The organism is Mycobacterium sp. 852002-51057_SCH5723018 (genome assembly GCF_001667035.1).
In the GTDB taxonomy this organism is placed as follows: domain Bacteria; phylum Actinomycetota; class Actinomycetes; order Mycobacteriales; family Mycobacteriaceae; genus Mycobacterium.
The window spans coordinates 1-45,764 of the sequence record NZ_LZIR01000128.1; the positions used below are offsets into that span (position 1 = coordinate 1).

38 protein-coding genes, 1 tRNA gene and 1 pseudogene are annotated in these 45,764 nt (G+C 67.6%); 17 read left to right on the top strand and 23 right to left on the bottom strand.

Annotation, left to right across the window (positions count from 1 at the left end; translation table 11 throughout):
* Positions 1-64 precede the first annotated feature (64 nt).
* Together A5764_RS28660 and A5764_RS26685 are read right to left on the bottom strand one after the other, a co-directional pair.
* A complete protein-coding gene (locus A5764_RS28660; RefSeq protein ID WP_156664904.1) occupies positions 65-1,801 on the bottom strand; it encodes a hypothetical protein in 1,737 nt (578 codons plus the stop codon).
* 232 nt (positions 1,802-2,033) lie between these two features.
* Positions 2,034-2,573: an IniB N-terminal domain-containing protein gene (locus tag A5764_RS26685; RefSeq protein ID WP_067119833.1), complete on the bottom strand. Its 540-nt coding sequence runs from the start codon at positions 2,571-2,573 to the stop codon at positions 2,034-2,036.
* 175 nt (positions 2,574-2,748) lie between these two features.
* On the opposite strand from A5764_RS26685, the gene iniR reads away from it, so the two are divergent.
* Positions 2,749-5,148: an isoniazid response ATPase/transcriptional regulator IniR gene (gene iniR / locus A5764_RS26690; RefSeq protein ID WP_067119836.1), complete on the top strand. Its 2,400-nt coding sequence runs from the start codon at positions 2,749-2,751 to the stop codon at positions 5,146-5,148.
* 106 nt (positions 5,149-5,254) lie between these two features.
* Entirely contained in the window at positions 5,255-8,146 is a 2,892-nt protein-coding gene (locus A5764_RS26695) for a (Fe-S)-binding protein (protein WP_067119839.1), read from the top strand.
* Positions 8,147-8,907: 761 nt separating this feature from the next.
* On the opposite strand, the gene A5764_RS26700 is transcribed toward A5764_RS26695, so the two are convergent.
* Positions 8,908-9,996 (bottom strand): PPE family protein, encoded by a 1,089-nt coding sequence (locus tag A5764_RS26700; RefSeq protein WP_067119842.1) that lies wholly within the window; start codon positions 9,994-9,996, stop codon positions 8,908-8,910.
* A 261-nt stretch (positions 9,997-10,257) separates the two neighbouring features.
* Here A5764_RS26700 and A5764_RS26705 point away from each other — a divergent pair, with 261 nt between their 5' ends.
* The 3 genes from A5764_RS26705 to A5764_RS26715 are packed head-to-tail and all read left to right on the top strand — an operon-like array spanning position 10,258 to position 13,099.
* Complete coding sequence (locus A5764_RS26705; protein WP_156664905.1) at positions 10,258-10,476, top strand: hypothetical protein; 219 nt, start codon at positions 10,258-10,260, stop codon at positions 10,474-10,476.
* A gap of 19 nt (positions 10,477-10,495) precedes the next feature.
* The gene (locus tag A5764_RS26710; RefSeq protein WP_067119848.1) at positions 10,496-11,797 is read left to right on the top strand and encodes a pyridoxal phosphate-dependent aminotransferase; all 1,302 of its coding nucleotides are present in this window, start codon (positions 10,496-10,498) and stop codon (positions 11,795-11,797) included.
* 36 nt (positions 11,798-11,833) lie between these two features.
* Positions 11,834-13,099, top strand: coding sequence for a YibE/F family protein (locus A5764_RS26715; protein ID WP_067119852.1), 1,266 nt, complete (start codon positions 11,834-11,836; stop codon positions 13,097-13,099).
* Here the strand turns inward: A5764_RS26715 and rfbA are convergent.
* Genes rfbA through A5764_RS26730 form a run of 3 tightly spaced genes read right to left on the bottom strand, consistent with a single transcriptional unit; the run spans position 13,050 to position 15,082 of the window.
* On the bottom strand, positions 13,050-13,916 hold the full coding sequence (gene rfbA, locus A5764_RS26720; protein WP_067119855.1) for a glucose-1-phosphate thymidylyltransferase RfbA: 867 nt from the start codon (positions 13,914-13,916) through the stop codon (positions 13,050-13,052). The genes A5764_RS26715 and rfbA overlap by 50 nt on opposite strands.
* A 12-nt stretch (positions 13,917-13,928) precedes the next feature.
* Positions 13,929-14,297: a nuclear transport factor 2 family protein gene (locus A5764_RS26725; RefSeq protein WP_067119858.1), complete on the bottom strand. Its 369-nt coding sequence runs from the start codon at positions 14,295-14,297 to the stop codon at positions 13,929-13,931.
* A 29-nt stretch (positions 14,298-14,326) separates the two neighbouring features.
* Positions 14,327-15,082 (bottom strand): maleylpyruvate isomerase family mycothiol-dependent enzyme, encoded by a 756-nt coding sequence (locus A5764_RS26730; RefSeq protein ID WP_067119860.1) that lies wholly within the window; start codon positions 15,080-15,082, stop codon positions 14,327-14,329.
* A gap of 101 nt (positions 15,083-15,183) precedes the next feature.
* Between A5764_RS26730 and A5764_RS26735 the strand changes: the two genes are divergently transcribed.
* A complete protein-coding gene (locus tag A5764_RS26735) occupies positions 15,184-16,716 on the top strand; it encodes an HNH endonuclease signature motif containing protein (protein WP_067119863.1) in 1,533 nt (510 codons plus the stop codon).
* On the opposite strand, the gene A5764_RS26740 is transcribed toward A5764_RS26735, so the two are convergent.
* The 6 genes from A5764_RS26740 to A5764_RS26765 form a co-directional block, all read right to left on the bottom strand.
* Positions 16,713-18,038, bottom strand: a complete 1,326-nt coding sequence (locus A5764_RS26740; protein WP_067119866.1) for a UDP-glucose/GDP-mannose dehydrogenase family protein — start codon at positions 18,036-18,038, stop codon at positions 16,713-16,715. The two genes, A5764_RS26735 and A5764_RS26740, sit on opposite strands and share 4 nt — an antisense overlap.
* Positions 18,039-18,126: 88 nt before the next feature.
* Complete coding sequence (locus tag A5764_RS26745) at positions 18,127-19,584, bottom strand: hypothetical protein (protein ID WP_197501746.1); 1,458 nt, start codon at positions 19,582-19,584, stop codon at positions 18,127-18,129.
* Positions 19,585-19,935: 351 nt separating this feature from the next.
* Positions 19,936-21,411: a hypothetical protein gene (locus A5764_RS26750; RefSeq protein WP_082951936.1), complete on the bottom strand. Its 1,476-nt coding sequence runs from the start codon at positions 21,409-21,411 to the stop codon at positions 19,936-19,938.
* A gap of 185 nt (positions 21,412-21,596) precedes the next feature.
* Positions 21,597-23,684: a hypothetical protein gene (locus tag A5764_RS29045; protein ID WP_255361151.1), complete on the bottom strand. Its 2,088-nt coding sequence runs from the start codon at positions 23,682-23,684 to the stop codon at positions 21,597-21,599.
* Between the two features lie 131 nt (positions 23,685-23,815).
* On the bottom strand, positions 23,816-24,388 hold the full coding sequence (gene dcd, locus A5764_RS26760) for a dCTP deaminase (RefSeq protein ID WP_067119872.1): 573 nt from the start codon (positions 24,386-24,388) through the stop codon (positions 23,816-23,818).
* A gap of 34 nt (positions 24,389-24,422) precedes the next feature.
* A complete protein-coding gene (locus A5764_RS26765) occupies positions 24,423-25,064 on the bottom strand; it encodes a hypothetical protein (protein WP_197501744.1) in 642 nt (213 codons plus the stop codon).
* Positions 25,065-25,236: 172 nt separating this feature from the next.
* Between A5764_RS26765 and A5764_RS26770 the strand changes: the two genes are divergently transcribed.
* Both A5764_RS26770 and A5764_RS28665 read left to right on the top strand, forming a co-directional pair.
* Positions 25,237-25,310, top strand: a tRNA-Gly gene (locus A5764_RS26770).
* 546 nt (positions 25,311-25,856) lie between these two features.
* Positions 25,857-25,997: a hypothetical protein gene (locus tag A5764_RS28665; protein ID WP_156664906.1), complete on the top strand. Its 141-nt coding sequence runs from the start codon at positions 25,857-25,859 to the stop codon at positions 25,995-25,997.
* 406 nt (positions 25,998-26,403) lie between these two features.
* Here the strand turns inward: A5764_RS28665 and A5764_RS26775 are convergent, their stop codons facing one another.
* A complete protein-coding gene (locus A5764_RS26775; protein ID WP_067119878.1) occupies positions 26,404-27,252 on the bottom strand; it encodes a class I SAM-dependent methyltransferase in 849 nt (282 codons plus the stop codon).
* Between the two features lie 227 nt (positions 27,253-27,479).
* Complete coding sequence (locus A5764_RS26780) at positions 27,480-28,418, bottom strand: NAD(P)/FAD-dependent oxidoreductase (protein WP_067119879.1); 939 nt, start codon at positions 28,416-28,418, stop codon at positions 27,480-27,482.
* A gap of 468 nt (positions 28,419-28,886) precedes the next feature.
* On the opposite strand from A5764_RS26780, the gene A5764_RS26785 reads away from it, so the two are divergent.
* Positions 28,887-29,459, top strand: coding sequence for a TetR/AcrR family transcriptional regulator (locus A5764_RS26785; RefSeq protein WP_231989835.1), 573 nt, complete (start codon positions 28,887-28,889; stop codon positions 29,457-29,459).
* 593 nt (positions 29,460-30,052) lie between these two features.
* Here the strand turns inward: A5764_RS26785 and A5764_RS26790 are convergent.
* Both A5764_RS26790 and A5764_RS26795 read right to left on the bottom strand, forming a co-directional pair.
* Positions 30,053-30,643, bottom strand: coding sequence for a hypothetical protein (locus A5764_RS26790; RefSeq protein WP_082951940.1), 591 nt, complete (start codon positions 30,641-30,643; stop codon positions 30,053-30,055).
* Between the two features lies 1 nt (position 30,644).
* The gene (locus A5764_RS26795) at positions 30,645-32,042 is read right to left on the bottom strand and encodes a molybdopterin-dependent oxidoreductase (RefSeq protein WP_082951941.1); all 1,398 of its coding nucleotides are present in this window, start codon (positions 32,040-32,042) and stop codon (positions 30,645-30,647) included.
* A 753-nt stretch (positions 32,043-32,795) separates the two neighbouring features.
* Between A5764_RS26795 and A5764_RS26800 the strand changes: the two genes are divergently transcribed.
* Positions 32,796-34,694 (top strand): hypothetical protein, encoded by a 1,899-nt coding sequence (locus A5764_RS26800; protein WP_067119882.1) that lies wholly within the window; start codon positions 32,796-32,798, stop codon positions 34,692-34,694.
* Positions 34,695-35,180: 486 nt separating this feature from the next.
* Positions 35,181-36,587, top strand: a complete 1,407-nt coding sequence (locus tag A5764_RS26805; RefSeq protein WP_231989837.1) for a glycosyltransferase 87 family protein — start codon at positions 35,181-35,183, stop codon at positions 36,585-36,587.
* On the opposite strand, the gene A5764_RS27970 is transcribed toward A5764_RS26805, so the two are convergent.
* Complete coding sequence (locus A5764_RS27970; RefSeq protein ID WP_082951942.1) at positions 36,520-36,795, bottom strand: hypothetical protein; 276 nt, start codon at positions 36,793-36,795, stop codon at positions 36,520-36,522. The genes A5764_RS26805 and A5764_RS27970 overlap by 68 nt on opposite strands.
* A 114-nt stretch (positions 36,796-36,909) precedes the next feature.
* Between A5764_RS27970 and A5764_RS26810 the strand changes: the two genes are divergently transcribed.
* Together A5764_RS26810 and A5764_RS26815 are read left to right on the top strand one after the other, a co-directional pair.
* Positions 36,910-37,650 carry an MBL fold metallo-hydrolase gene (locus tag A5764_RS26810; RefSeq protein ID WP_067119885.1) on the top strand — a complete coding sequence of 247 codons (741 nt, stop codon included), beginning with the start codon at positions 36,910-36,912 and terminating at the stop codon, positions 37,648-37,650.
* A gap of 151 nt (positions 37,651-37,801) precedes the next feature.
* Entirely contained in the window at positions 37,802-38,116 is a 315-nt protein-coding gene (locus tag A5764_RS26815) for a DUF732 domain-containing protein (RefSeq protein WP_231989838.1), read from the top strand.
* A gap of 20 nt (positions 38,117-38,136) precedes the next feature.
* Here A5764_RS26815 and A5764_RS26820 read toward each other — a convergent pair whose 3' ends face one another.
* Positions 38,137-39,630, bottom strand: coding sequence for a bifunctional phosphatase PAP2/diacylglycerol kinase family protein (locus A5764_RS26820; RefSeq protein WP_067119891.1), 1,494 nt, complete (start codon positions 39,628-39,630; stop codon positions 38,137-38,139).
* A gap of 24 nt (positions 39,631-39,654) precedes the next feature.
* Here A5764_RS26820 and A5764_RS26825 point away from each other — a divergent pair, with 24 nt between their 5' ends.
* On the top strand, positions 39,655-40,395 hold the full coding sequence (locus A5764_RS26825; protein WP_067119894.1) for a hypothetical protein: 741 nt from the start codon (positions 39,655-39,657) through the stop codon (positions 40,393-40,395).
* Here A5764_RS26825 and A5764_RS26830 read toward each other — a convergent pair.
* The 3 genes from A5764_RS26830 to A5764_RS26840 are packed head-to-tail and all read right to left on the bottom strand — an operon-like array spanning position 40,386 to position 42,111.
* Positions 40,386-41,069 carry a GAP family protein gene (locus A5764_RS26830; protein ID WP_067119928.1) on the bottom strand — a complete coding sequence of 228 codons (684 nt, stop codon included), beginning with the start codon at positions 41,067-41,069 and terminating at the stop codon, positions 40,386-40,388. The genes A5764_RS26825 and A5764_RS26830 overlap by 10 nt on opposite strands.
* A gap of 29 nt (positions 41,070-41,098) precedes the next feature.
* Positions 41,099-41,770 carry a GAP family protein gene (locus A5764_RS26835; protein WP_197501745.1) on the bottom strand — a complete coding sequence of 224 codons (672 nt, stop codon included), beginning with the start codon at positions 41,768-41,770 and terminating at the stop codon, positions 41,099-41,101.
* 23 nt (positions 41,771-41,793) lie between these two features.
* Positions 41,794-42,111, bottom strand: a complete 318-nt coding sequence (locus A5764_RS26840) for a hypothetical protein (protein WP_067119905.1) — start codon at positions 42,109-42,111, stop codon at positions 41,794-41,796.
* 108 nt (positions 42,112-42,219) lie between these two features.
* On the opposite strand from A5764_RS26840, the gene A5764_RS26845 reads away from it, so the two are divergent.
* Complete coding sequence (locus tag A5764_RS26845; protein WP_067119907.1) at positions 42,220-42,447, top strand: hypothetical protein; 228 nt, start codon at positions 42,220-42,222, stop codon at positions 42,445-42,447.
* Between the two features lie 38 nt (positions 42,448-42,485).
* Positions 42,486-44,015, top strand: coding sequence for a glycosyltransferase family 39 protein (locus tag A5764_RS26850; protein ID WP_067119908.1), 1,530 nt, complete (start codon positions 42,486-42,488; stop codon positions 44,013-44,015).
* Positions 44,016-44,018: 3 nt separating this feature from the next.
* Here A5764_RS26850 and A5764_RS26855 read toward each other — a convergent pair whose 3' ends face one another.
* Complete coding sequence (locus A5764_RS26855; protein WP_067119915.1) at positions 44,019-44,852, bottom strand: family 16 glycosylhydrolase; 834 nt, start codon at positions 44,850-44,852, stop codon at positions 44,019-44,021.
* Between the two features lie 142 nt (positions 44,853-44,994).
* A complete protein-coding gene (locus A5764_RS26860) occupies positions 44,995-45,438 on the bottom strand; it encodes a MarR family winged helix-turn-helix transcriptional regulator (protein ID WP_067119931.1) in 444 nt (147 codons plus the stop codon).
* Positions 45,439-45,566: 128 nt separating this feature from the next.
* Here A5764_RS26860 and A5764_RS26865 point away from each other — a divergent pair.
* Positions 45,567-45,764, top strand: a pseudogene (locus tag A5764_RS26865) (hypothetical protein); the annotation flags it as partial.

Here is a 45,764-nt window from a genome sequence, read left to right on the forward strand (position 1 = left end):
CAACCCCCGCCCCGCCCCCCCCCCCCCCTCTCCGAAGTATCCGGTGCTCTGCTCACAGTCAAGGTCACACACCCAGGCCGGCCTGACCACCAACACCAGCGCCCGCACCCAGGCCGGCCTGACCAGCCAGACCAACCTGACCACCCAGACCAGCGCCGCCACCTAGGCCGGCCTGGCCACCAACACCAGCGCCTGCACCCAGGCCGGCCTGACCGCCAAGACCAGCGCCGCCACCCAACCCGGCCTGACCACCAACACCAGCGCTGCCGCCCAACCCGGCCTGACCAGCCAGACCAACCTGACCGCCCAGTCCAGCACCACCGCCAACACCAGCGCCGACGCCCAACCCCGCCTGACCAGCCAGACCAACCTGACCACCCAGACCGGCCTCACCGCCTAAGCCCGCGCCGCCACCAAAACCGGCTCCACCGGCCAGACCCGCGCGACCGCCGAGAGCAGCGCCCGCACCCAGGCCGACGCCACCGCCGAGGCCGGCTTCACCACCAACACCGGCCTCACCGGCAAGCCCGACACCGCCGCCGAAACCGGCGCGCGCACCTAGGCCGGCGCCGAAACCTGCTTCGCTTGCGAGGCCGACACCACCACCGAAACCGCCGCCTGCACCCAGACCGGCCACTCCACCGAGACCAAAACCCGTCCCAGCGCCCAAACCAGCACCGAAGCCTGCTTGACCGCCCAAACCAAAACCGGCGCCAGCGCCCAGACCCCCGCCTAGCCCAAGACCCAAGCCGGCACCGACCTGAGCACCTAGACCCGCCTGGCCACCCAAACCGAAACCGGTTCCAGCGCCCAGTCCAGCCCCAAGCCCAAGGTTCAAGCCAGCATTGATCTCAGCCCCGAGACCGGCGCCGCCGCCAACACCCAAACCAAGACCCAGGCCGGCGTTGATCTCAGCACCCAAACCGACGCCGCCACCAAGCAGGGGACCCGGGCCGAAGCCGCCCAAGCCCGGCCCGAACCCGGGACCGAAGCCGCCGAAACCAGGGCCACCACCGGGACCGAATCCGCCCCAGTCTGGGCCACAACCCGGCCGGAAGTCGCCCCAACCAGGGCGCGCGTCACCCCAACCCGGGCGGAAATCACCCCAACCAGGGCGCGCGTCACCCCAACCCGGGCGGAAATCACCCCAACCAGGGCGCGCGTCGCCCCAGCCCGGTCGGACGTCCCCCCAACCAGGGCGCGCGTCACCCCAACCCGGGCGGAAATCACCCCAACCCGGCCCGGAGTCCCAACCAGGGCCGAACCCGCCCCAACCAGATCCGAAGCCGGTGCCGAACTCCCCAGTGCCCGGCCCGAAGCCGCCCCACCCGGGCTGCCAGCCCAAACCGCCCTCCGGTCCCACGAATCCTCCGTCGGCGGCGTTCCACAGCCCCGCATCGACGGCATTGACAAGTCCGCCGCCCAAGCCGCCCACGATGGCGCCGCCGTCGCTCAGGACGGCGTCGGTGCCGTACACGACGGGGGCAACGGCGTCGCCCACCAACGCGGCGCCGTCGTCGGCGACCGTGGACACCAGGCTGGGCCCGTACCCGCCATAGGGCTCGTAACCCCCATACGCGGGCGCGTAGCCGTACTGGTCGGTCAGGACCTGCTGCAGGCCGCCGACCGGGTCGCCGCCCAGATCCACTCCGGGCAGCGCGTTGGCCGCCGCGAGCGCAAACTCCTGGGGGGAAGCGTTGACCCCGGCCACACTCATCGACTGCTCGGGACCATTGAGGAACGCTTGGGCCGCTTCGGGGCTGGCAAACAGCGACAGGATGTATCGGATCAGCGCGTCCATGGTCGGTTCCCTTCGAATTCTCTGAAGCCTCTCGCCGGGCGACCGGCGTTTCGATATACACGCTATGCATTTGGGGTCAGCCCGGAATCGGGGTCCGATCCCCCAGACGCTCAGCGACCCTCCGGGGTGGACGGGGTAGTCCCATTAGGGGATTAGGGGGATTTGGGGGACTGGCGTTTGCGCAGCTCAGAGCCATAATTTGGGCATGCTGCGGAGCCTGGAAAGGGAGTGGTCAGCCGTGGATACCGAAGTCGTGGTGGTCGGGATCGACGGTGTGGGAGTGGTCGATCGGGTGCTCCCAGGCACTCAGTTCGTACCCCGGGAAGCCGCCGTGCTCGACGGTGCCGTCGGGCGTCTCCAAGCCTGTGAGCTGCACGGATGGCTCATGCGCGTCCAGTCCCAGCGGCTGCGGATGGATCTGCTCTTCGGCGACCGGCGAGCTGGACGGGTGGGTGATCACGCCGCTCGCCGGGTCATGCGGCTGCACGACCCCCGCGGGGGTGTGCGGGGTGAACGCGTCAAGCGCCGCGGCGGCCGCGCCGCTTGCCCAGACATTGCCGTGCTCGGCGGCGGGCGGTCCGAAACCGGCGCCGGGGGGGCCTGCCATCGATAGCGAGTCCGACACCATGGGAATCAGATTGTTCACGTCGGCGCTGGTCACGCCGGTTAGATGGGCGTCAGCGATCGCCTGCCCGGGGTTGGCGGCGTACCGCGCACCCACGTCGGGGTCCCGCACAACCGCGATCACGAAGTCGAGCAACGAGTTCGCCACCGCTCAACCTCCTCAAAGCGCTCGGCTGGATACCAAGATGCTAATGGCCGGACCCGCCGGTGTGATCGGTGCGCAACCCACCTCTGCTACGGCAGTATTAGGGGGTCCCCTATTAGGGGCTTGTCAAGGTTGCGGGGACGGCTGATCCACCGAGCCGGGAAGGGGAACGCGCGAGATGAGGGAGTCCCCGGCCGATGTCCCGCCGGGTGCGCGTCAGGTGATCCAGGCCCTCGCCGACGCCCCAGCAACGCCGACGAAGTTACTGATCAGCGGTGGCATCGGATCCGGCAAGAGCACCGTTGTCGCGGCGTCCCGCGAGGCGCTGAGACGTGCCGGGCTGAAGGTGCTGGCGCGCCCTCCCCGCGCCGGCGACCCGCCCGACGCGGTGTTGGTGGTCGACGACGCCGAGGCGCTGACCGACGCCGAACTGGTGGCCCTCGCCGACCGCGCCAGCGATCCCGGCGCGACGATCGTGGTGGCCGGGCAGCCCCAGGAGCGGCTGCGGGATCTCACTCTGGCCATCGAGCGGGACGGCCGGCGCATCCCGCTCGGTCCGTTGCCTGCCGACGAGCACCTTGCGTCGTGCACCGCCGGTCTGCCGTTCCTGGTGCACGCGGTGGCCGACGGCAGGCGGCCCCCTGCGCAGGCGGCCAGGTTCGCGCTGATCGAACGATTGCGCCGGCTCGACGAGCCCACCCTGGACACCCTCCTCGTCATGTCGCTGACCCAGGAACTGGGCGCTGCGGATGTGGCTGCGGCACTGGGACTTCCGGCAGCGGAAGCGCGCCGCCTGGTGGATCGGGCGCGCGCCAGCGGACTCGTCGAGCCGTCGCACCCCACCGAGTTCCTGCAGTCGGTGCATGGGGCGGTCACGAACGTCGTCGGCAACGCCCACCACCGCGAGGTGGAAATGGCGCTCTTGCGTGCGCAGCTCGACACGTCAACGCTCGCTGCGGATTTCGCGCTCCAACTCGCCGAACACGGTTTGAAAGACGACGGGCTGGCAGCCATCCTGGGCGAACAGGCGGCGGCGGCACGGGGTGATTCCGTGCGCGCCGCGCGCCTGTACCGGGCGGCGGTCGACGTCGGCGCCGAAGCGCTGCGATCCCGTCTCGCCGACGCGCTGGCCCTCACCGGCGACTGCGCGGCGGCGGCCGCCTTGGCCGACGGCCTGCTCGGCTCGACCGACCCCGACGAACGCGCCGCGTCGGTCCGGATCGCCGCCAGCGTTGCGGCCCAGGACGGCAACGCGAATCAGGCCGCCGCATTGTTCGGCTGGTTGGGACCCCACCCCGATACCATCGTCGGCGCGGCCGCCGCGATCGTGCACACCGCCACAGGCGACGTCGCGGCTGCGCGAGAGGCCTTGCGCCTCAAGGACACCGGCCCACCGACCATGGCTGCCCGCACCGCGCGCGGCCTCGCCGAAGGGCTGCTGCTCACCATGGATCACCCGTATCCGGCGGCGGTGGCCAAACTCGGCCAGGCTTTGGCCACCGAACAGTCGACGGGCGCAGTCCTTCCCGACAGCCCCGCGGCGCTGGTTGCCCTGGCCGCGATCCACGGCGGTGATCCCGTCCGGGCGCGCAGCGTGATCGGCCGAGCCTTGCGCGCCGGCGGCGACCCGCTGTTCGAGCGCCGCCACACCCTGTTGTCGGGATGGATCAAGATGCAGGACGGGCAGCTGCCGGCGGCCGGCGCGGACGCCGCGGCCGTTCATTCCGCCGCCTTGCACCGCCGGGACGCCTTGTGGGCGTCGGCCTTGCAGACCGCGGTCGCCCGTCGCACCGGGGATGCGGGCGCGCTGCAAAAGCATTGGTATACGGCCATGGAAGTGCTCGCGGAGCATTCCGTCGATCTATTCGCGCTGCTCCCGTTGGGAGAACTGTGGGTGGCGGCCGCCCGGATGCGCCAGGTGGACCGGCTGCGGCACAGCCTGGACCAGGCGTTCGAGCTGCTGGAATCGCTGGGCAACCCGGCGTTGTGGTCGGTGCCGCTGCATTGGGCCGGCGTGCACGCGGGGATCCTCGCCAATTCACCGGAGGCCGTCGCACCGCACGGGCAGGCCCTCGGCGCGGCGGCGGCCGAGAGCACCCTCGCGCGGGCGCTGTCCGGGGCGGGCCGGACGTGGCTCAGGGTGCTGGCCGATCAGGTCGACGTCGACGAGGTCACCGCTGCGGCGAGGTCTTTGTCGGACGTCGGCCTCACCTCCGACGCGACCCGGCTGGCCGGCCAGGCCGCGCTGCAGGCGCCCGACGGCCGGGTGTCGGCGGCCATGCTGCAACTCGGCCGCGACCTCAAGCTGGGTGCCGGTCCCGCCGAGGCGCCCGCCGCACCGGCGATCCCTTCCGCGGCGCCACACCAACCGCCGGCGGGGTCACCGCTGTCGGATCGGGAACGCGAAGTCGCGGAGCTGCTGCTGTTGGGCATGCCCTACCGCGACATCGGTGGCCAGCTGTTCATCTCGGCGAAGACGGTCGAGCACCACGTCGCCCGGATCCGTCGGCGGCTGGGCGCCGGCTCGCGGTCGGAGATGTTGTCCATGCTGCGCGCCATGCTGGTCCCGGAGGGCTAGTTAGGGGAACCTATCTCGCACACAGACGCGCGAAGATGTAACTATGAGCAGGCCCTAAGCAGGCAAAAAGCATTCCGCGAGTAACTACGCATTGGGGAGATCTTCTGTGACCACGCAGATGCTCATCAGACTGATAGTGGGCATGGGCATGACGCTCGTCGTGCTCGCCTTCGCCGCGCGGCGGGTCCTGTTCCTGTTCAAACTGGTCACCTCCGGAAAGCCGGCCCCCGGGCACACCGACGACGTCGGCAGGCGGGTCTGGACGGAGATCGCCGAGGTCTTCGGGCAGCGCCGGCTGCTGAAGTGGTCGATCCCCGGCCTGGCGCACTTCTTCACCATGTGGGGCTTTTTCATCCTGCTCACGGTCTACATCGAGGCCTACGGGCTGCTCTTCCAGGACAACTTCCACATCCCGGTCATCGGCCGGTGGGAGGTGCTCGGCTTCCTGCAGGACTTCTTCGCGACCGCCGTCTTCCTCGGGATCACCACCTTCGCGATCATCCGGCTGACGCGCAGCCCCCGCGAGATCGGCCGCTCGTCGCGGTTCTACGGCTCACACACCGGCGGCGCCTGGCTGGTGCTGTTCATGATCTTCAACGTCATCTTGACCTACGTGTTCGTCCGCGGGTCCGCGGTGAACAACGGCACGCTGCCCTACGGCAAAGGCGCGTTCCTGTCGCAGCTGTTCGGCGTCATCCTGCGCCCGCTCGGCCAGCCCGCCAACGAGATCATCGAGACGACGGCCCTGCTGCTGCACATCGCAGTCATGCTGGCGTTCCTGATCATCGTGCTGCACTCCAAGCACCTGCACATCTTCACGGCGCCGATCAACGTCATCTTCAAACGGCTGCCCGACGGGCTGGGCCCGCTGCTCCCCATTGAGGCGGACGGCAAGCCGATCGACTTCGACAACCCGCCCGACGACGCCGAATTCGGCCGCGGCAAGGTCGAGGACTTCAGCTGGAAGGCGATGCTCGACTTCGCGACCTGCACCGAGTGCGGGCGTTGCCAGTCGCAATGCCCGGCCTGGAACACCGGCAAGCCGCTGTCGCCAAAGCTCGTCATCATGGACCTGCGCGACCACTGGATGGCCAAGGCGCCCTACATCCTGGGGAGCAAGGAATCCCCCGACGAGAACACTCCCGAGGGCGGGCTCGGCGAGGAGCTGTCCGGCGAGAAGCACGCCGAGCAGCACCACGTCCCAGAGTCGGGCTTCGGCCGGGTAATGGGCTCCGGGCCCGAGCAGGCGACGCGCCCCCTGGTCGGCACCGTCGAACAGGGCGGCGTCATCGACCCCGACGTGCTGTGGTCGTGTGTGACCTGCGGGGCGTGTGTCGAGCAGTGCCCGGTGGACATTGAACACATCGATCACATCGTGGATATGCGCCGCTACCAGGTGATGATGGAATCGGAGTTCCCCTCCGAGCTGTCGGTGCTCTTCAAAAACCTTGAAACTAAAGCCAATCCGTGGGGCCAGAACGCCTCCGACCGCACCAACTGGATTGGCGAGGTCGACTTCGACGTGCCGGTTTACGGCGAGGACGTCGACAGCTTCGACGGGTTCGAGTACCTGTTCTGGGTGGGTTGTGCGGGCGCCTACGACGACAAGGCGAAAAAGACCACCAAGGCCGTCGCCGAGCTGCTCGCCATCGCCGGCGTGAAATACCTGGTGCTGGGGACGGGCGAAACCTGCAACGGCGACTCGGCGCGCCGGTCGGGCAACGAGTTCTTGTTCCAGCAACTGGCCCAGCAGGCCGTCGAGACCCTGGACGGGGTGTTCGAGGGCGTGGAGACCGTCGACCGCAAGATCGTCGTCACCTGCCCGCACTGCTTCAACACCCTGGGTCGCGAATACCGGCAGCTGGGCGCCAACTACACCGTGCTGCACCACACCCAGCTGCTCAACCGGCTGGTGCGCGACAAGAAGCTGGTGCCCGTCACCCCCGTTTCTCAGGACATCACCTACCACGACCCGTGCTATCTGGGCCGGCACAACAAGGTGTACGAGGCGCCGCGGGAGCTGATCGGCGCCGCCGGTGCCACCCTCACCGAGATGCCGCGGCACGCCGAGCGCAGCTTCTGCTGCGGCGCCGGCGGCGCCAGGATGTGGATGGAAGAGCACATCGGCAAGCGGATCAACCACGAGCGCGTCGACGAGGCGCTGGCCACCAACGCCGCCACGATCGCCACCGCATGCCCGTTCTGCCGCGTGATGGTCACCGACGGCGTCAACGACCGGCAGGAAGAGGCCGGCCGCAGCGGCGTCGAGGTGCTTGACGTGGCCCAGGTGTTGCTCGGCTCGATCGAGTACGACAAGGCGACGCTGCCCGAGAAGGGCACGGCCGCAAAGGAAGCCGAGCAACGCGCCGCGAAGGCGCCCAAGGCGACGGCCGCACCCGCTGAGGCTCCCGCGGCACCGGCGAAGGCCGAGCCCGCCAAGCAGGCCGAGCCGGAGAAGGCCGCCAAGGTGGCCGCGCCGCCGGCCAAGGGGCTGGGCATCGCCGGCGGGGCCAAGAGACCGGGCGCCAAGAAGGCCGCACCGGCGGCGAAGGCGACCGAGGCGCCGGCAGAGACACCGGCCGACGAGGCCAAGGCCCCCGCCACGCCCGTAAAGGGGCTGGGCATTGCCGGGGGCGCCAAGCGACCCGGCGCCAAGAAGGCGGCGCCCCCAGCGGCAGCGGAAAAAACAGCAGCTCCGGCAGCCGAGGCGCCAGCCGAACCGGCACCGGCTGCTGAAACCAGGACGGAAGCCGCGGCACCCGCTGCCCCCGTAAAGGGCCTGGGGATCGCGGCCGGCGCCAAGCGACCCGGGGCCAAAAGGACCGCACCCGCCGCCAAGGCAACCGAGGCCCCGGCCGAGCAGCCACCCGAGGCCACAGCGGAGCCCGAGCAAAAGCCGGAGCCGTCCCCGCAGCCCGACGGCGACGCGGCCCCGCCGGCGGCACCTGTTAAGGGCCTGGGCATCGCGCGGGGTGCCCGCCCGCCGGGCAAACGCTGATCACAGTTTGAGGTCTGCCAGCAAAGTTCAATGGACAGCGATGGCGCCGTAGGTGACGGGAGTACCGCCATCTGATTTTTCTGGTGGGGGTTGCTGTTGTTGTGGCACAGGGTTTTCAGGGTGGTGTGCGTTGTTGAGATCCTTTGTGTTGCAATGGATCTCGATCGATGCGATGAGCGATCTGGCAAACCTGGGGAAAGGCACTCTGCCACCACCAGCAGGGTCTCCCGGGCCACAAGACAGGCCCACGTTGGCGACGATGGCCCGGCCGGCTGGGATCAGTTGCGCTGTGAGCGGCGTTGTTAAGTGCGACACTGTGTCGGTGCCGACAACGACGTGGTCACTAGGGGGTGACGAAAGGAAGAACTGATGAAGAGGGCGATAATCGCCGTTTCGGCGGCAGCAGCGATAACACTGGCACCCCTCTTCGTTCCACCAGCACAAGCGCACGCCGACGATCCGTGTGTCAGCATCACCGATCCCGCCGCCCACCAGGCTTGTACTAACGGATTCCTGCCCCACGACCCCACGCGCAGATATCTTCTGCGCGATTGCGAGGGGGCGAGCCCCCTTGACGGACAGGTGGGCCAAATTTGTGGGTAACTTCTAGCGCCGAAACTCTGCGCCCCTGGACAAACACAGGGGCTAGATAACACTGCTACTTCCAAAGTCGTGCGCAAAAAGGTGCCGCGGCCTTTGGCTCGTCCGGTTGGTCCTCTGCTGAGATTCGCGCCCCCTACCCGGCCTGGTGGTCCTTCGTCTCATCCGCCCGCCGGAGGTCGCCGCATGATGGTGCCGAAGATCGGCGGTCCATAGCCTTTCTCTGCCGGCTTATCCTGCTGGGCCTTACGGGCGCCCGGCGGCATCGGCGGGACGAACATCGGGACCAGTGGAGCGCCGTCAGCTGCCGTTGCCATCAACGGCGCCTCTGCGGCAGAAAGCTGGATCGGGGAGGTGACCGCCGAAGGCGGGACCACAAGGTTGCCGACGTACATTCCCTTGCCCAGCGAAGCGGTGACAGAAGTCTCAGCGGCGGGCGCATAGGCAGCGGCAGCGTAGAGGTTGGGAACCCCTCCCACGGCCTCGGGACCGGTGAGGTTGTAGGCAATGGCCAGATTGCGGGGGGTGGCGGCCAGGACGTCCGGGTACTGACCGGGGAAGAAATCGTGGCCGCCCGTGAACACGTTTACAAAGGACTGCGGGTTAAAGAGACCGCTGCCGATCACGCTTTGCAGATAGCCGTTGACAGTCTGAACGAACGGATTGTCGAAGATACCGGCCTGAGCGGGCGCTGCCGCCGCGGTCACTGCGGCCGTTTGGGCCGCGGTGGCGGTCGGAGTGGTCATCGGGGATGGGGGGTTAAACGTGGGCATCGCCATGGTCTGCAGGCTGGTTGCGTGATAGCCCAGCATGGCGGTCGTGTTGTCCGCCCACATCTGCATGTACTGGACCTCGGTGGCGGCGATGGCGGGCAAGTTGATGCCGAAGAAGTTTGTTGCGAGCAGATCAGCCAGCAGCGTGCGGTTGGCAGTGACCACGCTGGGATGCACTACAGCACTCTGGGTGGCGACGAATGAGCTGGCCATGGTGGTAGCCGCCATCGACATCTGAGCGGCCTGGACTGCGGTGCTGTGTAGCCAGGCGATGTAGGGAACGGTAGACAGGGTCATCGCCCTCGCTGATGGTCCCTGCCAGGGAATGCCCGCCGCGGTGGAGGCGTAGTCAGCGGCGGTCTGTCCCAGCTCGGTCACCAGCTGTCGCCAGGCGTTGGCAGCGGTGAGCCACGATCCGGGCCCCGGCCCTGAATGAATCAGTGCTGATGTGATCTCGGGAGGAGCCCAGAAGTCCACGGCTACCCCGTCAAAGCTCCGAGTCGAGTCTCGATGCCCCCCATGCGGGGCCTCCCCTTTCGGTCAAGTTCGCGTATGGCGACGTGGCCCGATTCGTCGAAAGGAGCGTAAAAGCTTCCATATTGACTCACCAAGGAAAAGCGAAAAGGGAAGTGGTCAGTTTGAATAATCGAGTAGGGCGGCGATGTCGCGGTAGGTGCACCCGCGGTCGGTGACGCCAGCGCCCATCGCGGGGTGGTCTTGCGGCCACCGTTGTCCCTGATGAGCGTTGCTGGGGCCGGTTTCAAACTGACCCACTACCGCGGAAATTCCTCCGTCGAGGTGCGGGTTTCGTGCAACGACCTTTCGCAGTTGCCATGCCGGGTCGCCGCGCGAGCCGAGCTGCGGCACCCGGTTCGCGTACCGCCGGCGAGCGGGCAAGGCCTGGGTATCGAGCGCAGCGCCCGCCCGCCCGCCGGGCAAACGTTGATCACAGATTGAGGTCTGTCAGCAAATTCAATTGGACAACAATGGCACCATAGGTGACGTGACTACTCACCAGCTGCCGGTGCACGGTTCCGGTTTCCAAGTCGGCCATCACCGGCAGCGGGCCTTCGCGCAGTCGTCGAAACTGCAGGACGTCCTGTACGAGATCCGCGGCCCGGTGCACCAGCATGCCGCGCGGCTGGAGGCCGAAGGCCACCGCATCCTGAAGCTCAACATCGGCAACCCGGCGCCGTTCGGCTTCGAGGCGCCCGACGTGATCATGCGCGACATGATCCAGGCCCTGCCGTACGCGCAGGGCTATTCCGACTCGCAGGGCATCCTGTCCGCCCGGCGTGCGGTGGTCACCCGCTACGAGTTGGTCGACGGCTTTCCCCGGTTCGACGTTGACGACGTGTACCTGGGCAACGGGGTATCCGAGCTCATCACGATGACGCTGCAGGCCCTGCTCGATAACGGCGACCAGGTGCTGATCCCGTCGCCGGACTACCCGCTGTGGACCGCGTCGACCTCCCTGGCGGGCGGCACCCCCGTGCATTACCTGTGCGACGAGACCCAGAACTGGCAGCCCGACATCGCCGACCTGGAGTCCAAGATCACCGAGCGCACCAAGGCGCTGGTCGTGATCAACCCGAACAACCCGACCGGCGCGGTCTACAGCCGCGAAGTCCTCAGGCAGATGGTCGATCTGGCGCGCAAGCATCAGCTACTGCTTCTTGCCGACGAGATCTACGACAAGATCCTCTACGACGACGCCAAGCACATCAACGTGGCGTCGCTGGCGCCGGACATGTTGTGCCTGACCTTCAACGGCCTGTCGAAGGCCTACCGCGTAGCCGGTTATCGGGCCGGCTGGCTGGCGATCACCGGGCCCAAGGACCACGCCGGCAGTTTCATCGAGGGCGTCAGCCTGCTGGCGAACATGCGTCTGTGCCCGAATGTGCCTGCGCAGCATGCCATTCAGGTCGCCCTCGGCGGTCACCAGAGCATCGAAGACCTGGTGCTTCCCGGTGGGCGGCTGCTCGAGCAGCGCGACGTCGCGTGGACCAAACTCAACGAGATCCCCGGGGTGTCCTGCGTCAAACCGGAGGGCGCGCTCTACACGTTTCCCCGCTTGGACCCTGAGGTCTACGAGGTCGAAGACGACGAGCAACTCGTCCTCGATCTGCTGTTGTCCGAGAAGATCCTGGTCACCCAGGGCACCGGATTCAATTGGCCCGAGCCGGATCACCTGCGCATCGTCACCCTGCCGTGGTCGCGCGACCTCGCCGCGGCGATCGAGCGGCTGGGCAACTTCCTCAGCAGCTATCGACAGTAAGGAAGTTCGCAGGCACCGCCCTCTACCCTCGACCGGGTGGCCCACTCACACTCGCACAACCTGTCGTCCGGCCCGTCGCCGCTGGATCCGCTGCCCGCCAAGATCGTGGTCGGGCTGCTGGTTGCCATCGGTGTGGCCGTGATAGCCGGTGCGGTACTGCTGTGGCCGAGCCGCCAGCACGTTGACATCCCGATGCCGTTCCAGAACGCGGCCGGCGGCGCCGTGAGCACGGTGAGCGGGCATGTCCTCTCCAGCGGGCTGAGCGACTGCGGCAGCCCGTCGGCGGGTCAGGTGCTCACCACCGGGCCGCAGCCGGCCATCCCCGGGGCCGGGCAGTGCGTAGAAACCGTCGTCGGAATCGACTCCGGACCGAACGCGGGCGCCAAGACGCTCCTGGAGTCCTCCCCGGGCCCGGGCCAGCCGAAATTCGCGGCGGGAGACCACATCCGGCTCGTGCGGCAGGTCGACGACCAAGGCGCCACCAGCTACGCGTTCTACGATTTCGAACGTGGCTGGCCGCTGGTCGGGCTCGCCATCGCCTTCGCGGTGGTGATCGTCGCGGTGGCCCGCTGGCGTGGGCTATTGGCGCTGGTCGGCATCGTCGTCGCGTTCGCCGTGCTGGTGGTGTTTTTGCTGCCGGCGCTGCGCGACGGCGCACCCGCGATACCGGTGGCACTGGTGGCCTCGGCGGCCATCCTCTACGCGGTGATCTACCTCGCGCACGGCGTGAACCTGCGCACCAGTGCCGCCCTGCTGGGCACCCTGTCGGCGCTGCTGCTGGCCACGGGATTGTCCTGGGCGGCAATCGAATTGACGCACCTGACGGGGCTGTCGGACGAACAGAACAACGCGGTCAGCGCGTATCTGGGCAGCGTGTCCATCAGCGGCCTGCTGCTGGCCGGGTTCATCATCGGGTCGCTGGGGGTGCTCAACGACGTGACCGTGACGCAGGCGTCGACGGTGTTCGAGCTCGCCCATCTGGGGGGCTCACGGCGGGCCATCTTCCTGGGCGCGATCCGGGTGGGGCGCGATCACATCGCGAGCACCGTGTACACGCTGGTGCTGGCCTACGCCGGCAGTTCGCTCCCGCTGCTGTTGCTGTTCAGCGTCGCCAATCGCTCGCTCGGCGACGTGCTGATGAGCGAGAGCGTGGCCATCGAACTCGTGCGCTCCGCCGTGGGCGGCATCGCGCTGGCCCTGTCGGTGCCGCTGACGACGGCGATCGCCGCCGTGCTGGCCACGCCCGCCGAAATCAGCCCCGCTCCAACAACTCCAGCAGGTAGCCACCGTAGCCTGACTTGACCAAGGTGTGCGCTCGCGAGGCCATCTCCTCGTCGGTGATCCAGCCCTGGCGCCACGCGATTTCCTCGGGGACGCTGACCTTCAGCCCCTGCCGCCGTTCCAGCGTGCGGACGTAGTCGCTGGCGTCCAGCAGCGAGTCGAACGTGCCGGTGTCCAGCCAAGCCGTCCCGCGGGCCATCACCTCGACATTGAGACGGCCCCGGTTGAGGTAAATCTGGTTGACCTCGGTGATCTCGTACTCGCCGCGCGCGGACTTCTTCAAGTTCTTGGCGATTTCGATCACATCGTTGTCGTAGAAGTACAGGCCCGGCACCGCATACTGAGACTTCGGCGTGGCCGGCTTCTCCTCCAGCGACAGCGCCATGCCGTCGTCGCTGAACTCCACGACGCCGTAGGCCGACGGGTTGGCCACCCAATAGGCGAAAATCGCGCCCCCGTCGATGGTTTGGAAGCGGCTCAGGCTGGTGCCCAGGCCCGGCCCGTAGAAAATGTTGTCCCCCAACACCAAAGCCGCCGAATCGTTGCCCAGGTGGTCGGCGCCGAGCACGAAAGCCTGCGCCAGACCCTCGGGCTGCTGTTGCTGCACATAGGTGAGGTTGAGACCGAAGTGCGAGCCGTCACCGAGGAGTCGCTGGAAGCCGGCGGCGTCATGGGGGGTGGTGATCACCAGGATGTCGCGGATCCCGGCCATCATCAGCGTGGACAGCGGGTAGTACACCATCGGCTTGTCGTAAACCGGGAGCAACTGCTTGCTGATGCCGATGGTGATCGGATGGAGACGGGTGCCCGACCCGCCCGCCAGGATGATTCCACGCATGAATGCCCTCTCCTAATTGACGAGGTCGGCCTCGGTGAGTTCGGTTGCCGCCAGCGCCGACGCCAAGTTGTCGTGCCGGAAGACCGAGGTGACATGATCGCGAACCACCCGGAACGCCGACGCGGCGTCCGTGACGGCCCCGCCTGGCGTGCTGACCTTCTGTTCGACGACCACCACGCCGTCGTGCACATACATGCGGCCCAGCTCGGCCGTGCCTTCGAGGGCGGCGGCCCACCTGCGCAGCGCCTCGTGGCCCTGGGCGGCCCCATGAGCGTCGCCGATCTCGATGTCGTCGCTGGACAAGGCCACCAAGGTTTCCATGTCGGCAGCGTTGAGCGCGTCGTGCCACGCCAGGACGGTGGCGATCTCCGATGTGGTCATGGTCAGCAAGGTACCGTGTCGCGGCTGGCTTAAAAGGGGGTACGGTCCAGCCAGTTCTGCCACACGGTCTGGTCGCCGAACAGCTCGATACCGGTGTCGGCCAGCGGCACGCGGCGCGTCACCGCCAAAAGGAGTTCGGCGGCGGCGCCGCGCAAGGCGACGCTCCCCTTGCCGTGCTGGTGCGACCAGGCGATCCGGCCCTCGTCCACGGCGAGGTTCCATTCGCCGGCTTCCCCGAGTCCTGGATCGGTGGCGTGCAGGTGCACGGTGTTGCCGTCCTCGAGCGGCAGCGGCGCTCCCTCACTCCCGGCCTGAATCGCTACTCGCTCAAGCCATTCCGTGAGGCCGTCGGCGGCTATCGTCGGGTCCAGCGTGAACTCGGCGCCGATCGCGAGGGCGGCATCGGCGCGGTGCACCGCCGCTTCGTGCAGCCTGCGCCGGATCCACCAGTTGGCCGGGCGCGGCCCGAGGAAGGTCCACACCGGCGTCTCCACGCCCGTCAGCTCGACGGCGTCGACCAGCCGCCGCGCGCCGCCATGCAGCCAGGAGATCGCGTCGGCGGGATCCGGTGGCGGCTTGCCACCCTCGACGGTGCGGGGATCGAGCATGTGGTCGAGGCGGTCGCGCACGATCTGGGCCGCCCAGCGATCGCCGCGGCCGACGTGGCGCAACAACTGGGTGAGTGTCCAGCCCGGGCACGTCGGTACCGGTGTGGATCCGTCGGCGTCGCGGAAAAGCTCCGCGAAAGCGCTGTTCTCGGCGAGGAATGCGGTGGCATAGTCCACGCGGTCAGGCTACCCGGCGAGTTATCCACAGTTGGAAGTTCATCCACAATCTGGCTCTAGGATGCGGCACTTTCACGCAGCCACTGGCTACTCTCGAACATATGTGCGATTCCCAGTTGCCAACCACCGAGTCGCTGGCGCGTGCCGACGACGCGGCGGTGGTGTCTGCGATCGCGGAGTGCGCCCGCGCGGAGGCAGCCGCCGGGGCCCGGCGGCTGGCGGCCATCGCCGAGTTGGTGCGCCGCCACGCCGACGGTCCCACCGACTGTGCGCATTGGTCTTGTGATAATTGGGACGCGATGACCGCCGAAGTCGCAGCCGCCCAAGGGATTAGCCACGCCATGGCCTCGGGCCAGATGTATTTGGCGGTGGCGCTGCGCGACCGGCTGCCCCGGGTAGGGGCCCTGTTCTCCGAGGGCGCCATCAGCGCTCGGCTGGCCAGTGCCATCGTGTGGCACACCGACCTGATCAAAGACCCTGACGCAATGCAGCGGGTCGACGAGATGCTGGCCGACGCCGCAACGAGACTGGGTGCGCTGTCGGTCACCAAGACCGCCCAGGCCATCGACGCCATCGTTGACCGCCATGATCCCGCGGCGGTGCGCCGCGCCCGTGCCGCCGCGCGAGGCCGCGACGTGGTTATCACGCCAGGGAACGACCAGTCAGGCACCGCACACTTGTGGGGATCGATGTTCGCCACCGATGCGGCCATTTTGGACCGCAGGCTGACGCAGATGGCCCACGAGGTATGTGATGACGATCCGCGCACCATCGCCCAACGCCGCGCCGACGCGCTGGGTGCCCTGGGTGCCGGCGCCGACCGGCTTGCTTGTGGCTGCGGACACGCTGATTGCCCGGCGAGCAGACAGGCCGACGAGCGGGCGACCAACGTGATCATCCATGTCGTCGCTCACGAGGACACGCTGGAGGCCGAGCCGGACCCGCACACCTCCGGGGAGCGCGCGCCGCGGCCCATCACGCCGGACATGACCCTGGCCGACGTGCTGGCCCCCGACCCCGAACCCGACCTCCCGACCGAACGCAAACCCGCGGCCCACCACAGCGGCGGCACCATACCGGCCCCGAAGGTGGCCGAGCTGATCCGCAACGGCGCCAAAGTCCGACAGCTGCGCCATCCGGGGAACGCGCCACCCGAGCCCGGGTACCGCCCCTCGGCCGAACTCGAGCGCTTTGTCCGCTGTCGCGATATGACCTGTCGGTTCCCTGGCTGCGACCGCCCCGCCGAGTTCGCCGACATCGACCACACCAACCCCTACCCCATCGGGCCAACGCACGCGTCAAACCTGAAATGCCTGTGCCGAAAACACCATCTGCTCAAGACTTTTTGGCCAAAATGGCACGACGAGCAACACCCAGACGGCACCGTCGTGTGGACCTCGCCTACCGGACGGCGATATGTGACCCGGCCGGGCAGCCGGCTGCTGTTCCCCACCCTGTGCTTGCCAACCGGCGAATTACCCACTGTCGCAATGGGACAGCCACCATCTGCGCAGCGGGGGCTGATGATGCCGACCCGCCGCCGAACCCGAGAACAAGACCGCACCCGCCGCATCGACGCCGAACGCGCGCTCAACGCCGAACCGGTCGCCGAACGCAGACCGCCGCCCTGCTAGGGCCGCGGCGCCCCCAGCCGGTACACCCGCCACCCGGCCTGCCGCCAGCGGGCGGCGTCAAGGCAGTTGCGGCCGTCGACGATGACCCGCGCGCGTACCCGATCGGCCAGGTCGTCCGGGTCGAGCTCGATGAACTGCCGCCACTCGGTCAGCACCAGCACCGCATCGGCGCGCTCGCAGGCCTCTTCGACCGAAACCGCGTAGTTCAGCGTCGGGAACAGCCGCTGCGCGTTGTCCAGTGCCTTGGGGTCATACACGTTGACCGCGGCCCCGTTGAGCTGAAGTTGGCCCGCGACGTTGAGCGCGGGCGAGTCACGCACATCGTCGGATTCGGGTTTGAACGCCGCACCCAGGACGGCGATGTTGGCGCCCAGCAGCGAGCCGCCGCATGCGGTGGTGGCCAGCTCGACCATCCGGGTGCGCCGGCGCATGTTGATGCTGTCCACCTCGCGCAGGAACGTCAGCGCCTGGTCGGCTCCCAGCTCGCCGGCGCGGGCCATGAACGCGCGGATGTCCTTGGGCAGGCATCCGCCGCCGAAACCCAAACCGGCATTGAGGAATTGGCGACCGATCCGCGGGTCGTACCCGAGGGCGTCGGCCAGCACGCTGACGTCAGCGCCCGCGGCCTCGCACACCTCGGAGATGGCGTTGATGAACGAAATCTTGGTCGCCAGAAAGGCATTGGCGGAAACCTTGACCAACTCCGCGGTCTGCAGGTCCGTCACCAGGAACGGCACACCTGCGTCCAGCAGCGGGCCGTACAGTTCTCGGACCGCCGCCTCGGCGCGCGTCGAACCCTGTTGGATGCCGAGCACGATGCGATCCGGGTGCAGGGTGTCGTGCACAGCGTAGCCCTCGCGCAAAAACTCCGGATTCCAGGCGATTTCGACGTCGACTTCGTGCGGCGCCAGCGCGGCCGCCCGGTGATTCAGCTCGGCCGCGGTGCCCACCGGGACCGTCGACTTGCCGACGAGCACCGACGGCCTGGTCAGCCGCGGCACCAGCGCATCGATGACCGCGTGCACGTGGCACAGGTCGGCGCCGTATTCGCCCTTCTTTTGCGGCGTTCCGACGCCCAGAAAGTGAACGTCGGCGAAGTCGGCCGCCATTTCGTAGTCAGTGGTGAACCGCAGCCGTCCGGCAGCGAGATTGTCGGTCAACAACTTTCGCAGGCCGGGCTCGTAGAACGGAACATCACCGCCGGCCAGCTTGGCGACTTTGCCCGCGTCGATATCGACCCCCACGACGTCGTGTCCCAGTTCCGCCATCCCGACGGCGTGGGTGGCACCGAGGTAACCGGTGCCAAATACGGTGCATCGCATACAACCGGTGTATGTGGTCGCGATGAGCTAACTGCATCGCTGTGCTGATCGGGAGGCAAACGGCAGGTGACAGCTGACCCCGAAGGGGCTAGTGGCGACCGAACCCGCCGTGACCGCCGCCCTGGCCGCCGCCGCCCCCGGGGAACCCGGGGAAGCCGCCGCCGCCGCGACCCGGCCCGCCGGGGAACTCGCCGCCGCCGCGACCCGGGCCGCCGGGGAACTCGCCGCCGCTGCGACCCGGCCCGAAGCCGCCTCCCGGCGGCGCACCGATGATGGGCGGACCACCGATGCCGGGGATCGGCAGCGGGATCGGCACGGGGAGGGGTGCCACCACCGGTGGCGGCGCGGGGGCGGGAACCGGGGCCGCCTGCACCGGAACCGGGGCTGGCGCGGGAGCCTCGGGAATCGGCGCGGGCGCCGGGGCGGGAGCCTCGGGAACCGGGGCCTGGGCGGGAGCGGGCGGCTCCGGAACCGCGGCCGGCGCGGGAGCCGGCGCCTCGGCTGGAGCCGGTGCGGGAGCCGCGGGGGCGGGTGCCGGGGCCGGCGCCGCCGGTGCCTGGGCGGGCGCGACGACGTTGTGGCCGGGAGCGGGCTGCACACTGGCGGTCGGCCGGATCGCGATCGCCAACGAAACAACCAGCGCCGCCACACCGACGACGAAGATGCCCGCCACCGCGCTCCCAACCAGCCGGAACGACCTGCGCTCGCCATAGCCTTCGTCAGCGAGCTGCGAGGCCGCGTGCTCGCCGGTGTAGGGGTAGTCGAGATCGTCGGCCACAGCGCTGTAGGCCAGAGGGTCGTCGGCGCCGCCGGCCGGATTCTCGAAGTAGCCCGGGGCGACGGCGAACGGGGCGATGGCACCGGTGCCCGGATCCTGCGCGTAGGCCAGCGCCGTGGTGGACGACGCGAACAGCGGAGCACTGGCCGACGCCAGCGCCGCTCCCCGCGCCAACGCCGTCTCCGGCTCCTCGGGCGATGCCAGCGGCAGGGTGGTCGCGGCCTCCAGCGCCGGCTTGATCATCGGGATGTCGACTCCGGAGCCCACGACGAACACGGCATCCGGATGGGCCGCTAGCGTCTCGGCTTCCGAGACCATGCTGGCCAGCTGGGTGACCGCGGCTTCGTCGTCATCGGGCAGGGGTTCCCGACGAACGTCGGTGACGGACCCATCCGCGCTGTCGACGACGGCCAGGGTCGCAGTATCAGGCTCGATGTACAGCAGCGCGGTGTGCGCATAGTTGGTTTGATTGCCGACCGCCTGGGCCAGTGCGGCCGCGGCCAGAAACGCCGAGACCAGCATCACATTTTCGACCTTGTGGGCGGCCAGCGCATCCCACAGGGCGGCGGCCTCGATCGGGTCGGTGAAAGTGACGCCGGTCGACGCCAGTTGGTAGCCGCCCTCGGCCGCGCCCTCCCGGGTCCCCAGGATCGCCGAGACTACCTGGTCGGCCGCGGTGACCGTTGCCGCGTCGTCGTCCGCGGCCACCTGGAAGTTGTCCTCTTCGACCGTCGCGCCGTCGCCGTTCTCACCTTCGACCAGCACCATCCGGACGGCCGTCGGCGCCATCGAGACGCCAAGTACGGTGTCCACAGCTCCTCCATCGTCGTTTGCGAGCTCCTGAGGTCGGGGACGCGGTCGTTGTAAGCTCCGGCCAAAGCAACACGTCGACGGGTCCCCACCATGTGTTCCCCGACCAACCGATTTTACGCGGATATCCGCTCGGCGACGGACTAGGGGACCAGGATTTCGTGCCCCAGGGCAGCCAGCCGCCGTGGTCGTCGTGATCGGTGCAGCGGCAGCCACTGCTGCGGGGGATTCGGACCAGGGGCGGCCGGTGCGGGCGATGGCCGCCAGGGCGTCTCGCAGCGCGACCGGCTCGGCTTGGTCGTGGAATGGCTACCGGCGTCCGAAGCCACCGAATCCGTGGCCCCCGCCGAAGGGTCCGAATCGGTGTCCGCCGCCGAAGCCACCATGACCGCCACCAAAGGGTCCGCGGCCGCCACTGAAGGGCCCGCCGAAGCGACCGTGCCCACCGAAGGGGCCGTGCCCGCCGCCGAAGGGCCCGGGGAGGCCGCCGAACGGGCCGCCGCCAAGGGGTCCGCGGCCGCCCCCGAGCCTGGGCACCGGAGGTTGGACAACCGGCACCCGAGGGACGGGAACAAACACGGGCGCCGGAACCGGAATGGGCGCCGGCGGAGCCGCCGGGGCCGGAACGACGGCCGGGGGGTGCATGGGGTGGGGCGCCGCCACCGGCGCGGGCGCCTGGATCTTCGGCGTGGCCACCGGCGGTGGCGGCGCGGGCACGGATCGCGTTGGCACGACAACGTTTTCGTTGGGGCTGGGTCGCAACGCGACCGTCGGGCGGATACTGATCGCCAGCGCGATCTCGAGCGCCACCACCGCGGTGATGAAGATCACCGCGAGCGTGCTGCCGACCAGCAGGACAGACTTGCGCCGCGGCGCGCCCTCCTCCAGGCCCATGGCGCTTCGGTCGTCGGCGTACCCGTCGGGCACGGCGCTGTAGGCGACGTTGGCCTTGCCTTCGCGGGTACCGGCGGAAAGCGCTGGCACGCTTTTGTATTCGGGCAGGTATCCCGGCAGTAGCCCGGGCGATTGTCCGGCGAGCGCTAACGGATCGACCTCGCCGGTGCCTGGGTCCAGCGCGTAGGCCAGCGCGGCGGTAGAGGACGCGAACAGCGGCGCATTGGCCGACGCCAGCGCCGCGCCCCTTGCCAGGGCCATCTCCGGCTCGTCGGGTACGGACAGCTCGAGGGGGCTCGCGGCCTCCAGTACCGGCTTGATCAGCGGGATGTCGACGCCAGACCCGACAACGACCACACCCTCGGGGCGCGCCTCCAATGCCTCAGCGCCGGAGACCATTTCGACGAGCTCGGCCACCGCCTGGTCTTCGTCGTCGGCGAGGATTCGGCGCCGCACCTCGGAGATGGAACCGTCAGCGGTGTCAACCGCCGCCAGCGTCGCGGTGTACGGCTCGACGAAGAGCAGCGCGGTATGCGCATAGTTGGTGGCATCGCCGACGGCCTGGGTCAGCGCGGCCGCGGCCATGAAGGCCGAGACCAGCATCACATTCTCGATCTTGTGGGCGATCAAGGCGTCGCGCAGCAGCGCAGCCTCGACGTGATCGGTCCACGTCACCCCGGTCGACAAGAGTTGGTAACCGCCCTCGGCGGCGCCCTCCCGGGTACCCAAGATCGCGGAGATCACCTGGTCGGGCGCCGTGGACGGCGACCCGGCCGCGTCGACGTCGAAACTGTCCTGATCGACGGCGACCCCGTCGGCGTTTTCGCCCTCGACCAGCACCATGCGGACCTTCGTAGGCGCCATCGAGACGCCAAGCACGATGCCCACCACCGCAGAAGCTCCCCCTCGGTAATTTGGCGTGCCGCCGGACAAGTGCATCGGCGGACACGATTCCCCAGCGCTATCGCGTTCAGGGGATTCCGGGAAAACGAGGCGGCGCGGATTTTCGGCCTGCCTCAGTACTCCGACCCTACCCGCGCAGCCGCAGGGCGTGCGATCGCGCCGAGAGCGTGTGGCTAATGGTGCCCGCCGCCGCTGTGGCCACCGCCGCCGCCGCCCCCGAAGCTGCCGCCGCCGCCGCTGCTGCCACCGCCGCTGTGGCCACCGCCGAAGCCGCCGCCGCCGCCACCGCCGAACGGACCGCCTCCAATCGGGCCGCCCCCGCCGATCGGACCGCCGCCGTGACCGCCGCCGCCGAAGGGACCGCCGCCACCAATCGGACCGCCGCCGCCGAAGGGACCGCCACCACCAATCGGGCCGCCACCAATCGGCCCACCGCCGCCGTGACCGCCACCCCCGAACGGCCCACCGCCGACGGGTCCGCCGCCACCGATCGGGCCGCCACCACCAATTGGGCCACCGCCACCGGGGAGGTGAATGGGCCCACCGCCCGGGCCACCACCAATCGGGCCCCCGCCACCAATCGGGCCGCCGCCACCAATCGGGCCACCACCGCCGGGGAGGTGAATGGGCCCACCGCCGGGGCCGCCGCCACCAATCGGGCCACCACCACCGAGCGGGCCACCACCACCGATCGGACCGCCACCACCAATCGGGCCACCGCCACCAATGGGGCCACCGCCACCGGGGAAGTGAATGGGTCCACCGCCGGGGCCGCCTGGACCGTTGCCGGGCACTGGAATGTGTCCACCGCCGCCCTCACCGCCGGGGCTGCTCGGCTTGGGCAACGGGTCTTGCCCCGGGAAAGGTTGATGCGGCGGCGACTGGGGAACCACGCCACCGCCTTGGGGCGGCAACTGCGGCTGCGGGATGTGCACGGGCGGTTGCGGCACCACCGGTTGCGGCGGCGCCAGGCGCGGCGGTGCCTGAATCACCGGCGGGCTCAGCACCGGCTCGGGAACGGGCAAGCGCAGCGCCGGTGCGGGAACCGGCAACACCGGAGGCACCACCACAGGAACCGGCATCACGGGATCGATCGCGGGCGGAGCCGCGGGCAGCGGCGGAGCAGGGGCCGGCGCCGCAGGAAGCGGAGCGGCGGCCGGCGGGCTCAACGGCCGGGGCGCCGCCACGGGCGCCGGCAGGTTGATCTTCGGCAGCGCGGGAGCGGCCTCAACCGCAGGCGCCGCGGCCTGTTGCGTTGGGACGATGAGGTTTTGGCTGGGACTCGGCCGCAAAGCGACGGTCCCGGTGGTGCGGATGCCGATCGCCAGCGCGATTTCCAGCGCCAGCACGGCGCTGATCCCCACGACGGCCAACCCACTGCCGACCAGCAGCATTGGCCGGTGACGTGGTTGCTCCGGTTCCTGGGCGAACAGCTTCTCTATGACGACGGTCGGGGCGTCCGCGTCCTCGTCGGGCACCGCGCTATAGGCCAGGTCGTCGTCGGCGCCGGCCACGCGGAGGTATTCGGGCAGCGCGTAGCCGTCGATGGTGCCGGTGCCCGGGTCCTGGGCGTAGGCCAGCGCGGCCGTCGACGACGAGAACAGCGGCGCGTTCGCCGACGCCAGGGCCGCGCCTCGGGCCAGCGCCGTCTCCGGCTCCTCCGGCGCGCTCACGTCAAGCGACGTCGCCGACTCCAGGGCCGGCTTGATCGGGGCGATGTCGACGCCCGACCCGACCAGAAAGAGTCCGTCCGGACCCGATTGCAAGCGCTCCAGCCCGGCGACCATGCCGCTGAGCTGTGCGGTGGCCTGGTCGTAGGACTCGGCGTAGATCTGCTGTTTGTAGACATCGGCGATGGAACCGTCGGAGGTGTCCACGACGGCCAACGTCGCGGTGTCGGGCTCGACGAAAAGCACCGCGGTGCGCTCGTAACCCATTGCGCCGCCGACGCTTTGAGCCAGCGCGGTGGCGGCCAGAAACGCCGACACCAGCATGACGTTCTCAATCTTGTGGGCGGCCAGCGCGTCGCGCAGCACGGCCGCTTCCAGCTGATCGGTCCACGTGACGCCGACGGCCGACAGCTCCAGGCCGGCATCGACGGCACCTTCGCGGGTGCCAAGGATGGCGGCGATTACCTGATCGGGCCCCGTCGCGGTGGCCGGGTCCTCGACGGCCGTGACGTCAAACTCGTCCTCTTCCACGGTGACGCCGTCGGCATTTTCGCCTTCCAGCACAACCATCTTGATCGACGCCGGTGCCATCGACACCCCGAGCACGATATCCAAAACAAACCCCTCCAAAGGTATTGCCGGTCACGCCATGGTCGGGCGGAGGAGGAACCATGGACCCATTCATCATGGCGCATAAACGCTATGCCGGTGGCCTACCGAACCTAGGTAGATCTTATGAAGTTTTCATAGGAGCGAGACGGCGTCGGGCCGCGCTGGCCCTGGTACTTCGAACCCGCGCGAGAGCTGCCGTAGGGGTGCTCGGCCGGGCTCGTCAACCGCAGGATGCACAGCTGGCCGATCTTCATGCCGGGCCACAGCGTGATCGGCAGATTGGCGACGTTGGACAGCTCTAGCGTGATGTGACCGCTGAAGCCGGGATCGATGAAGCCGGCGGTCGAATGCGTGAGCAGACCCAGGCGGCCGAGGGACGACTTGCCCTCCAGACGCCCCGCGAGGTTGTCGGGCAAGGCGAACAGCTCGAGCGTGGAGCCGAGGACGAACTCGCCCGGGTGCAGCACGAACGGTTCCCCATTGAGGGGCTCCACCAGGGTGGTGAGCTCGTCTTGCTGCTTGGCGGGGTCGATGTGGGTGTAGCGGGTGTTGTTGAACACCCGGAACATGCGGTCGAGGCGAACGTCGATGCTGGACGGCTGCACCAACGTGTCGTCGAAGGGGTCGATGCCCAACCGGCCGGCGCAGATTTCGGCCCTGAGGTCGCGATCGGAGAGCAGCACGCGACGAGCCTATCTGCTGCTAGCCGTCCCGCCGTCAGTCAGCGAGGTACATTTCCCGACCCGTGGGGTATCCGCCCCCGGTCGTCGTGACGTGGACGTGGTCGTAGTGGCCGAGCCGGGACGACTGCGCCCCGCCGGGCGTGTAGTAGACGCCACGCCAGATCGCATCCTGTATCCCGAACCGGGTCGCGTTCTGCAGCACATACGCCACGATCGCGTCTCCCAGCGCGATGCCCTCGGCGGAGCCGGGGTTGGGAATCATCACATCGAGCGCCAGGCCCAGCGGATGCCAGGGCAGCGGATCCGGTCGCACGCCGCCGATTTCGTGGATCTGCGGGAAGGTCGCGCTGATGGCACGGGAAGTCAAGATCGTCCTGACTTGCAGGCCCCGCTCCGGCGCGATGCCGACGGGCAGGAAACGCGACCGCGTGTGGTATCTCGACGCCGCGACCAATTGGCCGTCAGGCGAGCCGACTTTATCCGACGTAGTCGGTGCCGCCGCCACGAGCTCGAGGCGCCAGGGGGTGGTGTCGGCGATAACGGGCTTGGCCTCTTCGCGGGCCGGTAATGGCCGGACATCTCCGGCGGCCGCGAAGAAGACGGCGGCGGGTGCAAGCATCGCGGCCAGGGCTACCTGCGGCTTTCGCCGCTTCCTGGCTAATTCGTGCCGACCCACGCAGAGCACATTACGGGCAGATCACGAAATAATAAACACGGCATTGTTGAGAAACCGCCGGATAGAACTCCCGGGCTCGGGATGACGCTGTTGCGTACCGGATCGGTGCCGAGCCATCTCCGGAGTCTCGACGAGGGCGCGGCGCCGGATGCTAGCCTTTCGGAGCGACCATGCCGATGTAGTTCAATGGCAGAACATCAGCTTCCCAAGCTGAATACGCGGGTTCGATTCCCGTCATCGGCTCCATGCCTAACAGGGCATTCAGCCCTGAGTTCTCGCCCGGCAGTTGACCCGGTACCCCGTCCGTACCCCGAAACGCGCGGTTGTGTCGTACCAGCACGCAACACTGAAACCGGTGCCGAGCACTCATAGCAGCAACCAACCCGTCGAGTCGAACCAAGCGATGCTGATCTCTGGTGACCCGACCGGCAATGTGGCGAGGGTCTTCCGGAGCGTCAAGGACCTCACCAAAGAGGAATATGACCGATACTCCGGGGCCTACATGACGCTAGAAGACATCCTTGTCACGAACATGTTCGCCTACTTCTTGACCTCGGCGAAGGCATTCATCGCTAACTGGGATACCGAGTGCAAGGCGTTCGCGAAGTCGCCGTTACCGCTGAACGGCGATCCCGACCTCGTCATCACTTTAGGCTTCCGCCGTCGTGGCGCCGTGCTGTCGGTCTGCTCGGCCCTCTGCTATCACCAAGAGCGGACTCTAGAGGAGGCGCTGCTCACAAGTTCACCAAGGACAGCGAGGAGTATCGAGCGGTCAAAGCGATCTTCAGCGAGTTGTACGACGACTACTTCGGATACCGCTACCTCGCCAGGCTGCGGAACGTCTTGATCCACGACACGATGATGGCGATCAGTCTGGAGGTCGAAGCCCACGCCAATCGGGGAAACCCGATGTCGAGATGCAAGGAAGATTGATATCTGTGCATTCCTTGTCAAACAAGGACGCGGACTAACTAAAGTTAGCAGCTTGTCGACGAAGCTCGGGGTACAAGCAAGGTCGTCGATGAGTATCGGGTCCTGGTCGTGCTCGCGTCGGTTTACCGCGCCGAATTGGTCCGGATGACGGTGAACCCAGTGTTCTGGTGATGCACACTTGACTTTCCCGAGATCGATCTAGTGGGGTGAAGACCGGTCGCCGCCGCATCCGCTGAATGGCGAACGACGGCCCACATCCGTCGCGCGTAGCGTGCACCGCTCGCGAACGACGTGCCGGCGGAGATTCGGCCAAGTCCCGAGCCGTGGAGTTGCTGAAAACTTCGATGGGCCGCTACCCGATGCGGAAATAGCTGTGCGGAAAAGTGATTCAGCCTGACGTTGGCGGTTATCCGGACGCTTGGGCGTGGACCATCCAGCACGCGGCGGTGAACCGAGCCTCGGTTCCGTGCACAAACGGATCAAAGGCGGGACGGACCGCGTCGATAACTTGGGCGCGGGTCCGCTCGTCCTTGCCTTGAAGTGCTAGACCGACAGGACCCAGCTGTCTGATGAAACCGATCAACTCCGGCTCGGGCAGGGTGCACTCGACGTCGATCGGCTGGAGGTCGACGTCGGCCCAGCCCCCCGCGTCGAGGATCGCGGCGACCCGTTGCGGGTCGGCGAAGGAGAACTGTCCCGGGCCGTCTGCCGCGGGGGCGGCAAGGTTCGGCAGCAGCGGGGCCGCCTCACGCAGGCCGGCCGTCATGAACGGATTCTCCGCGGCGCTGCGCCAGGCGATGACGTGAAGCGCGCCGTCGTCGGTCGTGGCGCGCCGCAGGTTCGCGAAGGCCTGGACCGGGTCATTGAAGAACATGACACCGAATCGCGAGATGATCGTGTCGACGCTTGCGCGCTCAAACGGATGTGTCTGCACGTCGGCGAGGATGAAACTCGCTGGTATGCCCTCCCGTTCGGCCCGGGCGCGGGCGGCGGCGATCATCGGCTCGGACACGTCGGCGCCGACGCACCTGCCCTCGGCGCCGAGCCTGCGCGCAACGGCGAGTGTGGTGCCACCGGTACCGCAGCCGACGTCGAGCACCCGTCGCCCCGATCCGGCAACCACGCCGTCGACGAGCAGGTCTTCCAATCCCTTCATCATCTGGTCCAGCAGGTCCTGCGCGTCGACCCAGGCGCATCCAGTTGTTGCGTTCCAGTGATTGGTCTGTTCGTCGTCGGTCGGTTGTGTGATGTCCATCGGTCGATTCCTTGACGAATTGTTTGTAGGGTGCATTGGCCAGAGTCCTTTGATTCCAAGGAAATTGGTGCCACATATATGTGCGGCCGTCAGAACCAGCTGTCGCCCATGGGCCGTCGTTCACCAAAACTCGACTTAGCTGGCCGTGTGGCTTTCGAGCCCGTCATTGCCGCCAACGCTCTGGGACTGCGGTTCATGATTCAGCTCGCCGTTGACGGTGATCCCGTTCATTCCGGTGTCGGTAGGCCGGCGTCCTCGGCCAACAAGCTCTGCACAATCGATGTGGCCGCGAGCGAACCTGTCGCGATCGCCGAGGCTACCTGCGGCATTTGTGCACTGGCGTCGTCCCCGGCCGCGAAGACTCCAGGAACTGTTGTCCGGCAGAGCGCATCGATTGCGATGGGACTCGCCGTCGCTGGCGTCGGCTCGCCGAATCCGACACCGAGCTGTTCAACCAACTGCGACCGCTGATGCAGTGTCGTCGCGACGAGCAGACCGCTGCGTGCCAGCCGGGTTCCGTCGGTGAACACGATGGCTTCCAATTCGCCATTGGTTGAGGCGAGTTCGGCAACGGGCCGGTCGTCGACCGCGACGCCTACCGCGGCCAACTGAGATCGGGCGTCACCATCGAGCTCCGCAGGTCCTCCAGTTAGGAGCACAACGTCGTCGCTCCATCCTCTGAGCAATACCGACGATTGCACTGCCCGCTTGCCGTTCGCCAATACCGCCAACGGTTGATCGCGAACCTCCCAGCCGTGGCAGAACGGGCAGTGGAACACCGACCGCCCCCACAACTGCGCGAGCCCGGGCAGCGCAGGCGGCCGGTACTCCATACCAGCGGCCAGCAGCACCCGACGCGTGCGTTCACGCCGACCGTCGGACAGTTCCAGTTCGAACACATCTCCGGCACGCTCACCCGCCACCACCTCACCGGTCCGCACTTCGACGGACGGATAGGCGGCAATCTCACGCCGCCCGACCTCGTACAGCTCGCCCGGCGGGCGGCCGTCGTGACCCAACAACCCACCGATGCCGTGGGCGGCCAGGTTGCTCTGCTGACCCGCGTCGACCAGCAGCGTTCGCCGCCGCGCCCGGCCCAATACCAGACCCGCGCTCAAGCCCGCGGCTCCGCCACCGACGACGATGCAGTCCCATGTGGTGCTCATGACCTGATCCTCCTCATTGTTTCGAGTGTTTATGGGGTGGCTACCTGTCCTGCTATGCCGCGCCGTCTTCGATGCGCGATCCGCCCGCTCGGTCATGCTCCGTCGTTCCCGCCCGCCACGGGTCTGGGATCGGGGCCCAACAGTTTTCGCGGCTGGTACCTACTACCTCAAATCCTGCGTCAATCAGGCCGCGGGCGGCGAACTTGCCGAGGCCCGAGCTGGCGCCAGTGATCAATGCGACCGGTTGTGAACTTGCCATGTGAATCGTTTCCTAACTCCGTGGCTTGGGTTGCTTCAGTCCGATGACGCCTTGGCTGGGTCCTGTCAACCCTTCGACTTCTGGATGGTTGGACGCCGTCAGGCGGTTCAACCCTGCTGGCGCCAATCAGGTTGAGACGCGTTCAGACGAACATACACGTTCAATAGCGGAACATCAGTGTTCTATTCCTGGACGATTAGGATCACATGGTGGCTGTCTCAACAAAGCACCTCTCGGGCGTGCGAGCGCGCACCAGGGCGGCGATCCTCGCGGCGACGGCTTCTGTATTGGCCGCGAACCGGACGGCCACCATGCCGGAGATCGCCACCGCGGCCGGGGTCGGCCGCACAACGCTGCACCGTTACTTCGCGGACCGCGAGACGCTGATCTACGAGGCGACCCTGGACTCGATCCGCGTACTCACTGAAGCGGTGGACGAGGCCGCCACCGACGACGGACCAGCACTCGAGGCGATGCGGCGCTTCGTCACCGCGGCCGTCTCAATCGGTGAACGACTGGTCTTCCTCTTCGGTGACCCTGCGGTGCTCCGCGACATCCCACCGGACCAGTCCCCGAACGAAGAGCTGGTGATCAACCTCATCGCACGCGGACAACGCGAAGGCGTGTTCGACCCGGACCTCAACCCGACTTGGATCCGGCACGCGCTCTACGGATTAATCCTGCGAGGCAATGAGCAAGCCATGGCCGGTGCACTGCCGCGGCACACCGTCGCGCCACTGATCGCCCGGACCTTCGAGCGCGGCATCTGTCCGGCTGGCTAGCGCAGCTGGAATGCGACGAGGACCGGCACAGCAGCCCCGCCCGCGGCGATGTTCCGCCGCTGAACCCTACATGGGTGATTTAGAGCCTGACGTTTCCAACGAATCTAGCTAGAGCGCTTCTCTCAAGGCAGAGCATTATCGGCACTCCCACCAACGGGACACGCCAACTTCCCTCACCGTGTCGAAACCCGATCCGATCCGGCCGTAGCAGCTCGCTATCACCAGGCGTCGCTTCGGCGGGCCGCTACGCAACGTTCACGAATCGGTTGGTCCGCAAATACCCCGTCGGTACCCCGAACGCGACCGAACCGGAGCCGTACCAGCGCCGTACTGTATCCATGCGCCAGACGTACTGAACTTGCAGGTAGCGTTGCAATTTGAGCTAGCTAGCCGGTGCGTCTACCAGCCGTTATCGCTCACCCGTTCGGGCGTGGAAATAGCTTCCCAAGCTGAATACGCGGGTTCGATTCCCGTCATCGGCTCCAACCTGATCAGCGCGAATGCACCGCGCTCCCCATCCACCGGGGCCGGTGGTCGATGTACGCGTGTTGATTGCACGGACGGATACCGCGGCAGGCTTACTTTGTCACTCATCACCCCATCGATTGGGGCATCCGCGAACCAAGCGGGTGCACGTCAGGCCCGTCGGATGGGCGATGCGTGGCGCGGCCGTCGACGCCGCGGGTATGCCGTTGAGCCAGCGCCAGGCGGATCGCGTAGAGAAGGGCGCTTGCCGAGAACATCGCAGCCGTGAACAGTAACCAGCGGCCCAGGAACGGCTGCTGGGTTTGCCCGGTGGCGGCCACGTAGGTCGCGGAGCCTTCCCTGATGATGCCGGGGAAGAACATCATCAGCGCCAGTCCGGATCCGAGGGTCGGGACGCGTACAAAGTTGCGCACCGGCACGCGGAGTGGTCCACGCTGTCGACGCCGCTGCCTCTTGGCTGCGATGGCCAAGACTCGGTCGGCCAGGGCATAGACCGGGAACAACACGAGATCGTGGAGGATGATGGCCGCGGCGAGCCAGACCAAGATGGACTGCCACCACGCCGTCGGGTTCCACAGGGTCGCTGGATGGAAAGTCACCATGATGTACCCGGCGAGCGTGAAGCCGGCAGCCATGGTCAGCAGGTGCAGCGGGTGCGCTCCGTAGAACCGGCGCCACCGCACGAGGAGCATGCGCATCTCAATGTGCTTCGAAGTCAATGGAACTGACCCACTTAGTATTGTGCACACCGGGCAGCGCCGGCACGATGATCCGCGCCGGATAGCCATGATCGGGCGACAGGTCGACGCCGTTGACACGCATCGCCAACAGCGCGTCGGGGTCAAGTACCTGATTGCCCTGTAAGACGACGTGGCTGTAATCGCCGATTCTGTTGTCGGTGGATTTCTGCAGCGATTGCACTCCCGCCGCGAGCGGCGCCGGTACACCGGCTATGACAGCCAAGTCGGCCAGTCGTACTCCGCTCCATGTCTGGACGGTGGACCAGCCTTGGACGCAACCGATCGGCAGCCGCGCGGTGTGCTGCTGCATGCCGGCCAGTGCGGCGCGGTCGAGCACCACCGGCATCGGGCCGCCGGTCAACGTAAGCCGCCACGCGGCGCCGATCGCCACCGGATCGATCTCGGCATTGGCGGCGGTCTTGTTGATCGGAAAGTCGTTCGGGCCATCGGTGCCGCGCCCGCGCGGTAGCCACAAGGTGGTTTGGCGGGTGATGCCGCCGATGGTTTGCCCGGCCGTGAATACGGCCACCCCCAATGCGCTGCCGCCGACCAGTGTGAGCGCGCCGCGCCGGCTCATCGTGGCCGGTTTAGGGGCAGCGGATACCAGTCCGCCGACGTCGCGCGCCTCGGGCTGAGTATCGGCGCGGTTGGCGCGCAACACCTTTCGCATCGACATCGACCGCAGCCCGGCAACCATCTTTGGCATCTTGAGTGCGATGTGCATCAGAAATCCGGCGATGAGCACCCACGCTCCGAAATAGTGCGCGGTGTGCCAGGGGAACCAGAAGAGGAAGTCATATTGGATGAACAGCAGGCCGGTGGCGATCTCGAAGAGAATTCCGCCAACCAACATCACCAGCGAAACTCTCTCCAGCACTTGGGCGATCGAGCGGGCCGGCGGCCAGACGAACAATTTCGGGATCACCGACCACAACTTGGCGATCACCACCGGAACTAGCACGAGACCCAGTCCCACGTGCACACCCTGAGTCAACCGATACAGCCACACCGGGCGAGTCGGCCAATCGAAGGTCGGCAGCTTGAGCCAACCCACGTCAGCGGGCAACGCCTGCCCGAACCGCGGCGCGTAGGCGATGTACGACAAGAGGCCGGTGATGATCACGATCGGCAGCCCGATCAGCAGCACGCATCCGAACACCGATGTGAGCCACGGGCCGCGCAGCGGGCTTCGGAAAACCCGCTGCAAGCTCAAGCGGGGCACGGCGTGACGATCGATGATGCGCCACAGCGGGGCCGGAAAGCCATAACCTCCGGCGTCATCCGGGGTGTCGGGCTCGGGCTCGAAGTTGCGTTCCGAACGCCCTCCGGGCTGCGTTGAATCGAACTCGGCACCCATGCCGTCAAAACCCCCGAAGTATCGCTGCCCGACCCCTGACATGAAGCTTTTCGATTGCGGAGTCACGCAATTGACTGATGCGTTCCAGCATTTCGTCACCCAATGCTTCGAGCGTGTCCGCGCTCAATTCGATCGGCGGAGGGCACAAGTCGCGCTCCTCTTCGGCAGCGTGGGCGTCTAGAACCTTGACAAAGGACTGCCACTCGTCGGTGTACTCCGGTGCCGTGCGGGGGTACGCAGAACAACAGCGAGCTGGTCCCACACTTGGCGATGCTCGGCGTGGGCGATCGCGATCAGTTCCGCCGACGTCACGAATCTGGTGCTCGCCATGGCGAGCCCACCCATCGACACACACGGCACCCCCTCCTGTGCGGCAAACGCGAATCGCGCAGTTCCACCTACGGCGTACACAGGCGACACGAATTCCGATCGCGGTCGGTTCAACACGGCTTCGCCGAACTCTGGAAATGCAGGTGGAGAGAAGGACGGTTGTGTTAGCTCGCGTGGCGGTACTGCGCCAGCATCACCTAGGGCCGCACTGCGGGCGGTAGCGGCCGTGCTCGGTGCCGACGGCAGGGTGATCGCGGTGCCGGCGAACACCTGAGTTCGTCGGGCGGGGCTGAGCTTCTTAAGGCCTACATAGCTTCGGCAGGATCCCGATACAGCTTCCTGGGCGACGATCAGTTAGCGGTTCGTGTGGCCCCTCGTCGGCCCAGAGGTGACTGGCCGCCAAGATGTCGGGAGGCGTGGGTCGTGGATATCGTGCTCGGAGTCTCGCTGGGGCCAGACTCGGTTCAGATGGTGCTGCTGCAAGGCGAAAACGCTGACGGCGCAACGGTAGACGAGAAGGAGTTCGCCGTCACCGCGGCCGACGATTCGCCCACCGTCAGCACGTCTGATCGAGCGATCGCCGCCATCCTGGGTACTCGCGACGACGCGGCCGCTGCCGGACTCGAACTGTCCGCCGTCGGCGTGGCATGCACCGACCAGCTCGAAGCCAAGGCGGTACGCGACGCGCTGGCCGGCCACAAGCTCGAGAACGTGATGCTGGTCTCGGCGTTTCTGGCCGCGACCTCATTGGCGCAATCCGTCGGCGGCGCAATGGGTTACGAGCGAACTGCGGTGCTTTTCGTGGAGCCCGGCACCGCTACTTTGGCCGTGGTCGAGACCTCCGACGGTTCCGTCGCCGATGTCCAAAAAGAACAGTGGAATAGCGCGACCGGGGAGATCGCAACCGCAGAGCTGATGGAGATGGTCGCCGGGCTCGACGAGCTGCCCACGCGCCCGGGCGGGCTGCTTGTTGTCGGCTCCGATGTCGACGTCTCCCTGATCAAGCCGCATTTGGAAGAGGCGACGTCGCTTAGCGTGAGCGTGCCGGAAGAGCCGGAGACGGCGCTGGCTCGCGGGGCGGCCCTCGCTTCCGCGAATGCGCCACTGTTTGCTTCGTCGACTGCCGCACTGGCCTACGCTCAAGACCCCGGCACCGGTGCGCTCGACGCGAGCCCCCTACCCGAATATCTGAGCATCGCCGATGTGCGGCCAGGCGACAACCAATTCGCCTATAGCGCTGTGGAGGACGATGAAGCCGGTGCCCCAACCGTCGTCATGGACGGCGCTCGCGGTGAGAGCAAGCCCCGTCCTCGACCGCGCCTGCTCGTCGGAAGCGCGGTGGCGGTAGCCGGCATTAGCGCGGCGATGGCACTCGAGATAGCCCTCGCAGTCGGCGTCCACACGACGGTCGGCATGCTGCCCGCGCCGCTCCAAAACCTCATCGCCCCAGCCGAGCAGGTGTTCGCGCCTGCTCCTGGGCAAGTGGCGGCCACGAAGGCGGCGCCGCCCAAGCCGTTGAGTCCGCCCGCAGGCGCACCACCGCCGGCAGCTCCGGTCTCCGCAGCCCAGGTCCCGGCAGCCCCGGTTCCCGCTGCTCCGGTTCCCGCGGCTCCGGTTCCAGCGGCGCCGGCCGGGCCGGTTCCTGTAGTGGTTCCGCCGATTGCGCCGGATCCCCTTCCGCCTGTTTGGCTACCCGACCCGCCGGCGAGCCCGCCCGAGGTCCAGGCTCCGCCGCACCCGTCGGCGCCGGCCGGACCACCGCCGGTCCACGTCCCTCCGCCGCACTCGCCGCCACCCCACCAAACTCCTCCGGGGCAGGGGCCGTGGCCCAATCCCGGTGGCAGGGGCGGCGACCCCCCGGGCAACCAGGGAGGCGGCGGACCCGTTAACGGCCCAGGCCCTACCCACGGGACTCCGGGCGGCGCGCCTCTCGAGGGCGGCGGACCCGTTAGTGGTCCCGGCCCGAGCCACGGGACTCCCGGCGGCGCGCCTCCCGAGGGCGGCGGACCGGTCAGCGGAGGTACACCCCGTGGCGATAGCGGACAGGCCGGCGGAGGAGCGCCTGCTGGAGGCGGCGGGCCGGTCGGCGGAGGCGAATCCCATGGCGGCGGCGGGCCGATCGGCGGTGCCGAAAGCCCTGGCGGTGGTGGACCGGTCAGCGGTGGCACTGAGTCCGGCGGCGGCAGCCACGGCGCTGGCGGCGGCGACTTCGGCAGTGGCGGTTCCTCCGGTGGTGGCAGCTCTGGTGGCGGTGGCGGGAGCTCTGGTGGCGGCGGCAGCTCCGGTGGCGGCGCCGAAAGTGGCGGCGGCGGCCATCGATAGCCGTCCCCCTAACCGCCCAACGCATCGGTCGCGCTTCCACCGGGCGCTTATTCCCAAGCTGAATACGCGGGTTCGATTACTCGTCCGCTCCTGAAACCACACACCGTCATCTGCTCCACGAATCCGCAGTCCGACGGCATATTCTGTTACGCCAACGCCCATCAGAAGTGATCTTTGACTGTCGTTTGACCGTGGCGCCGGGAGACAACCACTGCGAAACGTTTGCCTGGCGCTGAGCCGGGTAGCAGGTGTCGTACGTCTCCCGGACTTCGCTGCTTAGTTGTCGGCCAGGCATCGAGGGCACTCGAAATGGCGGTGACTGCCAATATTTCGTTTCTCGGGCAGGTTCGGGCGGCTCAGAGGGATTGGCTCGGGGTTGTGACGATCGGCACTTCTAACGCCCATCTATGGGCTGCGTAGTCGCGGAAGTTGCGCACCATGAGCCAAGGCAACGAGTACGCACACCGATGGAGGAGTCGCCTTACCGTGCAGGACCAGCTCCCCGCGCCCGCCATCTCTCGATCGGTCCGTGTGTTGGGGCCGGTCGTCTTATTGGTCGCGTTGGCGTTATACCTAGCCGCGTATCTGCGGTGGCCAAGCCTGGCCAGCCAGGTCGACCTGTTGGTGTACCGGTTCGGAGCAGTGCGCGTCTGGGATGGTCAAGACCTGTACTCGGTGGGGATGACCGGAGATTCACGCACGATGCTGTTCGACTACACGCCCTTCGCTGCGCTGTGCTTTCTCCCGCTGATCGGGTTGAGCCACCCTGCCATTCTCACCCTTGGTTTTTTGGTGAACATTGCCTGCGTGGGTTACATCGTCCGCCGGATGCTCAGTGCCGCAGGAATCGCGACCGTAACCGGTCTATGGGGGTTGACGGCGCTTCTGATGGCTCCGATCATCTGGCTGGAGCCTGTCCGGCTTTCGCTGCAGCTCGGCCAGATAAATTTGCTCATGATGGCGATCGTCCTCGCTGACGTGCTGTCGCGACCGTCCCGCAGGTGGACCGGGATAGGTATCGGGATCGCCGCCGGGATCAAACTGACTCCCGCCCTTTTCATCGTCTTTCTCGCCGCAACCGGGCGACGTCGCGAGGCTGTCATCGCTGGATTGACGTTGATCTCGACCATCGCCGTCGGCTTCGTTCTGCTGCCGGCCGATTCGAGCGAGTTCTGGCTGCGGGAGCGGTTTCAGGATGTACGGCGGATCTCCAGCGACCCTCTGGCGAACACCAGTCTGGCTGGACTCCTGGCGCGGCTTCACTGGGCGACGCGGTGGGAGACCGCGGCCGCAGTCGTCTTCGCGATCTTCGCCATCGCAATCGCCGCGGTGGCGTGGCGTCGCGGTCATTTGCTCTTAAGCGTCGCCATCGCGGGGATGACCTCGGCCGCCGCCTCACCCTTCAGCTGGAGCCACCACTGGGTGTGGTTCGCACCGCTTCTTGTCCACCTGGGGCTTCTCGGGTACGTACACCGCTCGCGTACCGCGTCGCTGGCCATGTGGACGCTCGCTGCGATCTTCGGGGGGTGGTTCATCGCATCGCGAAGCTCGCCTCCACAAGCAGGTCTGCTGTCCTTGCGCCACCCGGGGATGTGGAATCAGCTTCTTCCGGCGGCTTACCTGTTCGCGCTTACTATCGTGCTCATCTGCAGCATGTACACATTCTGGCGGGCACGACAGCACCCATCGGCCGCACCGCGATCATTAGCGTTTGCCGGGTTTTCTTGGACGGCGGCCCTGCCCGACCGATTGATCCCCGGTAAACCGACCGACCAAACCAACACCAACTCAGCCGTGCAGCGGGATCACGCATCGGCTCCATTCGTTACCGCCAGCTGGCCGGTAAGTCGACGACGTGATTCGGGCAGTAGTCCTGGGCCGCCAGTGACATGACATTCCGCGCGTCCTCGGCGGACATCTTGGCGCGCAACACCATGAAGGCGTATTCGGCGGGCGCGTAACCGAGGTCGTGCCCCGCCGGATCGTCCATCAGCTGGCACGCCTCCTTCTCCCGGTTGGCGTCGGCGTGGGCGATGCCCGGGCCGAACACCGTGGCCAGCCCCACCAGGCTGGCGACGGCGGCCGTCGTGACAGTCCTCATGGGCGTTTCCTCCCTCCCACGTCGCGCCCGCCTCAAGGGAACCACGGACTATTGTGGTCCTTCGCCGGGCGATCGCTGGAGCGTGCGGCATTGAACAGCACGGGGGGCGACCGTATGAACACCGGACCTCAGACCAATCTCGATGAGATCGCCCCGGACATCTTCCGGATTTCCACGTGGGTGCCCGACATCAGCGAACACGGCTTCACGTTCAACCAGTTCCTGCTGACGGGTGACGAGCCGTTCCTGTTTCACTGCGGACAGCGGGCGTTGTACCCGCTGGTGTCCGAGGCCATCGGCAGGGTCATCCGCCTGGAGCAGTTGCGCTGGATCTCGTTCGCCCACGTGGAGGCCGACGAGTGCGGAGCGGTCAACATGCTCCTGGCGGCCGCACCCCACGCCGAGGTCATCCACGGACCGCTGGCCTGCCTGCTTTCGCTGAACGACATGTGCGACCGCGCGCCGGTGGTGGCCGGCACCGAACCGGGTGCTGTGCATGACGTCGGCGGGCACCGGCTGCGGTTCATCGCGACCCCGCACGTGCCGCACAACTGGGAAAGCGGCCTGTGGTTCGACGAGACCACCTCTACGCTGTTGGCCGGCGACCTGCTCACCCATACCGGTCAGGTCCCCGCGTTGACCGAATCCGATTGCGTGGCACCAGCATTGGAAGCCGAGGCGTTATTCCACGCCACCAGCCCGACCAGCACTTTGACGCCCACGCTGGAACGCTTGGCGCAATTGTCACCGACCACGCTGGCCCTGATGCACGGCGCCTCGTTTAGCGGCGATGGCGCCGGTCAGCTGCGCGGCCTGGCCGACGGATTTGCCGCGATGGTCGCCGCAGCGCAGTGAGCGTCAGCATAATTTCTTTTGTCGTCACCGATTCTTAAGATTTATTGCGGACCGTGCCTTTTCGGGCTTCTATATACGAGTTCGGCGTTAACCGTAAAAGGGCAAAGGAGAACGAGGAGCTATGCCAGTACAGAGGATCTCTGGCCGATTTATGAACGCAGCGCTAGCGGCCGGCGCTCTTTTGGTGACCGGCGTCGTCTGCGCCGGCCCGGCGCACGCCGACGAGGCCTCCTATCTCAACCACCTGCACGCCATCGGTATCCAGGACCTCGAGGGCGGTGACCCGGCGCTGGTGCAGACCGGCTGGAAAATCTGCCAACAGATTTCCTGGGGCGCTCCCGCCTCGGAAATACAGTCACTGGCACTGCAAAAATCCGCCCAAGACCTGGGGCCTCGCGAACTAACGCCGCGGCAGGCCGACGCCCTGGTCGACTATGCCATTGTGGATCTTTGCCCACGCGCATAGCGGTGACCTGAGCCCGTAGCTCAATTAACAACGGGCCGAAACACCGGCAGAATCCGGTATTTCGCGGTGAAGCTGGCATGGTCGTATTCGTCACCGATCTCGCCGTCGTGGGCAATGACCGTCGGGCCGTCGACGGCGGAAAAGCTGAACTCGGGCGCCTGCAACTCGTGATAGAGCGGGCTGCGCGGCAGCCGTCCCAACGCCAGCGCGATCAGGATCCTCGTCCGCGCCCACGGGCGGCCCGTCTCGAGGATGCGCACGTCGATCAGGCCGTCGTCCATGCGGGTGCGCCGCGACGGAGCGAATCCCGTTGGCAGATATACCGAATTGCCGATGAAGAACAGCGACGTCTGCAGGGTCTTGTTGTCGTAGCGGATGCGCACGGGCCGGTCGTGGCGCAGGGTATGCAGCATGGCGTAGAACCCGGCCACCGGCTTGCCGACGCGCTTCTCCAGCTTCTCGCGCTGTGAGACGTAGGTCGGGTAGGCGCCGATGCTGGCGGTGTTGAGCACCATCCGACTTTCGTTGAGGCACACCAGATCGACGCGGGTCACGCTGCCGCGCCGGATCGCGTCGACCGTTTTGGCCACGGTCTCGCAGCCGATGTCCTTGGCGAAATGGTTGAACGTCCCGCCGGGAAAGACCGCCAGCGGGAGCCCCGCTTCGATGGCGACCGATGCGGCGGCCGCCACGGTGCCGTCGCCGCCTCCGACGGCGAGCACCTCGGCCCGCTCGGCGGCGTCGCGCAACGCCCGCTCCGGGTCGTCGTCGGGGCCCAATTCGACGATCTCGGCCTTGGGCAGCTCGGCGCGCACCTCGTCGACGACGCGTGCCCCGGTGCCACTGCCCGACTCCGGGTTGATGACCAGCACCACCCCGGCCCCGTCCGGCCGTTCCGGTGCGTCGACGACGAGGGGTTCGGTTTTGGGCAGCGTGGTTGCCACGACCGGGGGGACCAGCCGGCCGCCCAGCACGGCGACGCCGGCCCCGATGCCGAACCCGGCGAGCACGTCGCCGGGGTAGTGCGCGCCGGTGGCCACCCGCGACAGCCCCACCATGCCGGCCAACAACGCCAGGACGAACCCCAGCGGCGGATTCTCCAGCCCCACCCCGACGGCGAACGCGGCGGCGCTGGCGGAGTGCCCGGACGGCAGCGAGTTGGACGAGGGCCGGCGGCGCAGCCGTCGGACCACCGGCACCGAGTCGTAGACGGGACGCGGGCGAGGGCGGATTCGCTTGGCGACCTGATTGGTGACCAGGCTGGTGACTCCGAGCGTCATGACGCCGCGCGTCGCGCCGCGCTGCGCGGACTGTTTGCCCGATGAAAACAGCGCCGCGGCGATCGCCAACCACAGCTTGGAATGGTCGGCGGCCCTGGTGAGCCGCGGCATGATCGTGTCGAGCAGCGGGGTGGGAGTTTCGGCGATCGTCTCGAACAACTCTCGATCCAGCGTGCCCAGTCCCCGGGTGATCTGCTTGATGCCGCGCGCGCGTTGCCAGGGCCGCCTGTTCATTCGCTCCACCCTAAATTGGCAGGCATGTGCTACTCGGAGCGGTGGCTGCAAAACGCCGAACGCCGCGGCGTACCTTCCGACGTCATCGCGGAGGTCGCCCGGCGGCACGCCATCACCCCGGCGGCCTTCGCGCTCCTCGAGGGAATGGAGGAGATCAACGACCCTGCCGGCAAGTCCTTCTTCCTGCTCCCGCCGGGCATCACGGGCGACGAGGCGCGCACGGCGACGCTGATGACCTACGTGCTCAACGGGGGCACCGATTACGGCAAATCGGGCCACCGGCCCGCCAAAGTTTCAGACTTTCCCGAGACGCCCTACTGCGCCGCCGAGGTCGCGCGGATCATCAACCGGCAGCAGGCAAATCGCTGGAGCTACACCCGCGACGTCCGGTTCGTCCACCGCAACGGAGGCCGGCTCGTCACGACCCCCAACGGCATGCTGATGGGCTCGGGCGGCAACTGGATCCAGCGGCTGTTCAGCCAGCGCGGCGGCACCACCTGGGGCGACATCTTCATGCTCAACGCGGGCGCAACCGGCGACCCCGCGGCGCTGCTGCGCCGGATCGCCGGATCCGGGCGCGCCTGGCACCACCTTGACTTGGACCGGGTGCTGCACCACGAGGAGCGGCACGCCCGGCAGTGGGCGGCACGAGGCTACGTGGGCATGATCAGGGACTACGCCTGGGAACTGATGCGTGAGTTGGTCTTTCGCAAGACGAACAGGCTCGAGGCGGACGCCGGCCTGTCCGACGGCGGCTACCGGTGACCGATCAGAGCGTCGATTCCGTGATAGAGGATCATCGCGCCGATCACCACGAGGACCGCCGCGAGCAGGGCGGCGTTGTTCTTGTCCATCCAGTCCTTGAGCCGCGCCAGCGTGTCGTCGAGGCGGTCTCCGGCGGCCGCGTAGGCCAGGATCGGGACCGCGACGCTCGACGCCGCGACGGCGACGAAGAACGCGGCGGCCAGCCAGTCACCGGAGGCGCCGAGCCCGCTGCCGCCGATCGCCAGCCCGGCCGGCACGCAGATGAGCGCCACATCGGGTCTCACCGCGGCCAGCGCCGCCCCCATCAGCCCGGCCCGGGTCGGGGTGATGGTGCTGAACGACCGCATCCAGCCCGGCGACTCGCTGTGGCCCCGCCGGGTGAACCACTTGACGATGCCGTAGACGATCAGCAGCGCTCCGAGGACGACGCGCAGCCAGGACGACCACCTCGGCGGCGACTTGTCGAGACCGCCCAGCAGGCCGGAGGCGGCGACGGACAGCGCGGTCAGCGCGGCCAGGCCCACCACCCAGCCGGCGAGGAAGGCAAGGCCGCTCGGCCGCGGGCGCGGCGCCTGCAGCACCAGCACCGCAGGAATGACGGTGAGCGGCGAGAGCGAGATGACCAGGCCGAGGGGAATGAGACCGGTCCCGACCGCAACCCAGCTTCCTGCCACGGTCAGCAATCTTCGCACGCCATAGCGGATTACAAAGCGCGAATCCCGTTGTAGATCACGAGCAAACCGATCACGACCAAGATGACCGCCAGCATGGCGGCGTGGTTTCGTTCCATCCAGGCTTTGAGCCGCTCCAGCGCGTCGTCGAGTCGGTCCCCGGCGGCGACGTAGCCCAGTATCGGAACGGCGACCGTCAGCGACGAGACGACGACGAAGACGGCGCCGCAGATCCAGCCGGCCGCGGCGCCCAGCCCACCGGTCCCGATGGCCAGGCCCGCGGCCACGCACAGGATCAGCACCTCCGGCCGGATCGGCACCAGCACCGCCCCGGTCACCCCCGCGCGCAGCGGGGTGAGCTTGGAGAACGAACGCATCCAGCCCGGAGTCTTGCTGTCACGATGCCGGGTCAGCCAGCGGAACACGCCGAACACGACCAGCACCGATCCCAACACCACGCGCGCCCAGGACGCCCACGTCGGCGGTGCATGGTTCAGCCCGCCCAGCAGATCTGAGGCCCCGACGAAGGCCGCGGTGAGCGCTACCAGACCCAGCAGCCAGCCGCCGAGGAAGGCGAGGCCGGCCGGTCGGGGGCGTGGCGCGTGCAAGACCAGCACCGCGGGAATGACCGTGATCGGTGAGAGCGCGATGACCAGCCCGAGCGGAATCAGCTTGGTCAGTACGGGAACCCAGTTGCCTGCCACGGGCAGCAATCATCGCATTGACTTCACCCGCCGGCATGTCCTTTCCGGCGCAGCGTCCACGCCGGCACCCAGTGCGTCACCGTTTTGCGCTTGGAGCCGTACGCGATCGGGTAGGTGACCAGCCCCCACCAATCGCCCTGCTCGCAGATGCCCCAGCAGCTCAGCCGGCCCTCGACGACCTTGTGCAGCTGCAGGCCATTGGGCTGATAGCGCCCCGAGCGGTGCGGCTCGCGCGGGAACAGCACCGTCAGGTCGACCAGCACCGCGATCGGTGGGCGCACCACCCGAAACGGGTCACGGACCGGCTGCCCGTTGTAACCGATCGACGCGAGGTCGCCCATTTATCGATCATACGTTCGAATAGCGGGTGCGTTGAGTCCGTCATTTCGCCACCGGGTGCCCAGCTAGATCGCTATAGTCGCGTCACCGATACCGAGGGGAAGATCCACATGAGGACGATTATCGCCGCCGGGCTACTGGCATTCGCCGGGGTCATGACCGCTGGGGTGGGCATGGCCAACGCCGACGAAACCGAGGTCGAGGGCAACTACTCGAGCGAAGCCGGTTGTCAGGCGGACGCACCCCACGTCGAGCTCACACACAACGACCACTTGTGGACCCATTGGGACTGCCGCTTTGGTCCCGACGGGTTTTGGCACGTGTTCCTGAGTAACTGACAGGAGGCCCGCCACCGCTTCTGGCAACATAGCGGGCGGTGAGCGTCTCTGATACCCGCGAGTCCCGGCAGCGCCGTGGTGCGTTCGACCCGCTATTCGTCGGAGTCCTCGCCGCCGCAATAAGTTTGGCCGGCTCCGCCCGCCCCTCGTTCTGGTACGACGAGGCCGCGACCATTTCGGCCTCCTACAGTCGGACCCTGGGTCAGCTGTGGCAGATGCTGGGTAACGTCGATGCGGTGCACGGCCTGTACTACGTGTTCATGCACGGTTGGTTCCAGGTCTTCCCGCCCACGGAGTTCTGGTCGCGGGTGCCGAGCGGGCTGGCCGTGGGCGGTGCCGCGGCGGGAATCGTGGTGTTGGGCAAGCAATTCTCGTCGCGCACGGTCGCGATGGTGTCGGGGATCGTCTGCGCGGTCTTGCCCCGGGCGACGTGGGCGGGCCTCGAGGCTCGCCCGTACGCCCTGTCGATGATGGCGGCGGTGTGGTTGACCGTGCTGATGGTCGTTGCCACACGGCGTGACAACGCTTGGGTGTGGCTGGGTTACGGGATCGGCCTGGCGGGATCGGTCCTGCTGGAAACGTATCTGGTGTTGCTGGTGCTCGCGCACGCCGTGTTCGTCTGCGCGTTCGGGCGCGACCGTACGACGGTGCGGCACTTCGCCATTGCGTCGGTGCTCACCGTTTGTGCCGTGTCGCCGTTCATGCTCGAGGTCGCCGGGCAGGTCCAGCAGATCAAATGGGTCGCACCGATAGGGCATCGCACGATCGAGGACGTGGTGGTTCAGCAGTACTTCGAAAGGAGCCCGCCGTTCGCGGTGTTGTCGGCACTGGTTGTGGTGACCGCGATTGGCTTGTGGCTCTTCACATCCGCAAAACCGGCCGACACGGACCGCCAACTGTTGACCTTGGCCGTCGCATGGCTGGTGATCCCGACCGCGCTGATCGTCATCTGGTCGGCGCTGGCTCACCCGATCTACACGCCGCGCTACCTGTCGTTCACGGCGCCGGCGATGGCTGTGGTCCTGGGGGTGTGTATCGGCGCCCTGACCGTCAAGCCCTGGGTGGCGACGGCCCTGGTCAGCCTATTCGCCGTGGCTGCGGCACCCAATTACCTTCGCGCGCAACGTAATCCATATGCCAAGTACGGCATGGACTACAGCCAGGTCGCCGACCTGATCACCGCCCAGGCGGCACCGGGCGATTGCTTGCTGGTCAACGACACGGTGACGTTCATGCCAGCCCCCATGCGCCCGCTGCTGGCGGCGCGCCCCGACGCCTACCGCAAACTGGTCGACCTCACCCTGTGGCAGCGGGCAACCGACCGCCGAGAAGTCTTCGACACCAACCTCATCCCGGAGGTCGTCGCCCAGCCGTTGAGCCATTGCCGCGTGGTATGGATCATCACGCAGGCCGACAAGTCCGTGCCCGCCCACGAGCAGGGCGAAGCGCTGCCGCCCGGCCCGCTCTACGGGGCGACGCCCGCCTTCGCGGTCCCCCACGACCTGGGCTTCCGGCTGATCGAGCGCTGGCAGTTCAACCTGGTTCAGGTGGTCAAAGCCGAACGCTGATAGCTACCAGATGCGGATGTAGTCGACGAGCATGTCCGCCGGGTAGGTCGCCGCGGCCGGGTCGCCGGCGCCGACCCCACCGACGGCGAGGGTGAACATGGGCGTCATCCAGTAGCCGGGCTTGTTGAACGGCCACCGGAAGTCATCCGGAGCGCCGCCGTGGACGTGGATGGGCTTGTTGGGAACGCTGAAGTACTCTGCCCCGTCGCGCGAGAACTGGAACCCCTCCTCGCCCCAGTGCATCCGCCACGTGTGCCAGCCGCCGTCCACCAACCCGGGAATCGACTTCCCCTCCCAGGTTTTGCCGTTGGACGCCGCGTGAACCGTCGTTCCCGGGGGCCACGAGCCGTTGCCGTACCACTCGAAAACGTCAACTTCGCCGTCGGGCAGCGGATCTTCGTTGACGCCCCAGAATGCGGACCAAAGGCCGGGGCTCAGACAGTTCAGCTTGATCCGCGCTTCCCACGTTTGGTTGATCATGCTGTGAAAGTTGCCGCGCAGTTTGGCCCCGTAGTAGGTGTCCCCTTCTTGGGTGGCGCGCAGGACCAGGTTGGAGTTGCCGTCCTGAAACACGTTTCGGCGGTCGTCGCGGTATATCCCCGCGACCGGCGGGAACACGTCGTCCTGCCAGGTCTGCACCGTCCACTTGCCCGGATCGGGAGCCGAGCCCGCGGGGCCGTCGAATTCGTCGGAGAAGATGTAGCCGCCGCCACCGGCCGACGGCGCCTCCGGCGGTGCCGGGAGAGACGGGTTGGCCTGCGCCTCCGGGACCGGCATCGAGGCCACGGCCGCCAGCATGCCGAGCCCCGTGGTCAACAACATGCTGCGACGATCCATATGCAATCCCACCAATCCTTGACGAGCCGGAACCTCCCGCCCGGCGCGATTCCCCGAAGCAACTCTCGCAAACGGTGTTATGAAACCATGCCGCGGGGGAGGCGCGCATCCCGCACCGGGCCGTGTCCGCCTGCGGTTTGGCTCAGCGATCTCCCCGGTCCGTTGCGTCCCGGGTCCCGGCCGCGCGCAGCAGGCGCTTGAGGTGGCCCCGTTCCTCGGCTGTCAACCGGGTCAGGACCCGTTGATCGGCCATCTGCGCGGCGGCGTCGGCACGCTTGAGCAGCGCCTTGCCGCGTCGGGTGAGCTGGGCCGGCATGGCCCGCCCCGCCGGGGCTGGCGCCGGGCGGGTCAGCGCGCCGCGCTCCTCCAGCGCGAGCAGCACCTGGTTGGCCGCTTGGGCCGAGACGTGGGTACCGCGGGCCAGCTCGGCGCCGGTCAGCCCGGGATGCTTCGACAAGATCCGCAGGCACACGAACTCCGGCAGGCTGAGGCCCAGCGGCTTGAGCTCCGCGGCGACCTGGGGCCGCAGCGCCGCCATCACGCGGTACAGCAGGAACCCCAGCGGCTCGTCGTCGGATTGACCCATGCACCACATGCTGGCACGCGCCGCGCCGTTTCCCGCCGGCAACCATCAATTTCCTTGACATCGACGCGGCCGGTGGTATCAAGGAGCTTGATAGTCCGATGTGGAGAAAGGAACGACAACGATGTCTGGTGGCGGTTTGTTCGGAGGATTCGGTGGACCCGGATTCGGTGGGCCCGGGTTCGGTGGGCCCGGCTTTGGTGGGCCCGGCTTCGGCGGGCCCGGCTTCGGCGGCTGGGGCGGCGGGCGCCAGCGCGTCGGTGGCCGGTCAGATCGCCAAGATCGCCGGCGCCCGGGCGGTGGGCATCGCGGGCGGCCCGGAGAAGTGC

Excerpts from the sequence above, each read along its gene's own strand:
- A5764_RS26840 (WP_067119905.1), bottom strand. The coding sequence starts at position 42,111 with ATGGGCGACCTCGCGTCGATCGGTTACAACGGGCAGCCGGTCCGTGAC.
- A5764_RS26705 (WP_156664905.1), top strand. The coding sequence starts at position 10,258 with ATGAGCGTTGCTGGGGCCGGTTTCAAACTGACCCACTACCGCGGAAAT.
- A5764_RS26860 (WP_067119931.1), bottom strand. The coding sequence starts at position 45,438 with ATGGGTCAATCCGACGACGAGCCGCTGGGGTTCCTGCTGTACCGCGTG.
- A5764_RS28660 (WP_156664904.1), bottom strand. The coding sequence starts at position 1,801 with ATGGACGCGCTGATCCGATACATCCTGTCGCTGTTTGCCAGCCCCGAA.
- A5764_RS26780 (WP_067119879.1), bottom strand. The coding sequence starts at position 28,418 with ATGAGCACCACATGGGACTGCATCGTCGTCGGTGGCGGAGCCGCGGGC.
- A5764_RS26855 (WP_067119915.1), bottom strand. The coding sequence starts at position 44,852 with ATGGATCGTCGCAGCATGTTGTTGACCACGGGGCTCGGCATGCTGGCG.
- A5764_RS26815 (WP_231989838.1), top strand. The coding sequence starts at position 37,802 with ATGAACGCAGCGCTAGCGGCCGGCGCTCTTTTGGTGACCGGCGTCGTC.
- A5764_RS26795 (WP_082951941.1), bottom strand. The coding sequence starts at position 32,042 with ATGGGTGCCGAGTTCGATTCAACGCAGCCCGGAGGGCGTTCGGAACGC.
- A5764_RS26735 (WP_067119863.1), top strand. The coding sequence starts at position 15,184 with ATGTGCGATTCCCAGTTGCCAACCACCGAGTCGCTGGCGCGTGCCGAC.
- A5764_RS26810 (WP_067119885.1), top strand. The coding sequence starts at position 36,910 with ATGAACACCGGACCTCAGACCAATCTCGATGAGATCGCCCCGGACATC.
- A5764_RS26725 (WP_067119858.1), bottom strand. The coding sequence starts at position 14,297 with ATGACCACATCGGAGATCGCCACCGTCCTGGCGTGGCACGACGCGCTC.
- A5764_RS26775 (WP_067119878.1), bottom strand. The coding sequence starts at position 27,252 with ATGGACATCACACAACCGACCGACGACGAACAGACCAATCACTGGAAC.
- A5764_RS26790 (WP_082951940.1), bottom strand. The coding sequence starts at position 30,643 with ATGCGCATGCTCCTCGTGCGGTGGCGCCGGTTCTACGGAGCGCACCCG.
- A5764_RS27970 (WP_082951942.1), bottom strand. The coding sequence starts at position 36,795 with ATGAGGACTGTCACGACGGCCGCCGTCGCCAGCCTGGTGGGGCTGGCC.
- A5764_RS26740 (WP_067119866.1), bottom strand. The coding sequence starts at position 18,038 with ATGCGATGCACCGTATTTGGCACCGGTTACCTCGGTGCCACCCACGCC.
- A5764_RS26845 (WP_067119907.1), top strand. The coding sequence starts at position 42,220 with ATGAGGACGATTATCGCCGCCGGGCTACTGGCATTCGCCGGGGTCATG.
- iniR (WP_067119836.1), top strand. The coding sequence starts at position 2,749 with ATGAGGGAGTCCCCGGCCGATGTCCCGCCGGGTGCGCGTCAGGTGATC.
- A5764_RS29045 (WP_255361151.1), bottom strand. The coding sequence starts at position 23,684 with ATGGCACCGGCGTCGATCAAGATGGTTGTGCTGGAAGGCGAAAATGCC.
- A5764_RS26820 (WP_067119891.1), bottom strand. The coding sequence starts at position 39,630 with ATGAACAGGCGGCCCTGGCAACGCGCGCGCGGCATCAAGCAGATCACC.
- rfbA (WP_067119855.1), bottom strand. The coding sequence starts at position 13,916 with ATGCGTGGAATCATCCTGGCGGGCGGGTCGGGCACCCGTCTCCATCCG.
- A5764_RS26745 (WP_197501746.1), bottom strand. The coding sequence starts at position 19,584 with ATGGTGCTGGTCGAAGGTGAGAACGGCGACGGCGCGACGGTCGAAGAG.
- A5764_RS26825 (WP_067119894.1), top strand. The coding sequence starts at position 39,655 with ATGTGCTACTCGGAGCGGTGGCTGCAAAACGCCGAACGCCGCGGCGTA.